This is a genomic window from Sphingopyxis sp. (assembly GCF_965279725.1).
In the GTDB taxonomy this organism is placed as follows: Bacteria; Pseudomonadota; Alphaproteobacteria; order Sphingomonadales; family Sphingomonadaceae; genus Sphingopyxis.
Map to the genome: position 1 here is coordinate 1529935 of NZ_CBDIIL010000003.1, position 57372 is coordinate 1587306.

The 57372-nt window shown below is 64.4% G+C and carries 50 protein-coding genes (2 of these 50 cut by a window edge); 24 read left to right on the top strand and 26 right to left on the bottom strand.

Annotation, left to right across the window (positions count from 1 at the left end; all coding sequences use genetic code 11):
- Positions 1–137: the final stretch of a hypothetical protein gene (locus ACQY6T_RS16375; protein WP_428632505.1), read on the top strand. Its footprint begins 475 nt before the window's first position; only the last 137 of its 612 coding nucleotides appear in the window; its start codon lies off the left edge, out of view; the stop codon is at positions 135–137.
- A 17-nt stretch (positions 138–154) separates the two neighbouring features.
- Positions 155–490, top strand: a complete 336-nt coding sequence (locus tag ACQY6T_RS16380; RefSeq protein ID WP_428632507.1) for an immunity protein Imm33 domain-containing protein — start codon at positions 155–157, stop codon at positions 488–490.
- Positions 491–532: 42 nt separating this feature from the next.
- Here the strand turns inward: ACQY6T_RS16380 and ACQY6T_RS16385 are convergent, their stop codons facing one another.
- From ACQY6T_RS16385 to ACQY6T_RS16395, 3 genes are all read right to left on the bottom strand, one after another.
- Positions 533–2122 carry an MDR family MFS transporter gene (locus tag ACQY6T_RS16385; protein WP_428632509.1) on the bottom strand — a complete coding sequence of 530 codons (1590 nt, stop codon included), beginning with the start codon at positions 2120–2122 and terminating at the stop codon, positions 533–535.
- 165 nt (positions 2123–2287) lie between these two features.
- Positions 2288–3406: an HlyD family secretion protein gene (locus ACQY6T_RS16390; RefSeq protein WP_428632511.1), complete on the bottom strand. Its 1119-nt coding sequence runs from the start codon at positions 3404–3406 to the stop codon at positions 2288–2290.
- A complete protein-coding gene (locus ACQY6T_RS16395; protein WP_428632514.1) occupies positions 3406–3852 on the bottom strand; it encodes a MarR family winged helix-turn-helix transcriptional regulator in 447 nt (148 codons plus the stop codon). The genes ACQY6T_RS16390 and ACQY6T_RS16395 overlap by 1 nt, the downstream gene beginning before the upstream one ends.
- 146 nt (positions 3853–3998) lie before the next feature.
- Between ACQY6T_RS16395 and ACQY6T_RS16400 the strand changes: the two genes are divergently transcribed.
- The 4 genes from ACQY6T_RS16400 (at position 3999) to ACQY6T_RS16415 (ending at position 8143) form a co-directional block, all read left to right on the top strand.
- On the top strand, positions 3999–4646 hold the full coding sequence (locus ACQY6T_RS16400) for a 2-hydroxychromene-2-carboxylate isomerase (RefSeq protein ID WP_428632516.1): 648 nt from the start codon (positions 3999–4001) through the stop codon (positions 4644–4646).
- Entirely contained in the window at positions 4643–5392 is a 750-nt protein-coding gene (locus tag ACQY6T_RS16405; protein ID WP_428632517.1) for an alpha/beta fold hydrolase, read from the top strand. The genes ACQY6T_RS16400 and ACQY6T_RS16405 overlap by 4 nt, the downstream gene beginning before the upstream one ends.
- A 73-nt stretch (positions 5393–5465) precedes the next feature.
- Complete coding sequence (locus tag ACQY6T_RS16410) at positions 5466–7313, top strand: M2 family metallopeptidase (RefSeq protein ID WP_428632520.1); 1848 nt, start codon at positions 5466–5468, stop codon at positions 7311–7313.
- Positions 7307–8143: an arylamine N-acetyltransferase family protein gene (locus ACQY6T_RS16415; protein WP_428632522.1), complete on the top strand. Its 837-nt coding sequence runs from the start codon at positions 7307–7309 to the stop codon at positions 8141–8143. Before ACQY6T_RS16410 ends, ACQY6T_RS16415 begins: the two co-directional genes overlap by 7 nt.
- Positions 8144–8283: 140 nt before the next feature.
- On the opposite strand, the gene ACQY6T_RS16420 is transcribed toward ACQY6T_RS16415, so the two are convergent.
- Positions 8284–9768, bottom strand: coding sequence for an AMP nucleosidase (locus ACQY6T_RS16420; RefSeq protein WP_428632699.1), 1485 nt, complete (start codon positions 9766–9768; stop codon positions 8284–8286).
- Between the two features lie 195 nt (positions 9769–9963).
- The gene (locus tag ACQY6T_RS16425; protein WP_428632524.1) at positions 9964–10446 is read right to left on the bottom strand and encodes a peroxiredoxin; all 483 of its coding nucleotides are present in this window, start codon (positions 10444–10446) and stop codon (positions 9964–9966) included.
- A 299-nt stretch (positions 10447–10745) separates the two neighbouring features.
- Between ACQY6T_RS16425 and ACQY6T_RS16430 the strand changes: the two genes are divergently transcribed.
- A complete protein-coding gene (locus ACQY6T_RS16430; protein WP_428632527.1) occupies positions 10746–11309 on the top strand; it encodes a YqgE/AlgH family protein in 564 nt (187 codons plus the stop codon).
- On the opposite strand, the gene ACQY6T_RS16435 is transcribed toward ACQY6T_RS16430, so the two are convergent.
- Entirely contained in the window at positions 11306–11545 is a 240-nt protein-coding gene (locus ACQY6T_RS16435) for a hypothetical protein (RefSeq protein WP_428632528.1), read from the bottom strand. The genes ACQY6T_RS16430 and ACQY6T_RS16435 overlap by 4 nt on opposite strands.
- 561 nt (positions 11546–12106) lie before the next feature.
- Between ACQY6T_RS16435 and ahcY the strand changes: the two genes are divergently transcribed.
- Positions 12107–13522 (top strand): adenosylhomocysteinase, encoded by a 1416-nt coding sequence (gene ahcY / locus ACQY6T_RS16440; protein ID WP_428632530.1) that lies wholly within the window; start codon positions 12107–12109, stop codon positions 13520–13522.
- A 59-nt stretch (positions 13523–13581) separates the two neighbouring features.
- Here ahcY and ACQY6T_RS16445 read toward each other — a convergent pair whose 3' ends face one another.
- On the bottom strand, positions 13582–15267 hold the full coding sequence (locus ACQY6T_RS16445; protein ID WP_428632533.1) for a sulfotransferase: 1686 nt from the start codon (positions 15265–15267) through the stop codon (positions 13582–13584).
- Positions 15268–15357: 90 nt separating this feature from the next.
- The gene (locus ACQY6T_RS16450) at positions 15358–18438 is read right to left on the bottom strand and encodes a TonB-dependent receptor domain-containing protein (RefSeq protein ID WP_428632536.1); all 3081 of its coding nucleotides are present in this window, start codon (positions 18436–18438) and stop codon (positions 15358–15360) included.
- Between ACQY6T_RS16450 and ACQY6T_RS16455 the strand changes: the two genes are divergently transcribed.
- The 8 genes from ACQY6T_RS16455 (at position 18428) to trxA (ending at position 30243) form a co-directional block, all read left to right on the top strand.
- On the top strand, positions 18428–18769 hold the full coding sequence (locus ACQY6T_RS16455; protein WP_428632539.1) for a hypothetical protein: 342 nt from the start codon (positions 18428–18430) through the stop codon (positions 18767–18769). The genes ACQY6T_RS16450 and ACQY6T_RS16455 overlap by 11 nt on opposite strands.
- 59 nt (positions 18770–18828) lie before the next feature.
- The gene (locus ACQY6T_RS16460) at positions 18829–21186 is read left to right on the top strand and encodes a PAS-domain containing protein (RefSeq protein WP_428632541.1); all 2358 of its coding nucleotides are present in this window, start codon (positions 18829–18831) and stop codon (positions 21184–21186) included.
- On the top strand, positions 21183–21635 hold the full coding sequence (gene tsaE, locus ACQY6T_RS16465) for a tRNA (adenosine(37)-N6)-threonylcarbamoyltransferase complex ATPase subunit type 1 TsaE (RefSeq protein WP_428632544.1): 453 nt from the start codon (positions 21183–21185) through the stop codon (positions 21633–21635). Before ACQY6T_RS16460 ends, tsaE begins: the two co-directional genes overlap by 4 nt.
- Positions 21632–22603, top strand: coding sequence for an aminoglycoside phosphotransferase family protein (locus ACQY6T_RS16470; protein ID WP_428632701.1), 972 nt, complete (start codon positions 21632–21634; stop codon positions 22601–22603). Before tsaE ends, ACQY6T_RS16470 begins: the two co-directional genes overlap by 4 nt.
- Complete coding sequence (locus ACQY6T_RS16475) at positions 22594–23319, top strand: nucleotidyltransferase family protein (protein WP_428632546.1); 726 nt, start codon at positions 22594–22596, stop codon at positions 23317–23319. The genes ACQY6T_RS16470 and ACQY6T_RS16475 overlap by 10 nt, the downstream gene beginning before the upstream one ends.
- On the top strand, positions 23312–26356 hold the full coding sequence (gene addB / locus ACQY6T_RS16480; RefSeq protein ID WP_428632548.1) for a double-strand break repair protein AddB: 3045 nt from the start codon (positions 23312–23314) through the stop codon (positions 26354–26356). The genes ACQY6T_RS16475 and addB overlap by 8 nt, the downstream gene beginning before the upstream one ends.
- Positions 26353–29859 carry a double-strand break repair helicase AddA gene (addA, locus tag ACQY6T_RS16485; RefSeq protein WP_428632551.1) on the top strand — a complete coding sequence of 1169 codons (3507 nt, stop codon included), beginning with the start codon at positions 26353–26355 and terminating at the stop codon, positions 29857–29859. The genes addB and addA overlap by 4 nt, the downstream gene beginning before the upstream one ends.
- A 63-nt stretch (positions 29860–29922) precedes the next feature.
- On the top strand, positions 29923–30243 hold the full coding sequence (gene trxA / locus ACQY6T_RS16490) for a thioredoxin TrxA (RefSeq protein ID WP_293701859.1): 321 nt from the start codon (positions 29923–29925) through the stop codon (positions 30241–30243).
- 108 nt (positions 30244–30351) lie between these two features.
- Here the strand turns inward: trxA and argJ are convergent, their stop codons facing one another.
- The 4 genes from argJ to ACQY6T_RS16510 form a co-directional block, all read right to left on the bottom strand.
- Entirely contained in the window at positions 30352–31584 is a 1233-nt protein-coding gene (gene argJ, locus ACQY6T_RS16495; protein WP_428632554.1) for a bifunctional glutamate N-acetyltransferase/amino-acid acetyltransferase ArgJ, read from the bottom strand.
- A gap of 206 nt (positions 31585–31790) precedes the next feature.
- A complete protein-coding gene (locus tag ACQY6T_RS16500; RefSeq protein ID WP_428632556.1) occupies positions 31791–33227 on the bottom strand; it encodes an aldehyde dehydrogenase family protein in 1437 nt (478 codons plus the stop codon).
- A 96-nt stretch (positions 33228–33323) separates the two neighbouring features.
- Complete coding sequence (locus tag ACQY6T_RS16505) at positions 33324–34634, bottom strand: M20/M25/M40 family metallo-hydrolase (RefSeq protein WP_428632558.1); 1311 nt, start codon at positions 34632–34634, stop codon at positions 33324–33326.
- 56 nt (positions 34635–34690) lie between these two features.
- Positions 34691–36151 carry a PQQ-dependent sugar dehydrogenase gene (locus ACQY6T_RS16510; RefSeq protein WP_428632560.1) on the bottom strand — a complete coding sequence of 487 codons (1461 nt, stop codon included), beginning with the start codon at positions 36149–36151 and terminating at the stop codon, positions 34691–34693.
- A gap of 185 nt (positions 36152–36336) precedes the next feature.
- Between ACQY6T_RS16510 and ACQY6T_RS16515 the strand changes: the two genes are divergently transcribed.
- A complete protein-coding gene (locus ACQY6T_RS16515) occupies positions 36337–36543 on the top strand; it encodes a helix-turn-helix transcriptional regulator (RefSeq protein WP_428632703.1) in 207 nt (68 codons plus the stop codon).
- A gap of 4 nt (positions 36544–36547) precedes the next feature.
- Positions 36548–37216 carry a hypothetical protein gene (locus ACQY6T_RS16520; protein ID WP_428632561.1) on the top strand — a complete coding sequence of 223 codons (669 nt, stop codon included), beginning with the start codon at positions 36548–36550 and terminating at the stop codon, positions 37214–37216.
- A gap of 75 nt (positions 37217–37291) precedes the next feature.
- On the opposite strand, the gene glnA is transcribed toward ACQY6T_RS16520, so the two are convergent.
- The 10 genes from glnA to ACQY6T_RS16570 all read right to left on the bottom strand — a co-directional run bounded on the left by glnA (position 37292) and on the right by ACQY6T_RS16570 (position 47371).
- On the bottom strand, positions 37292–38704 hold the full coding sequence (gene glnA / locus ACQY6T_RS16525) for a type I glutamate--ammonia ligase (protein WP_428632563.1): 1413 nt from the start codon (positions 38702–38704) through the stop codon (positions 37292–37294).
- A gap of 71 nt (positions 38705–38775) precedes the next feature.
- Entirely contained in the window at positions 38776–39114 is a 339-nt protein-coding gene (locus ACQY6T_RS16530; protein WP_037518110.1) for a P-II family nitrogen regulator, read from the bottom strand.
- Positions 39115–39385: 271 nt separating this feature from the next.
- The gene (locus ACQY6T_RS16535) at positions 39386–41572 is read right to left on the bottom strand and encodes a PQQ-dependent dehydrogenase, methanol/ethanol family (protein ID WP_428632566.1); all 2187 of its coding nucleotides are present in this window, start codon (positions 41570–41572) and stop codon (positions 39386–39388) included.
- A gap of 207 nt (positions 41573–41779) precedes the next feature.
- Entirely contained in the window at positions 41780–42622 is an 843-nt protein-coding gene (map, locus tag ACQY6T_RS16540; RefSeq protein ID WP_428632567.1) for a type I methionyl aminopeptidase, read from the bottom strand.
- 49 nt (positions 42623–42671) lie between these two features.
- A complete protein-coding gene (locus tag ACQY6T_RS16545) occupies positions 42672–43055 on the bottom strand; it encodes a type II toxin-antitoxin system death-on-curing family toxin (RefSeq protein WP_428632569.1) in 384 nt (127 codons plus the stop codon).
- An 11-nt stretch (positions 43056–43066) separates the two neighbouring features.
- Positions 43067–43294: an AbrB/MazE/SpoVT family DNA-binding domain-containing protein gene (locus ACQY6T_RS16550; RefSeq protein ID WP_428632571.1), complete on the bottom strand. Its 228-nt coding sequence runs from the start codon at positions 43292–43294 to the stop codon at positions 43067–43069.
- Positions 43295–43349: 55 nt separating this feature from the next.
- Positions 43350–43853, bottom strand: a complete 504-nt coding sequence (locus tag ACQY6T_RS16555) for a hypothetical protein (RefSeq protein ID WP_428632573.1) — start codon at positions 43851–43853, stop codon at positions 43350–43352.
- Positions 43850–46201, bottom strand: a complete 2352-nt coding sequence (gene clpA, locus ACQY6T_RS16560) for an ATP-dependent Clp protease ATP-binding subunit ClpA (RefSeq protein WP_428632575.1) — start codon at positions 46199–46201, stop codon at positions 43850–43852. The genes ACQY6T_RS16555 and clpA overlap by 4 nt, the downstream gene beginning before the upstream one ends.
- A 197-nt stretch (positions 46202–46398) precedes the next feature.
- Positions 46399–46986 carry a hypothetical protein gene (locus ACQY6T_RS16565; RefSeq protein ID WP_428632577.1) on the bottom strand — a complete coding sequence of 196 codons (588 nt, stop codon included), beginning with the start codon at positions 46984–46986 and terminating at the stop codon, positions 46399–46401.
- Positions 46987–47110: 124 nt separating this feature from the next.
- Positions 47111–47371 (bottom strand): hypothetical protein, encoded by a 261-nt coding sequence (locus ACQY6T_RS16570; RefSeq protein ID WP_428632580.1) that lies wholly within the window; start codon positions 47369–47371, stop codon positions 47111–47113.
- Positions 47372–47481: 110 nt separating this feature from the next.
- On the opposite strand from ACQY6T_RS16570, the gene ACQY6T_RS16575 reads away from it, so the two are divergent.
- A complete protein-coding gene (locus tag ACQY6T_RS16575) occupies positions 47482–48954 on the top strand; it encodes a helicase HerA domain-containing protein (RefSeq protein WP_428632581.1) in 1473 nt (490 codons plus the stop codon).
- 3 nt (positions 48955–48957) lie between these two features.
- On the opposite strand, the gene ACQY6T_RS16580 is transcribed toward ACQY6T_RS16575, so the two are convergent.
- A complete protein-coding gene (locus ACQY6T_RS16580) occupies positions 48958–49155 on the bottom strand; it encodes a DUF1192 domain-containing protein (RefSeq protein WP_428632584.1) in 198 nt (65 codons plus the stop codon).
- 149 nt (positions 49156–49304) lie between these two features.
- On the opposite strand from ACQY6T_RS16580, the gene ACQY6T_RS16585 reads away from it, so the two are divergent.
- The 4 genes from ACQY6T_RS16585 (at position 49305) to ACQY6T_RS16600 (ending at position 53174) form a co-directional block, all read left to right on the top strand.
- Entirely contained in the window at positions 49305–50282 is a 978-nt protein-coding gene (locus ACQY6T_RS16585; RefSeq protein WP_428632586.1) for an NAD(P)H-quinone oxidoreductase, read from the top strand.
- 124 nt (positions 50283–50406) lie between these two features.
- Positions 50407–51093 (top strand): cell cycle transcriptional regulator TrcR, encoded by a 687-nt coding sequence (locus tag ACQY6T_RS16590; protein WP_428632587.1) that lies wholly within the window; start codon positions 50407–50409, stop codon positions 51091–51093.
- A 3-nt stretch (positions 51094–51096) separates the two neighbouring features.
- On the top strand, positions 51097–52239 hold the full coding sequence (locus ACQY6T_RS16595; RefSeq protein WP_428632589.1) for an MBL fold metallo-hydrolase: 1143 nt from the start codon (positions 51097–51099) through the stop codon (positions 52237–52239).
- Positions 52236–53174 (top strand): TraB/GumN family protein, encoded by a 939-nt coding sequence (locus ACQY6T_RS16600; RefSeq protein ID WP_428632590.1) that lies wholly within the window; start codon positions 52236–52238, stop codon positions 53172–53174. Before ACQY6T_RS16595 ends, ACQY6T_RS16600 begins: the two co-directional genes overlap by 4 nt.
- 6 nt (positions 53175–53180) lie before the next feature.
- Here ACQY6T_RS16600 and ACQY6T_RS16605 read toward each other — a convergent pair whose 3' ends face one another.
- Positions 53181–53456 carry a hypothetical protein gene (locus tag ACQY6T_RS16605; RefSeq protein ID WP_428632592.1) on the bottom strand — a complete coding sequence of 92 codons (276 nt, stop codon included), beginning with the start codon at positions 53454–53456 and terminating at the stop codon, positions 53181–53183.
- Between the two features lie 131 nt (positions 53457–53587).
- On the opposite strand from ACQY6T_RS16605, the gene ACQY6T_RS16610 reads away from it, so the two are divergent.
- Entirely contained in the window at positions 53588–54769 is a 1182-nt protein-coding gene (locus ACQY6T_RS16610; protein WP_428632594.1) for a DUF481 domain-containing protein, read from the top strand.
- A gap of 3 nt (positions 54770–54772) precedes the next feature.
- On the opposite strand, the gene ACQY6T_RS16615 is transcribed toward ACQY6T_RS16610, so the two are convergent.
- Positions 54773–56308, bottom strand: coding sequence for a M20/M25/M40 family metallo-hydrolase (locus tag ACQY6T_RS16615; protein ID WP_428632596.1), 1536 nt, complete (start codon positions 56306–56308; stop codon positions 54773–54775).
- 77 nt (positions 56309–56385) lie between these two features.
- On the bottom strand, positions 56386–57372 hold the 3' portion of the coding sequence (locus tag ACQY6T_RS16620) for a fumarate hydratase (RefSeq protein WP_428632598.1). The gene runs 537 nt beyond the window's last position; only the last 987 of its 1524 coding nucleotides appear in the window; its start codon lies off the right edge, out of view; its stop codon occupies positions 56386–56388.

Below are 57372 nucleotides of genomic sequence, written 5' to 3' on the forward strand. Positions count from 1 at the left end.
ATCTCGAGGACAGCACGCTGGGCGAGGAGTTCAGCATCGGCACCGGTGACAATGTCGTTGGCGGCATGTTCGCCGAACCCGGCGACGCGGCCAAGATCGACGCGTTGTTTGCGGGAACGAACTGTTTTTTTCGCTAAGTCATGAGGTTGGATGCATGGAAGAGGCGCAGCGAGAAATCTGTAAGCGGCTCGGCGCCGAATTCATGCCTCCAGATGATACTTATAAGATGGGCATTTCTGAAAGTGCCTTGCAAGGCGAAATGCCACTTAATGGCTTACGGCATTTACCCGAAAGTGGGACAACAGGCTGGTTCATCTGGTCAGGAGACTTGTCTGCTGACCCCAGCTTTTTTAAGCCGCTACATCTTTACCATCTTCGGCTGGATTGCCCTGCCGCATTGCCATACCTAGCCCTTCCACCGGGGTGGCGGTTCCTCGTCGCGGCGAAACATGAAGATGTGTGGTATGACGAAAGCTTGCTGAAGGCCTGACATAGATCGCTCTGCTTCATCTCATTGCAACCCTTTTGGGGACTAATGCCCCATATCGGCCGCCGACGCGACCGGCCCTCCCGGTTTCGGCGGCCGCAGCAACAGCACCAGCGGCACCGACGCCAGCGTCACCCACATCATCACCCAGAAATCGTCGATATAGGCGACCATCGCCGCCTGCCGGTTGATCTCGGCATTGACCATCGCCATCGCGGTGTCGCCGGCGATGCCGAAACGGTCGGCGGTCGACGGGTCGAGCAGGCTGACCGAGCTGTTGGTGATATGCGCGGCCAGATCTTCGTGGCTCGTCTGGATATTTGCGCCGAGCAGGGTGGTGACGATCGAGATGCCGACCGACGCGCCGATGCTGCGAAACAGGTTGAGCAGGCTCGACCCGTCGGTACGATATTGCGGCTGGATCGTCGCAAACGCCATGGTGTTGAGCGGAATGAAGATCAGCCCCATCCCTACCCCCTGGACCAGACCGCTGATGATCACCGGCTCCATCCCCATCATCAGCGACCAATGGCTCATCTGCCACAGCGAATAAGCGGCGGTGAGCAACCCGGTGCCGACCATCCAGCGCGCGTCGATCTTGCCCAGCAATTGCCCCGCGATCCACATGCTGGCGAGAATGCCAACCCCGCGCAGCGCCAATGCCAGCCCGGTATCGATCACCGGCCAGCCGAACAGATTTTGCAGCATCGGCGGCAGCAGCGCCATCGACGCGAACATCACGACCCCGATCACGATCATGAACCCCATCGCGGTGACGAGGTTGCGGTCGGCGAGCATCGCGCGGCTGAACAGCGGCGCCCGCGCGGTGAACATATGGACGACGAACATCCACAGACAGGCGATGGCGACGCCCAGCTCGATCCAGATTTCGGCGCTGTCGAACCAGTCCTGATGCGCGCCGCGGTCGAGCATCAGCTGCAACGCCGCCAGCCCCAGCGCGAGCATCGAGAACCCGAACAGGTCGAACCGGCGCCCGGTTGTTTTGGTCGCGGGCAGCAGCGCCCACATCATCGCGAGGGTCAGCAGCCCGACCGGCAGGTTGACGTAAAAGACCCAGCGCCAGTTGGCGCTTTCGGTCAGCCAGCCGCCCAGCACCGGACCCAATATCGGCCCGATCATGATCCCCATGCCCCAGATCGACATCGCGCGCGCGTGGCGTTCGGGCGGATTGATGTCGAGCATTACCGATTGCGACAGCGGCCCGATAAAGGCGGCAAAAACGCCCTGTAAAAAACGGAACGCGACCATCTGTTCGAGCGACTGCGCCGCGCCGCACGCCATCGAGGCGACGATGAACCCGGCAATCGCGGTGAGGAACAATTCACGGCGGCCGATCCGGTCGGCCAGCCAGCCGGTGATCGGCATCGTCACCGCGCTGGCCAATATGTAGCTCGTCAGCACCCACGTCACCGTCTCGCTCGTCGCACCCAGCGCCGATTGCATGTGCGGGATGGCGACGTTGGCGATCGTCGTATCGAGGATCTGCATGATCGACGCGCCCATCACCGCGACGGTCAGCAGCCCGCGGTAACGGACGCGCTCGTGCAGCGGGATGCTATCGTCGGCGGGCAGCGCGGCGGCGGCGGACCGGCGGGGGAGGGAGCGAGAGGCCATGACCTAAAAGCCCCTCCCCTTTAGGGGAGGGGTTGGGGTGGGGGCCATCGAGATGGCGCAAGGCCGCTGGCCCCCACCCGCTGCGACTAGGCAGCAAGCTGCCAAGTCTCCCTGCCCTCCCCTGAAGGGGAGGGGCTGGAACATGAGAAGCGGCAGCATCACCCCCTACTTCCCCGTCACCGCACCACCGTCGGTAAACACCCGGACATCCGCCGACAGCCCCGCGATCATCTCGCGCGACGGCTTTTCGTCGAAGGCGATCTTCACCGGTACCCGCTGGGTCACCTTGACCCAGTTGCCCGTCGCATTCTGCGCCGGCAGCACCGAAAATTCGCTGCCCGTCCCGGCGCCGATCACCAGCACATGGCCGCGCACCTTCAGCCCCGGATAGGCGTCGAAACTGATTTCGGCGCGCTGGCCGATGCGCATGTCGGCGAGGTCGGTTTCCTTGAAATTGGCCTCGACCCACGGATGCAAAGTATCGACCAGGGTCACCGCGGGCAGCCCTGCGACCATCATCTGGCCGATCTGCAACCGGTCCGATTGCGCAACGCGGCCGCCGCTGGGGGCGCGAATTTCGGTGCGGCCCAGATTGACCTGCGCCTGCGCCCGCTGAACCCGCGCCGCCTCGACCTGCGGGTTGACTCCGCTCGACGGCCCGCCCGCCAGCTTGGTGCGCGCTTCGACTGCCGACGCTTCGGCCTGGCGGACGCGTTCGCGCGCCTGGCTGACCGCGTGGCGCGATGCGTCATAGGACGCCTTGGTGGTAAAACCTTTTTCCATCAGCGCCGCCTGACGGCCGAAATTGACCTCGGCGAATTTCACATCCTCGCGCGCCGCGGCGATGTCGACCGACGATGTGTTGGCGCTCGCCGACAGATTGCCGACCTCGACCTGCGCGGCGTCGATCGCGGCGGTCGCCTGCGCGACGTTCAGCCGGTACGGTTCGCCGTCGATGCGGAACAGCAATTGCCCCGCCGCGACCTGCTGGCCGTCGCGCACGGCAACTTCGGTGACGCGTCCGCCCACTTCGGCGGCCACCGACACCTTGTCCATCTGAACATAGGCGTTGTCGGTCGACACCGATCCGCCGCTGGTCAGCCAATAATATCCGCCCGCGGCGATCAGGATCGCGGGCAGGCCGAACATCAGCAATCGCGTCCGCCATTTCGGCGCGTTCTTTGCCTCGGTCTGCGGCGCCGCGCTTGCAGGCGGCAGCGGATCGGCCTTGGGCGCGGACTGTGCGTCGTCCGACGCGGGACGGGTGGGGGAAAGCTGGTCCATCAGGCGGCGGTCTCTTCTTTTTGGCAAATGCGGCGTGATAAATTGGCGCGAACGCGCTCGACCAGGCCGGTCAGCTGGTCGCGTTCGGCGGCGCTCAGGCCGTCGGTGGCTTCTTCGGCCAGCGCGTCGGTTACCGGGCGCATGCCGGCAATCAGCTCGTCGGCGCGTGGGGTCAGATGAAGCAGCCAGGCGCGGCGATCGGTCGGGTCGGCGCGGCGTTCGACCAGTCCCGCTTCTTCCAGCCGGTCGACCATCCGCGACAGAGTGATCGGTTCGACCTCGATCAGTTCGGCGAGCGGACCCTGGCGAATCCCCTCGAACCGGCGGAGGTAAATCATCAGCCGCCATTGCAGCGCGGTGATGCCCGTATCGCGGACGCGCGCGTTGAATCCGCGGCGATACAGCCGCGCCGCGTCGTTCAGCAGAAATCCGATCGTCTCACTCATGGCATGCGATATAATAGCAATTGCTACTATATGCAAGTTACGTCGCGCTACGTGGCACTTTCGCCAACATCCGCAAAACCCTCCACCATGGTGGCAATTTCCCCGACAAGGCTTGCAAGGCGGCGTTTTTTCCGCAGGATAAGGCAATGACATTGACCGCAGACCTCTTCTGGTCGTTCCGTTCGCCCTACAGCTACCTCGCCATCGCCCGCTACCGCGCAATGGCGGCAAGCCACGACTTGTCAATCAACCTGCGCCCCGTCTATCCGCTCGCGATCCGCCAGCCCGAATTTTTCGAGCGCAACCACCCGAATTGGCTCAGCTACACGATGCGCGACATGATCCGGGTCGCACAGTTCCACGGCATCCCGTTCGGGCCGCCGCGCCCCGATCCGATCGTTCAAGACCTGAAAACGCGCGCGATCGCCGCCGACCAGCCGTACATCTATCGCCTCACCCGTCTGGGCCAGGCGGCGTCGCGGCGCGGCAAAAGCCTGGCCTTTGCGCATGAGGCGGCGCAACTGATCTGGGGCGGGGCGCAGGACTGGCACCTCGGCGACCATCTGGCAGGTGCCGCGCGCCGCGCCGACCTCGACCTTGCCGAACTCGACGCCGAGGCGCTGGCCGAAGCCGAAGCGCTCGACACCGAGATCGCGGCCAATCAGGTCGCGCTGGAAATCGCCGGTCATTGGGGGGTGCCGACCCTGGTGTTCGAAGGCGAGCCCTTTTTCGGGCAGGACCGCATCGAGATGGCCAGATGGCGCATGGAGCAGAAAGGGTTGCGGCCGCGATGAGCGACCCGCAGTTTTTCGAAGCGCGTGACGGCGTACGGCTGGCGTGGCGCGAGCTGGGAGAGGGGCGCCCGCTGCTGCTGCTGCACGGGCTGTTTTCGAGCGCTGAGGTCAACTGGATCAAATTCGGCACCGCAGCGCGCGTTGCCGCCGACGGCTACCGCGTCATCATGCCCGACCTGCGCGTTCACGGATCGAGCGACGCGCCGCACGAAGAAGAATTTTATCCGCCCGACGTGCTGGTCCGCGACCTGGAGGATCTGGTCGCGCATCTGGGGCTGGCCGATTTCGATCTTGGCGGCTTTTCACTTGGCGCGCGCACCAGCGTTCGCGCAGTGGTGGCAGGCATGACGCCGCGCCGTCTGATTTTGGGCGGCATGGGGCTGGCCGGGCTCGCTGGCTGGCAGCGGCGCGGGCAATTTTTCCAGCGCGCGATTGCCGAATATGAAACCGCCAAGCGCGGCGACGACACCTGGCTGTCGATCCAGTTCATGAAAACGATGAAGGTCGACCGCATCGCGGCGGCGCATCTGCTGGACAGCTTTACCGACACTCCACCCGAGGCGCTGGCAGCGCTGACGATACCGGTGCTTATCGTGTGCGGCGAGCAGGATCAGGACAATGGATCGGCGACCGACCTGGTCGCGGCGCTCGTCGATGCGCGGCTCGCGACGATTCCGGGAACGCATATGTCGAGCGTGACCCAGCCCGAGCTGGGCGAGGCAATCGCCGCCTTCCTCACCGCTTGACCCTGCCGCCCATGCGGTCCAGATTGCCCCCCATCGCGCCGCAGAGCGCATGAAACAACAGAGGACGCACCCCATGAAAGCCATGATATCAACGCTGTCGCTGGCCCTCTCGCTCGCGCTCGCGGGCACCGCCGTCGCCGCTGAAAAGCAGAAGGACGCCCCGGCAGCGAAGGCCGCAAAGCCGACCGCCGCCGACGCCGATGCCTTTATCGCCGCGGCGGAAAAGGATCTGTTCGACTACACCGTCGAGGCGAGCCAGGTGAACTGGGTCAACAGCACCTATCTGACCGAAGATACCGATGCCATGGCGTCGCGGATCAACGCCGTTGGGACCGAGAAGTCGGTGAAATATGCGCTCGAAGCCGCCAAGTATAAGGATATTCCCGGCCTCAGCGCCGACACCAAGCGCAAGCTCGACATCCTGCGTAACGGCTTGGTCCTGCCTGCACCGACCAAGCCCGGCGCGGCGACCGAACTTAACCAGATCGCCACCGACCTGCAGTCGCAATATGGCAAGGGCCGCGGGACGCTCGACGGTAAGGAGATCTCGGGGTCGGACATCGAGGCCGCGATGGGCGATCTCAAGCACACCCCGGCGCAATTCGCCGAAATGTGGACGAGCTGGCACGACAAGGTCGGCGCGCCGATGAAGGATGATTATGCCCGCATGGTGGGCATTGCCAACGAGGGCTCCAAGGAGTTGGGCTTTGCCGACACCGGCGCGATGTGGCGGTCGGGTTATGACATGTCGCCCGAGGATTTCGCGAAGACGACCGAGCGTTTGTGGCAGGAAGTGAAGCCGCTCTACATGGCGCTCCACACCTATACGCGCTGGAAACTGAACGAGAAATATGGCGATGCGGTGCAGCCCAAGACCGGCCCGATCCGCGCCGACCTGCTCGGCAATATGTGGGCGCAGGAATGGGGCAATATATACCCGCTCGTCGCGCCCGCGGGCTCGGGTGACCTGGGTTATGACGTTGGCGATTTGCTGACGGCGCAGGGCAAGACCCCACTCGACATGGTCAAGGCGGGGGAGAATTTCTATTCTTCGCTCGGCATGGCGCCGCTGCCGGAGACGTTCTGGAAACGCAGCCAGTTCCTGAAGCCCGCCGACCGCGAAGTGATTTGTCACGCGTCGGCGTGGGATGTCGACAACAAGGACGATATCCGCATCAAGATGTGCATCAAGGTGAACGCCGACGATTTCACCACGATCCATCACGAGCTGGGCCACAATTATTACCAGCGCGCGTACAACAAGCAGCCGTACCTCTATTTGAACGGCGCCAACGACGGTTTTCATGAGGCGATCGGCGATTTTGTCGCGCTGTCGATCACCCCGCAATATCTCGTCGACATCGGCCTGCTCGACAAGGCGAAGGTGCCGAGCGCCGACAAGGACACCGGCCTGCTGCTGCGTCAGGCGATGGACAAGGTCGCGTTCCTGCCGTTCGGTCTGCTCGTCGACCGCTGGCGCTGGGGCGTCTTCGACGGCACGATCAAGCCCGCCGATTACAACACCGCCTGGACCCAGCTGCGCACGCAATATCAAGGCATCGTCCCGCCGGGCGAGCGTCCGGCGAACGCCTTCGATGCGGGCGCGAAGTTCCACATCCCCGGCAACACCCCCTACACCCGCTATTTCCTCGCGCGCATTCTGCAGTTTCAGTTTTACGAAGCGGCGTGCAAGCAGGCAGGCTGGACCGGACCGCTCCACCGCTGTTCCTTCTATGGCAACAAGGAGGTCGGCGCGAAGCTCAACGCGATGCTCGAAATGGGCGCGTCCAAACCTTGGCCCGATGCCTTGGAGGCCTTCACCGGCAGCCGCGAAATGTCGGGCAAGGCGATGGCCGATTATTTCGCGCCGCTGAAGATCTGGCTCGACCAACAGAATAAGGGCAAGCCGTCGGGGTGGTAAGCGAGCGGCAAGCGACCGGGTTCGATCGCGCGCGCTATCTTGACCGGATCGGTGCTGCGGTGCCGGTTTGCGCTGACCTAGCGACGCTTGGCGAGCTGACGCGCGCGCATCTGGCCCATGTCCCGTTTGAAAATCTGGATGTGCAGCTCGGCCGGGAGCCGCCCGCGACGGTTGATGCGATCTTTGCCAAGGTGGTGGAGGGTGGCCGTGGCGGTTGGTGTTTCGAACTCAATACGTTGTTCGGCCGCCTGCTCGCCGATCTGGGTTATCGTGTCACCCGGCTGAAAGCCGACGTCCGGCGCGGCGGCGACATCGCGGACCGTCCGGGCAATCACCTGTGCCTGCGCGTCGATCTCGACCGGTCGTATCTGGTCGATATCGGGTTTGGCGGATCGATCACGGCGCCGGTCGAGATTGCCGAAGGCGTCGGCGTCGACGGGCCTTATGCGGTCCAGCTCGCGGACATCGGGGGTGGCTGCTGGACGTTCGACGAGACAGTCGGCGACGGCGCGCCATTCGGTTTCGATTTTGCCACTGAGCCTGCCGATGAGGGCGTTCTCGACGCCATGCGATTGGCGCTTGGGCGCGAAGATTGGTCGCCGTTCGTCCAGAATCTGGTGATGCAGCTGCGCCGCGGCGACGTGCATTGGACGTTGCGCGGCCGGGTGCTGACGCACCTCACGCCGACAGGGAAAACGACGCGCCTGCTGGGTTCGGCGGACGAGATGGCGGCGGTCGGCCGCGAGATTTTTGCAATGGAATTGCCCGAGGTCGATCGGCTGTGGCGCCGCGCCGCCGATCGTCACGATCAGCTGTTCGGCACCGGGTGATCCGGCCGTCCGCCAGCGTGCCGAAATGTATAAATGACCAGGCGTTGCGCGCGGTCAGGCCGTCGTCGACGGGATGACCGCGCCGGTGGTATCGCTCGCGACATGGCCTGCAACGCTGCGCGACCGGTCGGGCGCGTAAGTCAACGGAACGGCGGCTCGTTGAACGCGCGCAGTTTGCGGCTGTGGAGTTTGGCGCCTTCGTCGCGCATCGTTTCGCACGCGCGGATGCCGATCTGCAGGTGGGCAGCGATCGCCTCTTCGTAGAAGCGGTTCGCCTGTCCGGGCAGCTTGAGTTCGCCGTGGAGCGGCTTGTCGCTGACGCAAAGCAGCGTCCCATAGGGCACGCGGAAGCGGTATCCCTGCGCTGCGATCGTCGCCGATTCCATGTCGATGCCGATCGCGCGCGATTGCGAAAAGCGCAGCGCCGAGTCGGTGTAGCGCAGTTCCCAGTTGCGGTCGTCGGTGGTGACGACGGTGCCGGTACGCATGCGTTTTTTGAGGTCGGCGCCGGTGGCGCCCGATACCGCTTCGGCGGCGCTCGCCAAAGCCTGTTGGACCTCGGCGATCGGCGGGATCGGGATGGCAACCGGCAGCACCGCGTCGAGGATATGGTCGTCGCGGAGGTACGCGTGAGCGAGGACATAGTCGCCGATGCGCTGGCTGGGGCGCAGCCCACCGCAATGGCCGATCATCAGCCACGCCTCGGGCCGCAGCACCGCCAAGTGATCGCAGATCGTTTTGGCATTCGACGGCCCGACGCCGATGTTGACGAGAGTGATGCCGCCGCCGTCGGGGGCGATCAAATGATAGGCGGGCATCTGGTGTCGCCGCCAGGCGCTGTCGGCGACCAGGGCGCTGGCGTTGACGCCAGGCTGGTCGACATAAAGGCCCGCGGCGCCGGCGAGCGCCGTGTAGCGCCCCTGACCGACCTGCGCCCCTGCCCACGACACAAATTCGTCGACATAGCGGTGATAGTTGGTGAACAATATGTAGCGCTGGAAATGCTCGGGCGCGGTGCCGGTATAGTGGCGGAGGCGCGCGAGGCTGAAATCGGTACGCAGCGCGTCGAACAGCGCGAGAGGCTGCGACGCGGTGGGGTCGGCACCGAACAGACCATCGGCGAGCTCATCGCCGATGTCGGCGAGTTCGGTGGTCGGGAAGTGGCGCGCGAGTTCGAGCGGGGTGACCCCGCCCATGTCTGACCCGTCGCTGGCGTCGAGCACATACGGGAAGGGGATCTGCTGCCCGGTGCGCGTGACTTCGAGCGTGATGTCATAATGGCGCGCGAGCAGACCAAGCTGGTCCCGCAGATAATCGGCAAACAGGTCGGGGCGCGTCACGGTGGTGACAAATTCGCCCGCGCGCTCAAACTGGCCGAAAGCGAGATTATGTCCCTTTTGCCCTTCCCGCTGTTCGCCGGTGGTGGTCAGGCGGATCGCGGGATAGTCGAAAAGGCCCGTGGCCGCGGCATCAGCCGGCGGCAGTGTGCGGTCGCGGACATAGGCGGCGATAGCGGATTTGAGGTTGGTGACCGAGGCGCGGAACCTGTCCTGCAGTTCGGCGATGACCTGCTCGACGAGAGCGGCGGGGTCGGTGATGTCGGGATTATGTGATGAGGATGTCATCGCGGCGCTGTTGCACGAAATTGTGACAAAAGGGAAGGGGGCGACCTTTGGCGACTTAATCTTGTTCGTCATGCCGTACTCGATCCGGCATCCATTCGGCGGTTGCGTTCTGGCACGATGGACCCAGCATCAAGTCCGGGGTGACGAAGAGTGAGGGGCGGCGTAGCCGATTTGCCGCGCCGCCCGCCTCTCGAATTACAGCTGACCGAGCATATGGTCGGCGCTCGACACCTTGAATTCGCCGGGAGCTTCGACGTTGAGCTGTTCGACGACGCCGTCGTTGACGATCATCGAGAACCGCTGGCCGCGCTTGCCCATGCCGAACGCCTTGCCGTCCATCGTCAGCCCAACCGCTTCGGCAAAATCGCCATTGCCGTCGGCGAGCATTGTGACGCTGTCGCCGGCGTTGCCGCTCTTGCCCCACGCGCCCATCACGAACGCGTCGTTGACCGCGGTGCAGACGATTTCGTCGACGCCCTTGGCTTTCAGCTCGGCGGCCTTGTCGACAAAGCCCGGCAGATGCTTGGCCGAGCAGGTCGGGGTGAAGGCACCGGGGACCGAAAAGAGGGCGACCTTGCGGCCTTTGAAATAATCGGCGGTGCTGACCTGTTCGGGACCGTTTTCGGTGACCTTTACAAAGGTGGCGTCGGGCAGCTTGTCGCCAGTCTGGATCGTCATGGTCGGCATCCTTTTCGTTGAGGGGATTTCTGGTGGGCGAGACATTGGGTCGGGTTGCGCGCGAGTCAAGGTGGGTGAGGGGGTTAGGGCGGGATTTTGGTGGAGGTAGCGGCTGACGAGGAGTTTTTACCGTTCTCCGGCGAAAGCCGGGGTCCAGAGCGTCATCACGCGACGTTTGCCTTCTAACTCCTTGGGCCCCGGCTTTCGCCGCGGAACAGAGCGGCTGTTTTCCGCCCTAAAGCCGCCCCCGCCCGCCAAAGATGCTGGACCGCCCCGTCCCTCCGCTGCATGATAGCGCAATGGACACAGACCCCATTTGGTTCACCGGCCAGTTGCTGCTTGCGCTGCCCGGGATCGGCGATCCCCGCTTCGAGCATTCGGTGATCGCGATGATCAGTCACGATGAGGAAGGCGCGATGGGGATCGGGATTTCCGACCCGATGGCCGGGATGACCGTCGGCGCGGTGCTCGATCAACTCGAAATCGCGCATGACGATCCGCTGGAACAGCCGGTGTTTCTGGGCGGCCCGGTCGAGCCATCGCGCGGGTTCGTTCTGCACAGCATGGACTGGGGCGGGCAAGAGGCGGTGCAGGTCGCCGACCGCTGGATGATTTCAAGCTCGCACGACACCCTGCGCGCAATCGGCGAAGGGCGCGGGCCGTCGCGCTGGCTGGTAGCGCTGGGTTATGCCGGATGGTCGGCGGGGCAGCTGGAGGGTGAGATGGTGCGCCACGGCTGGCACGTCACCCCGGGCAGCGATGCCCTGTTGTTCGACACGCCGCCCGCCAAGCGCTGGCAGGCGGCGTTTGCCGAAGCGGGAGTGGACGCCCGCTTGCTGACAACCGAGGGCGGTGAAGCTTAGCGCGCGAGTGCGAGCAGCGGACGACCGGCCGAGAGATTGGCGCGTGCGGTGCGGGCCGCCCAGCGCGAATCGACATAGCGCCCGTCGGCGAGTTCGAGGTCGTAACGGATCGGGCTGGCGAGTGCGGCGTCATAGGCGGCGGCGGCATCACTGGTGCGACCCAGACGAGCATAAGCGGTGCCGAGATTGATCAGCCGCGACGGGTCGCGGGCATTGAGGGTGGTGTCGCCGGTCAACTTGGCGACTGCGGCATGATTTTCGCCGGCGCGCAGCTCGGCATAGGCGACCGGTTAGCGCCGTCGAATCGGCCAGCGGCCCGGTGACAACAATGATCGATTGTGCGGCGGCCGGGCTCGCAAAGGCCAGTGCGACCAGCGGCAGCAATATTTTTTTCATCTCTCTATCCCCTCGAAAACTTTAGCCGATTTTCTCCCTCATCATCAGAAAAGTCAATGTTTTCGACGGTTTGTAACACTCATGTCACAATCGCCAACTATGCTCAACGCAAGGTGTATTATAAGTCAAGATTTTCAGAATCTTGGCCTTCGCGACTCGGTGTCACAATTTCACGGCGCCCGACTGTCACAATTGCGCCCGCTGAAAATAAATTTCCGCCCCGGTGCATTTTGCGCCGCTGATTCGCGTGTCCGCGGCACTCGGCGGACCGCCCGGCAATCGCGATATAAAGAAAAGTTTATATTTGATCGGCGGGTCACTTTGAGCTAGGGCGCGCAACATAATTACCCTATTTTCGGGGCCGCTCGCCTGCGGCCGAACTCGCCTACAGGAGACTTATTGTGGCCACTCTCGCCGCCGATACCCGTGATTATGTCGTTGCCGACATCGCGCTTGCCGACTTCGGTCGCAAGGAAATCAACATCGCCGAAACCGAAATGCCGGGCCTGATGGCGCTGCGCACCGAGTTTGGCGCATCGCAGCCGCTGAAGGGCGCGAAGATCGTCGGGTCGCTGCACATGACGATCCAGACTGCCGTGCTGATCGAGACGCTGACCGCGCTCGGCGCCGAGGTTCGTTGGGCCACCTGCAACATCTTTTCGACCCAGGACCACGCCGCCGCCGCGATCGCCGCGACGGGCGTGCCGGTGTTCGCAATCAAGGGCGAGAGCCTGGCCGATTATTGGGACTATGTCGGCCGTATTTTCGACTGGGGCGTCGAAACGGGCGAGACCTGCAACCTGATCCTCGACGACGGCGGCGACGCGACGATGTTCGCGCTGTGGGGCGCGAAGCTCGAAGCCGGACAGGACATGCCCGCACCCGAGAATGAAGAAGAGATCGAGATGCAGCGCGCGCTGAAAGCGTTTGTCGCCGCCAACCCCGGTTACCTGTCCAAGACGGTCAAGGCGATCAAGGGCGTGTCGGAAGAAACGACGACCGGCGTCCACCGCCTGTACCACATCGCCAAGAAGGGTGAGCTGCCCTTCCCCGCGATCAACGTCAACGACAGCGTCACCAAGTCGAAGTTCGACAATCTTTATGGTTGCAAGGAATCGCTGGTCGACGCGATCCGCCGCGGCACCGACGTGATGCTCGCGGGCAAGGTTGCGACGGTTGCCGGCTTCGGCGATGTCGGCAAGGGCAGCGCCCAGTCGCTCCGTAACGGCGGCGCGCGCGTCCTCGTCACCGAAATCGACCCGATCTGCGCATTGCAGGCGGCGATGGAAGGCTTTGAGGTCGTGACGATGGACGAAGCGGTCAAGCGCTCGGACATCTTCGTCACCGCGACCGGCAACGCCGACGTGATCACCGCCGAACATATGGCGGGCATGAAGAATATGGCGATCGTCTGCAACATCGGCCACTTCGACAGCGAGATCCAGATCGCGGCGCTCGCCAATTACAAGTGGACCGAAGTGAAGCCGCAGGTCGACCTGGTCGAATTCCCCGACGGCAAGCAGATCATCATCCTGTCGAAGGGCCGTCTGGTCAATCTGGGCAACGCGACGGGTCACCCGAGCTTTGTGATGTCGGCGAGCTTCACCAACCAGACGCTGGCGCAGATCGAACTGTGGACCCGCGCCGAGCAGTACGGCAACGATGTTTACGTCCTGCCCAAGCATCTCGACGAAAAGGTCGCGGCGCTGCACCTCGACAAGCTGGGCGTGAAGCTGAGCCAGCTCTCCCAGAAGCAGGCCGATTATATCGGCGTGCCGGTTGCCGGGCCGTTCAAGCCCGACCATTACCGCTATTGATTCGGCAGGAAGCCGGGTTGGCGCGCTGTCGTCGCCCGGCTTCCCCGCCCGCCTCTAGCTCAGCTTTCGGCTAGATCTCCGAGCGCGTCCTTGAGCGGTTGCAGCCAGCTTTGATAGTTGCGCCACTGATCGACCGCGTCGCGGTTGATCGGGCGGCGCACCTGTTCTGCGCTGGGTGTCCGCACCGGGCGTTTGTTTTCATGAAAATTGAGGCAGGCGTCTTCGAACGGGAGTTCGAGATAGGCGAGCAGGCCCCGGATTTCGCGTTCGGGATCTTCGATGAGCTGTTCGTGGACCAAGCGATACGCCGCGCCTGGCGCGGCCTGATCGATATGATCCATGAACCGCACATAGTCGCGATAATACTGCCCCATTTCAGCCAGCGCGTAGGAAAAACCCTGTCCGCGGGCAAAATGCTGTTTGAAGTTTGCAAAGCAACACGCCATCGCCGCGCGCCGCGCGTCGATGATCTTTGCGTTGGGGAATAAAGTCTTGATCAGGCCAATGTTCAGCCAGTTGTTGGGCAGCTTGTCGATCATATAGGGCTTGCCGGTCTGGCGATGCTGCGCCGCCGATTGCGTGTAGTGGTCGGCGAGGCGCTTGATGTCTTCCGCGTTAAGCGATGTTAGTATCTGCGGATATTTGGCGTGCTGGTCCGACCAACGGTCGGCGACGACCTTTTGCGTGATCAGCGGAATATAGGGAAGTTCGGCGGTGCCTTCGATCTGGCTGTGGGATGCCAAGATCTGCTCGACCAGTGTCGATCCGGCGCGCGGCATGCCGACGATGAAGATGAGCTTTGCGTTTTTATCGCCAATACCGGTTTTGGCGGCGAAATAATCCGCGTCGAAGAACGCGATCGAGTCCGATACTTCGGCGGTCATCGCCTGGGCATCATAACGCAATTCGGCGCGGCGGATTCGATTGGCGGTCGCATAATGGTCAAACGATCGCGTGTAATCGCGCGCGTCCTCATACGCCTTGCCCAGCGCGAAATGCAGTTGCACCTGCCCGGGGTCGGCGTCGGGTAGCGCCGCTACGAGGTCGAGCATCGCCTGACGGTCGGCGGCGTCGAACGAAACGCGTTTTAGGTTGGCCAGCCCCCACCAAGCTTCGGTGCGCCGCTGATCGAGCGATAACGCCCCCCGAAACGCCGAGACACTTTCGTCATAGAGGCCCAATGTCTTGCAGACATTGCCGTAACCGACCCAAAGCCACGGTTCGTCCGGTTGCTGCATGAGTGCCTGTTCATGCGATTTTAGAGATTGCTCATAGGCACCGATCTGCCCCAGCGTTGCAAGCTTCGTACTGAGCGCGTGTCGGTTCCGCGGGTCTAGCGCCAGCACCTCGTCGAGGTGGGACAGGCCGTCGCGGAAATCGCTCGTGCGAAACAGCGCGCGCGCGAGGTTCGTTTTAGCGTCGGAAAAGTCCGGCGAGATCGCAATCGCCGCGCGGAACAGCCGCTGTGCCTCTGCATAAATACCCAGCCGAACCGCGATTTCGCCAAGAATGCACAATCCCGCAACGTTTTCTGGCGCTCGCTGGAGCAGGGGGCGAACGATGGCTTCCGCCCGCGCTAACTGGCCGGTCATCAGCAGCTGACTTGCCTTCATTACGGCAGGCTCTTGCGCTTCTGCAGCGACGGCTTGTGTGTCGAGGTCGGCGGCTGCTTTACGTTCACCGGCGGCACGAAGCACTGCAGCCTGAACCCGCAGGTCGGTGGCCTCGGTGGAGATGCGATCCATAGCGATCCCTGTCTTCGCAGCGTCACACGCCGCTAGGTCACAAAAAAATGGCCGGGGCAAGCCCCGGCCAGATAACCTAAGTTGTCACGATCAGATTTTGGCGGTGAACCCGGCATAGAAGAAACGACCGCGGTTCGAGTAGATGCCACTGCCGCCGCCCGCACCGCTGAGCCCGAACGGCGGGTTGCGGTTGAAGGCGTTGTCGACACCACCATAAAAGGTGAATTTTTCGGCGACGTCAAAGCCCATGCGGAAGTCGTGATACCAGACCTCCGGATAATATTTGAAGCCGTCGGCAAAGGCGTCATCGTTCTGCGGCGGACGGCCCTGGACGCTGTTATAATTCTCCCACGCGCCGTTCGACATCTTGCCGATATAGCGCACCCGATACCCGAAGGTGAACGGACCGGTGACCAGCGACGCGTTGATGTTGAAAGCGTGCTGCGGATCGCCGAGTTCGCCGTTGATGCGATCGGCGCGGCCCGGATCGGTCGGCGACAGGAAGGCGTTGTTCGTGAGCGCATAGGTATAGTTGGCGCCGATCGAGACCTTCCCGACATTGTCGATCTGCCGGTCATAGCGCGCCTCGAAATCGATACCGCTGACTTTCAACTTCGCATAGTTCAGCGGAATCACCTGCAAGCTGTTTTCCAGGATTTGCCCCTGAATTTCGCCGCGGGGACCACCACCGGCACCCGCACGCGTGAACAAAGCGCAGAATTGGTTGTTGAGATCGACCGCATCGTAGCAGGCATTCAAGATGCCCTGCGCAGACGGCGCAGTGATCACGTCGTTGACGGTGATGTTGTAATAATCCGCCGAGAAGCTGAAGCCCGGGAGGAAGTCGGGGGTAAAGACGCCGCCCACCGTGTAGGAATCGGAACTTTCTTCACCCAAGTCCGGGTTGCCGCCCGACAGGAAACCCAGCGAGGCGAGGTAGGTATAGTTATAACCGGCGGGAATTCCGGCGGCCTGGCAGTTCGCGGCACGAGTCGCAGCGCCCGTACCGATATTGTCAGCCGAGCAAGGGTCCACGACGGTGGCAAAATTCTGTCCCAACGGCGTGAACTGATCCGCCAGATTCGGAGCGCGAACGGCACGGGAATAATTACCGCGCAGTCGCAGCGAACGGAACGGCGCCCATTCGAGGCCTGCATTATAGGTAAACACCGTTCCGGTCGAACCGCGATAATCGGCGACGCGAGCCGCGGCCGAAACCGTCAACTCTTCAAAGAAAGGCGTGTCCTTCAATATAGGAAGGCGGATTTCGGCGTAGGCCTCCTTCACTTCGAACGCCGGCGGATTGAACTGCGGGATAGCGTTATAGAAGGTCAGCCCCGCCGCGGTCGCGGCGTCCTGAACATAATCGGCGGTTTCGCGGCGATATTCGGCGCCCACCGCAAAGCCGATCGGGCCACCGGGAAGCTCGAACCATTTGCCGCTGTCGCCCGATACGAAGGCGCTGACGACGAACTGTGTAATCTTGCCTTTTGCCAGCGAATCCTGAAGCAGATAGTTGCGTGCCGCCTGTGTCACATTGCCCGAACCGAACAGATTGACGGGGACGCAAGCTGCCACATCGCCGGCGAGCTGCGACGCCGCATAAGTCGGGTTCGCGGCCACTTCGAGTGCGATGCGCGCCGCCGGATCAATCGAGGCGCGGCAAACGATGTTGCCGTTGGCGACCCCGTTCTGGACCAGACCCTGGTCCACCGCGTCGATCGCGAGCAAATAGCGCTGCAGATTGACGTTGCCCAGGATGGCGGTCGTTTCACGGAATTCGCCGTAGTTCGCCGAAACTTCGTAGTTCCAGCCGTCGTTGAACTCGCCGCGAACCCCGAGCACCGCGCGGTAGGTTTCTCGCCGTGCGCGTTCTTCGCGATTGGTCAGGTCGACGGCATTTTTCAGGAAGGTAAAGCCGGTCTGGTCGGCATCGGGGATGCCGTCGGGCGTGTCGTTGCCATTCGCGTCATAATAATCGCCATAATAGTCGCGGATGATCGGTTTGGCCTGATTGTTCAGATAGGGATTTTGCGTGAAGAACCGTTCGCGCGGCGACCCGGTCGCGCCGGTGAAAAACGGACCCGACGCATTGCCTAGCGAGTCGGTGCGGACATATTTCGCCTCGATGAAAGGGACGAAGCCAGGGCTGATTTCGAAATGGCCGATCAGATTGGCGCTATACCGGTCGAGTGTCGGCGTGAGGCCAAACTGCGTTCCGTCGCGGAAATTGTCGCCGTTGCCGCCGAGATAGGAGGGCACGGGCGGGCGGCCCGTCTGAACACCGGTCTGCTGAATCAGCGTCCCGTCGGGCTGGAACAGGAACGGCGTATAGCTCGACCCGCCCAAGAAAGACAGGAAGGTGCCGCCATTGCTGTAGGTGCCGCTGCGAATATCGCGATAGAAGAGGGAGTCAGGGTTGCCGTCGCTGCCATTTACCGCACCTGCCGGATCGGTATCGATCGTGATAAAGCCATTATTCTGAGCGAGATTCGGTCGGCCCGATGCGTAGAAGTCGTTCTGGCGCGCATATTCAAGATTGAGGGCGATATTGCCGCGGCCATCGGCGAAATTCTTGCCCACCAGCAGGCTGCCATAATAAGATCCGGCGTCACCATATTTACTGGCGCCGCCTTGGCCGCGCAGCTGGATGCCTTCGTAGCTGTCCTTGAGGATGAAGTTGACGACGCCGGCCAGCGCGTCCGACCCGTAAATGGCCGAATTGCCGCCGGTTACCACATCGACGCGTTCGATAAGATCGGTCGGGAAGGTGTTGGTGTCTGGCGAAACAGCGTTTGACAGCACGTCCGAACCGACATGGCGCCGGCCGTTGACCAGCACTAGCGTACGCTGAGTACCAAGCCCGCGAAGATCGAGCAGGTTGAGACCCGAGGTGCCGAGGAAGCGCGTCGAGTTCGACTGGCTGAAGGTGCTGCGCAGCGCGGGCAGTTCGTTCAGCGTGTCTCCAACCGACGTGTTGCCGCGTTCGAAAAATTCGTTGCCGGAGATCGAGACGACCGGAACCTGCGATTCCAGGTTGGGGCGCCGAATACGCGAGCCGGTGACGACGATCGCTTCGCCCGGAGTCGCGCCATCGACCGTTTCGTCGGCAGGGGCGGGTTCGGCCTCGTCGGTTTGTGCAAAGGCTGGCGTTGCGAGCATGACGGCCATTGCCGAAAGACTTGCCAAGCCCAGATTCCGCCGCGACCGCGGTGCGACCCACTTTTCATTTTGCATTTTCAATTCCCCGATTTTTGTTCTGGCCGCATCTTGCCCCAGCGGGCGTTTACAAAAGGTCAAAAGAATGACGTTTCGCAACCGCCCCATTATCCGGTTTGATGCTGCCCCGGACAAAACGTCCCAAAGCTGGGCATTCAAGTCAAGTAAATTGCGGCGAAATTCGGTCCCGGTATATCCGCGTGCCGTCGATGATGTGCCGTTGCGGCGCGATGGCGGGGCGCCCCGACGTCGAATGATTGAAACCCTCGAGGACAGTCGATAGGGCGGGCTGATGGCCCTTCGCCGCTTTTTCCTGTCCACCCGCGCCTTGGCGCGCGATCGATGACGCTATCGTCGGGCGCGCTCTTTGCCCTGGGCCTGTTTTCCGCGCTCTGGCTGCTCGCCGGGTTGTGGGCGGTTGGCCGCGGGATTGCGATGCAGCGGCGCGCCGCGTTCGTCGCGGGGCAGGCCGAACGGCTCGCCAGCTTGGTCGAGGCATCGCCGCAGTTGCCGGTCATCGTCCGCGCCGACTGGCGGATCGAGGCGAGCGAGAAGCTCGGTCGCTGGCTGGGGCTGGAACAAGGGCCGCGCAATTTCGATGAACTGCGCGGGCTGGGCAGTGGGCTGGACCCCGACGGTCATGACGCGCTGCGCCAGGCGATCCTCGGCGCGCAGCGCGGCGCCAAACCCTTTACGCTGAGCCTGAAGCCGCAGGGCAGCGACCGCACGATCATCCTGCACGGCGCCCCGGCGTCGCAGGCGGTGGGCGGCCCGGGCGGCGTGTTGTTGTGGCTGAGCGATGCGACCGACGGCCAACACGCGCTGGCGCTGGCGCGCAGCGACCGCGACGAGGCGATGGCGGCGTTCGAAGCGTTGTCGGGACTGATCGAGGCGGCGCCGTTCCCGATGTGGTTCCGCGACACCGGTCTTGGCCTTGCGCTCGTCAACGGCGCTTATGTTCGCGCGGTCGAAGCGAAGAGTGCGGCGGCGGTAATCGATGCCGGCATCGAGCTGTGCGAGACCGTCGCCGGGGTCAGCGCCGCCGAAGCCGCCGACGAAGCGCGCATCGCGGGTTCGGCGCAAATCCGCACGATCCCGGTAACGATCGAGGGCGAACGCCGCATCATGCGCGTCGTCGATGTGCCGCTGACGCCGACCGGCGGGCGCGTGATCGGTATCGCCGGCTATGCGATCGACATCCAGGAATTGGAGAGCGAGCGCGGCGCGCACCGACGTTTTGTCGATACCCAGCGCGAATTGCTTGACCGGTTGTCGGCGGCGGTCGCGCAATTCGGACCCGACCAGGGACTGGCCTTTGCCAATCTGCCGTTCCGCCGCCTGTTCGCGCTGGAGGTCGAAGACGTTACCGAAGCGCGGCCGTTCGCGCGGTTGCTCGACGCGTGGCGCGAAGGCGGACGGACCCCCGAAGTGCGCGATTATCCCGAATGGCGACAGGCGCATGTCGACTGGTTTGCGCAGGCCGGGGCGAGCGAGGAAGACTGGTTGTTGCTCGACGGCACCCATCTGCATGTCGTCGCGCAGCCGACCCCCGACGGCGGTTTGTTGCTGATCGCCGAAGACAAGACCGAACAGGTGCAGCTGGCCGGCGCGCGCGATACATTGCTGCGCGTCCGCACCGCGACGTTCGACAATCTGTTCGAAGCGATCGCTGTGTTTGCCCCCGACGGGCGGCTGCATTTGTGGAACCAGCGATTCCGCCGCCTGTGGGGGATCGACGAATCGACGCTGGCGGCGCATCCGCGCGTCGATGCGCTGATGGGCGGGCTGGCCGACAGGCTGGCGAAGCCGAACCAGATCAGCATTGTGCAGGAAGTGATCCGCGCCGCGACCCTGGAGCGGCAGCAGCGCGTCGGCGAAATTCGCTTTGCCGACGGGCGATATTTTGACTTCGCCTCGATCCCCTTGCCCGACGGCAATGCCTTGCTGATCATGCTCGACATCAGCGCGAGCCGGAAGATGGAAGGTGCGCTGCGCGAACGCAACGAGGCGCTGGAGGCGGCCGATCAGGTGAAGACCGCCTTCCTGTCGCGGATGAGTTACGAACTGCGCACGCCGCTGACGTCAATCGGCGGGTTCGGCGAGATGTTGCAGGCGGGCTATGCTGGCAAGATGAGCGACCAGCAGAAAACCTATATCGATGCGATCATGGATTCGGTCGGGGTGCTTGGGCGCCAGATCGACAATGTGCTCGACCTGGCGCAGGGCGAGGCAGGGACGCTGGTGGTCGAGCGCGCGCCGGTCGATGTCCTGACGCTCCTCGATGGCGCACTGCGCGATGCGGAAGCGTTTGCGGCAAGCGAAAAAGTCGAACTGGTCGGCAATATTGCGCCCGATCTTGGCAGCATCGCGGGCGATGCGCCGCGCTTGTCGCGGCTGGTCGCGGGGCTGCTCGACAATGCGGTGCGTTACACCGCGCCTGCGCGCCGGAGCGGCGGGCGCGTGCTGCTCCATGCCGCGGGGGATGCGCGCGGGATCGACATCATCGTGTCGGATAATGGACCGGGGATGCCCGAGGCAGTCGCCGCGGTCACCAAGGGGCAACAGGCGGGGACGGCGTCGGGGGGGATAGGCCTTGCTTTGGCGCGCCAGCTGGTCGCCGCGCATGGCGGGACGATGGAAGTGGTGAGCGAGCCGGGGCAGGGCACGCTGGTGCGGATCAGTCTGCTGCGCAGCGCATGACGGTTTTTTCCATCAGCTACGACCTTAATGACGCCGAACGGATCGGCACGGCGATCGGCGGGGCGCTGATGCCTGGCGATGTCGTTGCGCTGTCGGGCGATCTGGGTGCGGGGAAGACGACGCTGGCGCGCGCGATGCTGAAAGCGCGGGGGCTGGCGGGCGAGGCGCCCAGTCCGACCTTTGCGATCGTTCAGCCCTATGCGCCGCCGGAGGTGGATCTGCCGATCGCTCATGTCGATTTGTACCGGATCGAGGATGCGAACGAGCTGGTCGAACTGGGGCTCGACGATTATGTCGATGACGGTGCGCTGCTGATCGAATGGCCTGAGCGGCTGGGACTGCATGGCTGGGTCGACATGCTGACACTGACGATTTCTGGCGACGGCGACGCCCGCACCTTGACAGCCGAGGTGCCTGCGGCTTGGGGAGCACGATGGCCGCTCCGATGATTCCGCCCGCCCACGCTCCGGCCTTCCTTGCCGCGCATGGCTGGGGCGATGCCCAGATTTTGCCGCTCGCCGGTGATGCGTCGTTCCGGCGCTATTTCCGTGTCGTCGACGGCGCGCGGCAGGCTGTGTTGATGGATGCGCCGCCGCCGCACGAGGATCCGCGGCCGTTCATCGCGGTCGCCGAATTTCTGTGCGAACAAGGGCTGACCGCGCCAACGATCATCGCGCGCGATCTAGAGCAAGGCCTGCTGTTGATCGATGATTTCGGTGATGTGCGGCTGCGCGAAACGGTCGATGAAGCCCCGCATGTCGAGGAAAGCTATTATGCCGGGGTGACCGACCTCCTCGTTCACCTCCACGGACGGCCCCCAATGCTAGGGCTGCCGGTGCACGGGCTTGAGCAGTGGCTCGAAGAGGTGACGCTGTTCACCGACTGGTATTGTCCGGCGTTCGATCTGGAGGTCGATCGCGAAGCGTTTCTCGGCGCATGGGCGGCCGTGCTGGCACCGGCCGAGCATGACGGCTTGCCGCGGGTCACGGTGCTGCGCGACTATCATGCCGAAAATATAATGCTGGTGCCTGGCAAGGACGGCATTTCGCATTTTGGCTTGCTCGATTTCCAGGATGCACGCGTCGGCCACGCCGCTTATGATCTTGCCTCGGTGCTTGAGGATGCGCGGCGCGACGTTAGCCCGGCGGTCGAGGCGGCGATGCTGGCGCGCTATCAGGCGGCGACGGGTTCCGACATCGAGGCGGCTTATTGGGCGCTCGCGGCGCAGCGCAACACTCGCATCCTTGGCGTTTTCGTCCGGCTGTGGAAGCGCGATGGCAAGCCGCATTATAAATCATTCCAGCCGCGCATGTGGGGGCTGCTCGAACGCGATCTCGCACATTCCGCGCTGGCACCGGTGCGGGCCTGGTTCGACGAAAATATCCCCGCTTCGGCGCGCGCGGCGGCATGGGCGTGACCGCGAAGATCGACAGCGCGATGGTGATGGCGGCGGGGCTGGGCAAGCGGATGCGTCCGCTGACCGCGACGCGGCCCAAACCGCTGGTGCGCGTCGCGGGGAAGGCGCTGATCGACCACAGCCTCGACCGCATCGAGGCGGCTGGTATCGAGCATGTCGTCGTCAACGTCCATTATCTCGCCGACGCGCTCGAAGCGCATTTGGCGGCGCAAAAGCGGTCGTTTCGTATCGCAATCTCTGACGAGCGCGATCAATTGCTGGAAACTGGCGGCGGCATGGTGAAAGCGCTGCCGCTGCTGACCGGCGATCCCATCCTGATCGTCAACAGCGACAATATCTGGACCGACGGGCCCGAAGACAGCATCCGGCATCTGGCGCGCCATTGGGATGGCGACCGCATGGACGCGTTGTTGCTGGTCATTCGTCAGGCGAGCGCCACCGGCCACGGCGGCAAGGGCGATTTCCATATGGACCCCAATGGCCGATTGTCGCGGCGCAAGCTCGGGCGGGTCGCGCCCTTTGTTTACACGGGCATTCAACTGATCTCGCCGCGCCTGCTCGACGGCGCGCCCGGAGGGGCGTTTTCGACGAATATCCTGTGGGACCGCGCGATCGCGGCGGAGCGGCTCTATGGACTGTCGCACATGGGGCAATGGTTCGACGTCGGCACCCCGGGGCGCATCGCGCCGACCGAAGCCGCGCTGACGGATGGCTGATCCGAAGCCGACCGTTTTTTCGATCCCGGTCCAGCGGGCCTTTGCCGATGCGCTGGTCGCCGGGCTGATCGACCGCTTTGCCGATGGGGCGCTGGGGCTCGCCGAAGGATTGATCCTGCTGCCGAGCAACCGTGCGCGCAGCGCGGTGCAGGCGGCGTTTGTCCGCGCCAGCGGGGCGGGGTTGCTGATGCCGCGGCTCGCGGTGATCGGCGACGCCGATCTGGATGAAAGCGCCGCGCTGGCGCTTGACGGGATTGGCGAAGCCGAACCGATCCCGCCCGCGATCGACGCGCTCAAGCGGCGGTTGATGCTGGCGGGGCTGATCGAGCGCTATCACCCCGCGGGTGAGGAGCCGATCACCGGGGCGGCGGCGTTCCAGCTGGCCGAGGGGCTGGGGCGGGTGATCGACCAGCTGCATTATGAGGAGGTCGCCCCGGCGCGATTGTCCGACCTGGAAAGTGCGCTCGGCGATCTGGCGGGCCATTGGCAGGCGTCGTGGCAGCGTCTGCGCCTGCTCGTCGACCATTGGCCCGGGCTGCTGGCCGCGACCGGCCATATCGACCGCGCCGACCGCCGCAACCGGCTGCTCGCGCGGGTCAGCGCGGGCTGGCGGACCGCGCCGCCGGGGCGCTTTGTCGTCGCGGCGGGGGTGACCACCGCGGCGCCCGCAATCGCGCGGCTGCTGCGCACCGTCGCCGATCTGCCGCAGGGGATGGTGGTGTTGCCCGGCCTCGATCTGGGCATGGCGGGTGCGGAATGGGATGCACTGGGACCGGTCAAGGCCGATCCGGAGAAACCCGCCGCCGGAACTCTGGGCGAGCGCCCGCTCGAAACGCATCCGCAATATCATCTGAAACTGCTGCTCGGCCGGATGGGAATCGCGCGAGAGGAGGTCGGTGAATGGCCCGCCGCATCGCCCTTCGATGGCCCCGATGCCCGCGCGTCCTTCCTGTCGCTGCTGTTCGCGCCCGCCGCCTATACGGCGCGCTGGCAGGCGGCCGAGAATGTCGCGCCCAGCCTGACCGGCGTCAGCGCCGCAGTGTTCGCCGACGATGGCCAGGAGGCGCAGGGGATCGCGCTGATGATGCGCGCCGCGCTCGATGTGCCGGGGCGCACCGCCGCGCTGGTAACGCCCGACCGCTTGCTCGCCGAACGGGTTGCGGCGGCGCTCGAACGTTGGGGGCTGAAAAGCGAAAACCGGGTCGACGATAGCGCTGGCCAGTCGCTGGGCCGCACGCCGCCCGGGGCGCTGTTGCTGATGCTTGCAGAATTTGCCGCCGGGTTCGATCCGGCGCGGCTGATTGCGTTGCTCGGCCATCCGCTGGTGCGCGCGGGCCAGGGGCGGCTCGATTGGCTCGATCAGGTGCGGCGGCTCGACCTGGTGCTGCGCGGCCCCGGGCTGGTGCCGGGCTGGGCGGGGGTGACGGCGCGGATTGCCGAGTGCGCCGACGATTCCCAGCGCCGGGGGCATGACGCCGCGGCGGCGATTGGCGACTGGTGGGGCGACGTAGCGGCGGGACTTGGCGCCGCGCTGGCTCCGTTCGCGGCAGGCGTGCCTGCGCCGCCATCGGTCCTGCTCGGCGCGTTGCAGGACGCGCTCGGCTGGTTGACCGGCGAAGGCGCATGGACCGGCCACGCCGGCCGCGCGCTGTCCGAGCTGTTCGATCGCTGGGCGCTGGCGAAGAGCGACGGACCGGCGCTGGTCGCACCCGCCGATTTCCCGAAAATGCTGACCGACCTGCTCGGCGGCGAAACCGTCCGGCCACCCTATGGCGGGCATCCGCGGCTGTTCATCTGGGGGCTGCTCGAGGCGCGATTGCAGCGCGCCGACCTGATGATCCTGGGCGGGCTCGACGAAGGACGCTGGCCGCCGCAGCAGAGCCCCGATCCGTGGCTGGCCCCCGGCATCCGCCGCCTGCTCGGCCTTGCCGCGCCCGAGCGCCAGCAGGGCATGGCGGCGCATGATTTTGCCGGTGCCTTTGCCGCGCGCGAGGTGGTGGTGACGCGCGCGATGCGCAGTGGCGGCGACCCTGCCGTGGCGTCGCGTTTCTGGTTGCGGCTGACGGCGCTGGCGGGCGAATTGCCCGCGGCGACGGCGGGCGACCAGCCGGTGGCGGCGCTCGCCGCGCTGCTCGACGTGCCGCCGGGCGACAGCGTTCCCGCCGACAAGCCGCGTCCGGCGCCGCCGCAGCATGCAAGACCCGACCGGATCAGCGTCACCGGAGTCGATCAGCTGGCGCGCGATCCCTTTGCCTTTTATGCCGCGAAGATCCTGCGGCTGAGCGAACTCGACCCGCTGAGCAGCGGTCCCGACGCCAAATGGTTCGGGACGCGGGTGCATAAATTCTTGCAGGATTGGCAGGCGGCCGGGCTGACCGAGGCGGCGTTCGATGCCGAACGCGCCGCGCTGCGTGCCGATCCGGCGCTCGATTCGCTGGCGCGTGCGTTCTGGCTGCCGCGCATCGAGCCATCGCTGCGCTGGGCGGCGGAGCGCGTCTGGGCGGGGCGCGACGAACGCTGGCCGGTCGCGAACGAGGTGACCGGCACGTTGCTGGTCGACGGCATCACGCTCCAAGGCACCGCCGACCGTGTCGATCAGGCCGCCGACGGCACGCTGGCGATCGTCGATTACAAGACCGGCGCGGCGCCATCGGGCAAGTCGGCGGGCGAGGGGCTCAACAGCCAGCTGGGCCTGCTCGGCCTGCTCGCCGAAGACGCGGGGCTTGGCGATCTGGCGCCCGAACCTGTCGGGGCGTTCGAATATTGGGAATTGAAACGCGACCGGAAAAAGGGCGTCGACGGCGCGGTCAAGGCGATCAAGGGGCAAAAGCCCAAACCGGCGACCGCGGCGGCGGTGGTCGAGCGCGCGCGCGAAGCGCTCGCCGAACTCAGCGCCCGGTTCCTGCTGGGACATGAGCCCTTCGTCCCAGGCGATACCGCGAAGCGCTACGCCGATTTCGATCAGCTGATGCGCCGCGATGAATGGTTCGGGCGCGGCGAGCCGGAGCCGGGCGCGGCGGGTGAGGGGGCGGCATGATCGATCCCGACAAGCTGCTCAAAAACCTCGACCCCGGGCAACAGGCGGCGGCGCAGCCCGGCGACCATGTCTGGCTCGGCGCGTCGGCGGGGACCGGCAAGACGCAGGTGCTGTCGGCACGGGTGCTGCGCCTGATGCTGGAGGGCGTGTCGCCCGAGGCGATCCTGTGCATCACCTTTACCAAGGCGGGCGCCGCCGAAATGGCGCATCGCATCCACGAACGGCTGGCGATGTGGGTGCGGATGGCCGACGGCGATCTGCGCACCGAGTTGCAGGCGTTGGGTCTGGATCTTGAATTCATCGGCTATGATCGCGGCGTTCCGGCGCTGATGGATCGCGCGCGGTCGCTGTTCGCGACGGTGATCGACAGCCCGGGCGGCGCGGTGCGCGTCCAGACGATTCACAGTTTCTGCCAGACGCTGCTCGCCAGTTTTCCGCTCGAGGCAAAAATATTGCCGGGATTTCGCGCGCTCGAGGATAGCGAGGCAAGCGCGTTGCAGCGCGAAGTGCTCGGCCAGTTGCTCGCGCGGCCCGATGCCGACGGCGATGCGATGCGAGAGATTGCGGCGATGCTGTCGCGGCGGTTGGGGCAGGATAGCGCGATCGCTTTTCTGGCGCGCTGCGCCAGCAGTTTTACGGCGGTCAATGAGCCGCGCTTCGCGCCGCGGGCGCATGACCTGCGGACCGAACTGGGCCTGCCGCAGGGCGATCCGATCGCGTGGCAGGCCGACGCGCTGTCGGCGGGCGCGATTGCCGACGCCGACATCGCCGCGGTCGCGGCGAGCGGGCGCGACTGGGGGACCAAGACCGGCGACGGCCGCGCCGATGTCATGGACGACTGGTTCCGTGCCGATCCGCACGGCCGCGCCGCGATGCTGGCCGCGGTGCGCGGCTGTTTCCTGACCGGCACCGGCGACATGCGCGCCGATTATACCAAGGACAAGGGCGGCATGCGCAGCTGCCTGGGTGCGGCCGAGCGGATCGTCGCCGCCGCCGATGACTTGCTCGCGACCGCGACCGCAATGCAGGTCGCCGACGAACTGGCGGCGGGGTGGGATTTGGGCAGCCGCTTTGCCGAGGCTTATGCGCTGGCCAAGCGCGAGCGCGGTTTCGCCGATTTCGACGATCTGATCAGCATTGCCAGCCACTTGCTGGCGCAGGGCGATTTCGGCGACTGGGTGCGCTTCAAGCTCGACCAGCGCACCGACCATATTCTGGTCGATGAGGCGCAGGACACCAACGCGCGGCAATGGGCGATCATCCTGTCGCTGGCGGCCGAATTTTTCGCCGGGCTGGGCGCCAAGGACGACCGCATCCGCACGATGTTCACGGTCGGGGACCGCAAACAGGCGATCTTCGGCTTTCAGGGTACCGAACCCGCGGCGTTCGAGGCGGCGCGCATCCGCTTTGGCGAGCGCGCCGCGGCGGGCGGGCGGCCGTTCGAGGATGTCGATCTCGACACCAATTACCGGTCGAGCCCCGCGGTGCTCGACGTCGTCGATGCGTGGATCGCGGCGGGCGCGCCCGAGCTGATGGGGCTCGACAGCGACGAGCCGCCGCACATTCCCGCCGAGTTCAACCGCGACCGCGCGGGGCGCGTCGAGCTGTGGGCGCCGTTGCCGGTCGGCAAGGCGCTCGCTGGTGACGCTGACGACGAGGGTGATGCTGACGAGGGCGAAGATGGCGCGGCCGCCGGGGGGGAGGGCGCCTCCGCCGCCGCGAGCGACCCCGCCAGCCTGCGCCTGTCGCGCGCGATCGCCGACGAGGTGCAGGACTGGATTGTCAACGGCAAGGACGGGCGCGCCGTTGCGCCGGGCGACATCCTGATCCTGGTCCGCCGCCGCCGCGACCTGGCGGCGCGGATCGTCGCGCGGTTGCAATCGCTGCATGTCCCGGTCGCGGGGGTCGACCGCTTTTCGCTGACCCAGTCGCTGGCGGTGCAGGATCTGCTCTCGGCGATGCGCTTTGCTGTGCAGCCGCTCGACGACCTCAATCTGGCCGGCCTGCTGGTATCGCCGCTGTTCGGCTGGAGCCAGGACGATCTGTTCGGTTTCGCCCACGGCCGCAAGCGAAGCGCGCTGTGGGAACAGCTTCGGGCGCGCGAAAGCGACGTGCCGCCCGCAACGATGGCGGCGCTGCGCAGCCTGCTCGGCATGGCCGATTTCACCACCCCGTTCCGCTTTATCGAGACGATATTGTCGGGGCCGATCGACGGGCGCCGCAAACTCTATCACCGGCTGGGCCGCGAGGCGCGCGATCCGATCGACGAACTGCTGGGGCAGGCGCTGGCGTTCGAGCGGCAGGAAGCGCCGTCGCTGCTCGGCTTCCTCGCCCACATCGCCGCCAGCACCGCCGAGATCAAGCGCCAGACCGAGGCGCGCAGCGACGTGGTGCGGGTGATGACGGTGCATGGGTCGAAGGGACTACAGGCGCCGATCGTCATCCTGGCCGACGCGACCGACGATCCGAAGCCGCGGCGGCTGACCTTTGCCATGAAGATGGCGGGGTGGGACAAATTGCCGGTGTTCGCGCTGGGCAAGGACGAGCGCCACGGTGCGGTCGCCGCGGCGCACGACGCGAAGGAACGCGCCGAGCGCGAGGAGCATTGGCGGTTGCTGTATGTCGCGATGACGCGCGCCGAGGAACTGCTGGTCGTGACCGGGATCACCAAGACCGCCGACGGGTCGCTGCCCGACGACAACTGGCACGGCGCGGTCGACGCGGTGATGGCCGAGATGGGCGCCGAATGGCAGGACGCCGGGCCGCGCTGGGGCCAAAAGCGCGTCCATGCGGTGCATCCGAAGAAATGGGCGCAGGTAGCAAAGGGCAAGGCGCGGGCGGTGCTGCCACCGGTCGCCGTGCCGCTATGGGCGCGGCAGGCGGCGCCCGAGGAGGCGCGCCCGCCGCGCCCGCTGGCGCCCTCGGCGCTGGGCGACGACGATGTCGCAGCGGCGCCGCAGGGCAGCGACCGTGCCGCGGCGGTGAGCCGTGGGCTGTTGCTGCACGCGCTGTTCGAGCGGCTGCCGCCGGTGGCGCCCGATAAGCGGCAGGGTGCCGCGCTGCGCTGGCTGGCGGTGCAGGCGGCGGCACTGGACGAAGCGGCGCGCGCGGCGATGGTCGCCGAGGTACTTGGCGTGCTGGGCGACCCCGCGCACGCCGCGCTGTTCGGCCCGGGCTCGCTTGCCGAAGTGCCGTTGTCGGCGGTGGTCGACGGGACGGTGGTCGCGGGGATCGTCGACCGGTTGCTGGTGACCGCCGATGCGGTGACGGTGATCGATTACAAGACCGGGCGGCATGTGCCGGAGGACGCCGCCGCAGTCGCGCCCGCCTATCTGCGCCAGATGGCGGCGTATCGGGGGGCGCTGGCGGCGATTTTCCCCGGGCGGCGGATCGACGCGGCGTTGCTTTATACCGCCGGGCCGCGGCTCATCCGCCTCGACGACGCCACCCTCGCGCCGCACAAGCCGGGCTTGGCGGCAACCAAGGCGAATTTGGGCGGTTGAGGTCTTGAGCCGGAGGCCGCGACGCCTTAGCTTGGAGGCAACAATATTTCAGGAGTTTGTATCATGGGTACCAAGGCAATCAGCGACGACAGCTTTCAGGCGGACGTCCTCGACAGCGACACTCCCGTGCTCGTCGATTTCTGGGCCGAATGGTGCGGCCCGTGCAAGATGATCGGCCCCTCGCTCGAGGAAATCGCCAATGAGCTGGGCGAAAAGGTCGTGATCGCGAAGCTGAACATCGACGATCATCCGAACGCCCCCGCCAAATATGGCGTGCGCGGCATCCCGACGATGATCCTGTTCAAAAATGGCGAGGTCGCCGACACCAAGGTCGGCGCAGCGCCGAAGAGCGCGCTCAAGGGCTGGCTGGAAGGCGCGCTTTAATACCAAACCTCGTCATTGCGAGCGAAGCGCAGCAATCCAGAGCGGTTTACGGCTACTCTGGATTGCCGCGTCGCCTTCGGCTCCTCGCAATGACGGAGATTAGGGGGCTCAGCTCCGGTAATCGGCGTTGATGCTGATGTAGCCGTGGGTGAGATCGCACGTCCAGACGGTCGCGCGGCCTTCGCCCAGCCCCAGGTCGGCACCGACGCGGATTTCCAGGCCCTTTAGATGCGCCGCGACCGGGGCTTCGTCATAGCCATCGACCGGTAGCCCGTCCTTGGCTACCCAGTGATCGCCGAAGCGGATCGCCAGCTTGTCGCGGTCGGCGGGTTCGCCCGCCTTGCCCACCGCCATCACGACGCGGCCCCAATTGGCGTCCTCGCCCGCGATCGCGGTCTTGACCAGCGGCGAATTGGCGATGGCGAGCGCGACGCGCTTGGCGCTGTCGTCGCTGACGGCGCCCGACACCTGTATCTCGATGAATTTTGACGCGCCCTCGCCGTCGCGTACCACCTGTTGCGCAAGGTCAAGCGAGACGGCGTGGATCGCGGCGTAGAGCGCGTCGGCGCCGGGATCGTCGCGAGTGGTCAGCGGGGCATTGCCCGCCTGTCCCGTCGCGAACAGCAGCACGGTGTCGCTGGTCGAGGTGTCGCTGTCGACGGTGATGCTGTTGAACGTCCCACCGGTCGCCTCGCTCAGCATGTCTTGCAGCAGCGCAGGGGCAACCGCGGCGTCGGTGAAGATATAGCCGAGCATCGTCGCCATGTCGGGGGCGATCATGCCGGAGCCTTTGACGATGCCTGCGACATGGACGGTCCGGTCGCCGACGATAGCGCTGGCGGCGGAACCCTTGGCGAAGGTGTCGGTCGTGGTGATGGTTTGCGCCGCCTCTTCCCAGCTGGCGGACGGCCCGGCGAAGCTGATGACCTTGGCCAATCCCTCGCGCGCCTTGTCCTTCGACAGCGGCACGCCGATGACGCCCGTCGAGCAAACGAACACGTCTTTCGGATCGCAGCCGAGATGCGCGACGACTTGCGTAACGATCTGTTCGACCGCCTCGCGGCCTCGGTATCCGGTAAAGGCGTTGGCATTGCCCGCGTTGACGACCAGCGCGCGGGCGCGGCCATGGGCGATGCCTTCGCGGCACATCTCGACTTCGGTCGAGCAACAGACATTGCTGGTCGTGACGCCCGCGACGGCGGTGCCGGGCGACAGCTCGACATAGGTCAGGTCGCAGCGGTCCCAATTCTTGTACTGCGCGCGCGCGACGCGGCGCGTTACCCCGGCGATTTCGGGGAGGTGCGGGAAGGCAGCGGGGGCGAGGGGAGAGCGGGTGGTCATGAGGATGCGCTTAGCGGGAGTTGCGCGGATGCAAAAGCCCCTCCCGCAAGCGGGAGGAGCCTGATCCTCCGTGTCGCGAAGCGATGGGGAGGTGGCAGCGCGAAGCGCTGACGGAGGGGCTTCTACGCTGCCGTTGCTGCCCCTCCACCCCTCGCTTCACGAGCGGTCCTCCTCCCCATGGCTTCGCCGCAGGGAGGATTTAGCTATTACCCCGGAATGCCGCTGATCGATTTCACTTCCATGAAGTCCTTCAGCCCGAACACGCCGCCTTCGCGGCCGTTGCCCGAGGCTTTGTAACCGCCGAACGCCGCGCCCGGGCCGGGGCCCCAGGCGTTGACTGCGACCATGCCGGCGCGCAGTTTCGGCGCGACGGCAGCGGCCTTCGCAGGATCACCCGAGATGACCGCCGACAGGCCATATTCGGTGTCATTGGCGATATCGACGGCTTCGTCGAGGTCGTCATAGGCCATGATCGTCGCGACGGGGCCAAAGATTTCCTCGTTGGCGATGCGCATGGTGCGGGTAACGCCCGAGAAGACAGTAGGCTTGATATAATAGCCGCGGTTGACGTTGCTCGGCAGGCCGGTACCGCCGGTTTCCAGCGTCGCGCCCTCGTCGATCGCCGACTGGATCAAGCTCTGGATCTTGTCGAACTGCGCCTTGTTGACGACGGGGCCGATATGGCCGCCTTCGCTCATCGGATCGCCGACCGAGGTGCCGTCGAACATCGCCTTAATGAAGCCCGCAGCTTCGGCTGCTCGCTCTTTCTGAACGAGGATGCGGGTCGGCGCGATGCAGCTCTGACCGGTGTTGACCAGCACGCCCTGCACCGTCGGCGGCAGCACAGTTTCGAAATCGGCATCGGGCAGGACGATGTTCGGCGACTTGCCGCCGAGTTCCTGATGGACGCGCTTGACCGTGTCGGCGGCCGCTTTGGCGACGAGGATACCGGCGCGGGTCGAGCCGGTGAAGCTGACCATTTCGATGCCGGGGTGCGACGAGATCGCGTTGCCGACGGTCGGGCCGTCGCCCTGGACGAGGTTGAACACGCCCTGCGGAACGCCCGCGGCGTCGAGGATTTCGGCGAAGATCGTCGCGTTGCCGGGACATTCTTCGGACGGTTTCAGCACCATCGTGTTCCCCGCGGCCAGCGCGGGTGCAACTTTCAGCGCGATCTGGTTGAGCGGCCAGTTCCACGGGGTGATCATGCCGACGACGCCGATCGGTTCATAAGCGATGACGCCCGCGGCGTATTTTTCGGTGAAGGAGAAATCCTTGAGCGCCGCGATGGTCCCGAGGAAGCCGCCGATGCCCGCGCCGACCTGTGCGGTACCGGCGAAGCTGACCGGTGCGCCCATTTCGCTTGCCATCGATTTGGCGAGATCGGCGCCGCGCTTCTTATATTCCTCGACGATATTGTTCAGCAGTGCGAGCCGCTCTTCGCGCGTCGTCTGCGACCAGCTCTTCAACGCTTCGCGCGCGGCGGCAACGGCGTCGTCGACGTCGGCGGCGGTGCCGAGGACGATCGTCGAGGCGGCTTCTTCGGTCGCCGGGTTGATCACGTCGTGGGACTTGCCGCCCTTGCTGTCGACCCATTGGCCGCCGATGTAGTTCTGCTTGAGGTGCGTTGCGGTGTCGCTCATTTTCTCTCTCCCAATCGGCGTGAATTTACGTCTCGGATTGCTACCTAATCACTGTGGCGGATGAATCAAGCAACGCCAACTGACAAAGGTGACGGTTCAGCGCTTTTCAGCGCTCAGGCGTGACATCAATATGGCAGCGCGGGTCGCTTGACGCGCGATGCTCGGGATATCGACCGCCTCGCCTGGTGCGTGATCGCCGGTGCTGTGTGGCCCGAGTCCGGCAAGACCGTCGACGTCGGCGGCGACGAAACTGATGTCGCCGGCGCCGCGCTTGAGTGGATCTAGCGTCGCCATTTCGGCAAGTCCCAGGTCGCGGTTCACGCCATTGAGCTTGACGAGCAGAGCGCGATTGCCGTCGGTCGGTGCCATCGCGGGATAGCCGCCCGGATCAAAGGCGAGTTTTGCGTCGGTAACGGGAGCGTGTTCGGCGACGATCGCCGCCATCTTTGCCTTTACCCGCGCCGCCTGTTCGGCCGAGAGGGTCCGCAGATCGCCGCGCGCGATGGCGACGGGGGCGATGATGTTGGTCTTGCCGTTTGCGGTCGCGCGGATGCCGCCGGCGTCGAGGGTCGCTTCCTGCCCTCCCGCGATCAAGCCGACGTTGAAGGTGAGGTTGGGTTCGGGAAGATCGGTGCGGAAACGCTGGATGATACGCGTCAATTCATAGATCGCGCCGTCGCCCGCCGCGGCGCTGAAGATGCCCGAGCTGTGGGCGCTCTTGCCCGTTGCGGTAACGGTCCAGCTTTCGCTGCTGCGCCTTGCGACGGAGCCCATGTCGGCGCCATTGTCGCGGACCAGCCCCTCGAAATCGAGCGCGACGTCGCTACGTTTGCCTGCAGCGATCAGATCGGCGCGCGCCTTTTCGATCGGATCGCCGGCGTCTTCCTCGTCGCCGGTCATATGGATTTCGATATTGGCACCATTGAGAGTGCCCGCGGCCTGCATCGCGCGCAGCGCCGCGACGATGACCACCATCCCGCCCTTGTCGTCGCCCGCGCCGGGGCCTTCACCCATATCGCCCTTACGGGTGAATTTCTGGAACGGCGAATCGGGTTCGAATACGGTATCGAGATGCGCGATCAGGAGCAGGCGTTTGGTGTCGGGCCGACCGACATGCGTCGCGATCAGATGCCCGGCGCGGCCCGTGTCGGTCATCGGTTTCCATTCGACCTTGAACCCGAGCGGTTCGAGTTCGGCGCGCATCATCTCCCCGACCTTTTCGACGCCCACGAGGTTGAGCGAGCCGCTGTTCTGGTTGACCAGCTTTTCGAGCAGCGCGAGCGAGCGTGGTTGTTCGGTCTCGACCGTTTTCGCCATGCCGCTTTCTGCTTTCGACAGGTTGGCGTTCGCGGCGGGGCTCAGCGCGAACGACGCGGCGAAAAGGGCGATGAACGGCAGCGATTTCATTGGGGGGTCTCCTCCGGGTGGCCTCTTGTGCCGGTTGCACCCGGCCCCGGCAAGCGTCAGCCAGGGCGCACCATGAAAATGTCGCCGCCGATGCTGACGATGAACAAATTGCCTGCGCTATCCTCACCGAACGAGGCGATCGAATTGATCGTCCCGGCGTCGGGGGTGAAATCCTCGTTGCGCCGTGCGAAACGCGATGAGGGCAAAGTCTGTCCCGCGACGAAGCTTGAGAAGGGTATCGACCAGATGTTGCCCGACACGAAATCGGCAAAAACATACTGGCCGGCGAGCGAGGTCACCGGGCCGCGATAGACATAGCCGCCGGTGATCGAATTGCCCTGCCGCGGGCCGCTGCCATGCCCATATTCGGCGACCGGATCGGTCAGGCCGCCGGGCGCGGTGCCCGAATAGGGCTGGGTTCCTTCCTTGAAACGCCAGCCGAAGTTAAGCCCCGGCTGGGTGGTCGTCACCATGTCGATTTCCTCGACCGCGCCTTGCCCCACATCGCCGATCACCAGCGTCGATCCCGAGAACGAGGCGCGGAAGGGATTTCGGAGGCCCACGGCGTAAACATAGGGATCGCCGCCCCCGGCGATGAAAGGATTGCCGGGTGCCGGGGCATAGCTGCTGCCGCCCGCTCCGACCGAAAAGCGCAGGATCTTGCCGAGCCGCAGATTGGTGTTTTGCGCGTTGTTGTTCGGGTCGCCGCCGCCGCCGCCATCGCCAATACCGACATAGACGAGCCCGTCCGCTCCGAAGCCGATCCAGCCGCCATTATGGTTGTCGGCGTCGGCATGCGGGACGCTGAGTACCGTGTCGTAGGCGGTCGAGGAATTGGGCTGTCCGAGCGTGTAACGGCGGACCTGCACCGCGCCGTTGGCGGCCGTCGCGACCGCGAACAAGCGCTGCGATGTCGCATGGTCGGGATAGGCGGCGAGACCCAGCAGGCCGCGTTCGCCGCTGGTCGAAATGTCGGTGATGTTCAGCACCTGGGTCCGGTTGCCGTTCGCCGGATCGAACCGATAGACGGCACCGCCCTTCTCGACGACATAGACGCGGCTGTCCCCGGGGATGGGGGCGACATAGAGCGGCTGGTTGAACCCGGTGCCGACGCGGGCAACCGCGATCCCTTCGCGGCTGTTGGTGACGGTGATGTTGACCGTCTGCGTCACGCTCGCCTGTCCGTCGCTGACGCGCAGGACGACGGCATAGATGTTGTTTCCATCGGCATCGCCGGGCAGGTCGAAATCGGGCGCCGCGCTGAACCTAAGCGCTCCCGCCGCAGTGATCGCAAAGCGTCCCGCATCGGCGCCGCCGTCGATGGTAAAGGTCAACGCGTTTCCGTCGGGATCGGTGGCGCTCGCCTGATAGGCGGCGGTGATGTTTTCAGTGACACTGGCGGTCTGCAGCGAGGTAAAGCTGGGCGGGGCATTGGCTGCGGTGCCGCCGTCTCCACTACTGCCGCCCCCGCCACAAGACGCCAGCATCAGGCAGGGCAGAGCAAGAGAAGCGGACATTCGCATGGCCAAACAGCCTTTCATGATCGCACCCGCCCCGACCGCAATCTGCCACCCGCGGCCGGAACCGGCAACCCCGGCAATTTACCACATCTGCGGCCGGCGGTTTGCTTCACCCTGTAAAGAGTGTTTGACATGTCCGCGCGACCCTGTGTAAAGAGCTCTTGACAGGCAAGGGAACGACTGTGGAAAATCGGGTGCGCGAATATCGCGAAGCGGCGGGGTGGAGCCAAGGTGAGCTGGCTCGCCGCCTGGGCGTCTCACGCCAGACGATCAACGCGGTCGAAACCGATAAATATGACCCCAGCCTGCCGCTCGCGCTGCGCATGGCGGGCCTGTTTGGGCTGGAAGTGCGCGCGCTGTTTATCGACCATTGGGTTCCGAAGGAGTAGGATCATGACGACGCAGGCAGGCAAGGCCGCCGGTTGGCGAAAGATGGCAATGCAGGCGGCAATCGGCGCGGCGGCGGGCGCCGGAGGCATGTTCGCGGGGTTGCAGCTGGTCGAGGGGCAGGGCGGCTTCGACTGGACGGGATCGTCGATTATCCTGTTCGGCATCGGGCTGGTTTATGCGTTGATGGGGGTGTTCGTCGGGGTCGGAACGGTAGCGCCGCGCCTGTTTGGCCAGCGACTGCTCAACGTCGCTGATGCAGAAGAAATCGTCGAGGAGCGCGCGAACATGGCTGGCAGCGCCGCGGGTTGCCTGATTCTCGGCTCAGCGGTCATGCTGCTGGCGCACGCGGCGGCGACTGACGTCGCGGGCGGCGCGGCGCTGGTCACCCCTGCGCTCGCTTTCTGGATTTTGCTGACGGTTCTGGTCGGCTTTACGGCGATATCGGTTTGGATGTGGCGGCGTTTTGACGAGCTGTGGCGCCAGTTGACGGTCGAAATATCCGCGATCACCGGCAATCTTCTTCTGTTGGTTGCGATCATCTGGGGCGCCGCCGCCGCGGTGGGACTGGTCGCCGGGCCGCAGCCGCTCGATCTCGTGTCGATCGCATTCGGATCGCTCCTGTTCGCCTGTTTTGCAGGCGCGGGATGGCGCGGGATGATGGCGCCGCGTTAGCGCAAGGCGAATAAAAAAGGGCGCCCGGTTCCCCCGAACCGGACGCCCCTCCTTAGCGTCGCTGAACTTTGCGGATCAGGCGCTGTAGTACATGTCAAATTCGGCCGGGGTCGGGGTCTGTTCGACGCGATACACTTCGTCCCACTTCAGTTCGACATAGGCTTCGATCTGGTCCTTGGTGAACACGTCACCCTTGAGCAGGAAGTCGTGGTCAGCCATCAGGCTGTCGAGCGCTTCGCGAAGGCTGGCGCAGACGGTCGGGACTTCCTTCAGCTCCTCGGGCGGCAGGTCATAGAGATTCTTGTCCATCGGATCGCCCGGGTGGATCTTGTTCTGAATGCCGTCCAGCCCCGCCATCAGCAGCGCCGAATAGCAGAGATAGGGGTTCGCCATCGCGTCGGGGAAGCGGAACTCGACACGCTTCGACTTGGCGCCCGCACCATAAGGGATGCGGCACGAGGCTGAACGGTTGCGGCTCGAATAAGCGAGCAGCACCGGGGCTTCGAAGCCCGGGACGAGGCGCTTGTAGCTGTTCGTCGTCGGATTGGTGAAGGCGTTGAGTGCCTTGGCATGCTTCACGACGCCGCCGATGAAATAGAGGCACATGTCGGACAGGCCGGCATAGCCGTTGCCGGCGAACAGCGGCTTGCCCTTTTCCCAGATCGAGATGTGGGTGTGCATGCCGCTGCCATTATCGTCCTTGATCGGCTTCGGCATGAAGGTCGCGGTCTTGCCATAAGCATGCGCGACCTGGTGCACGACATATTTGTAGATCTGCATACGGTCGGCGGTTTCGGTCAGCGTGCCGAAGGTCAGGCCGAGTTCGTGCTGTGCCGCGGCGACTTCATGATGATGCTTGTCGCAAGGCAAACCGAGTTCGAGCATCGTCGAGACCATTTCGGCGCGGATGTCGACGGCGCTGTCGACCGGCGCGACAGGAAAGTAGCCGCCCTTGGCGCGCGGACGGTGGGCAAGGTTGCCGCCTTCATAGCTGCGGCCGGAGTTGGTCGGCAGCTCGATGTCGTCGATCTCGAAGCTCGACTTGTTATACGCGGTTTCGAAGCGGACGTCGTCGAACATGAAGAATTCTGCTTCGGGGCCGACATAGACGGTGTCGCCGATTCCGGTGGAGGCGACATAGGCTTCAGCGCGCTTTGCCGTGGTACGCGGATCGCGCGAATAGCCTTCGCCGGTCGAGGGTTCGACGATGTCGCAGAAGATGACGAGCATCGGGGTCGCCGAGAAGGGATCGTCATAGACGGCGTCGAGGTCGGGCATCAGGATCATATCGGACTCGTTGATCGCCTTCCAGCCTTCGATCGACGAGCCGTCGAACATCAGGCCGTCTTCGAGTTCGTCCTCGCCGAGGACCGAGGCGACCATGGTTAGGTGCTGCCACTTGCCCTTGGGATCGGTGAAGCGCAAGTCGACCCACTCAATGTCGTTTTCCTTGATCCGTGTGATGATATCCTTGGGCTTGGTTGCCATGGTCTGAACTTCCTTCTTGCGATGATGACCGGCAGGGCCGGGTTAGTGAACAGGTTGGAGAGCGGGTGGCTTTAAAGCGCGTCTTCGTTGCGCTCGCCGGTACGGATGCGCAGCGCGGTTTCGACCGGGATGACGAAAATCTTGCCGTCGCCGATGCGGCCGGTCTGCGCGGCGGCGGCGATGGCCTCGACCACGCGTTCGGCCATGCTGTCCTCGACAATGACTTCAAGCTTCACCTTGGGCAGGAAGTCGACGACATATTCCGCGCCGCGATAGAGCTCGGTGTGGCCCTTCTGGCGTCCGAAACCCTTGGCTTCGGTGACGGTGATGCCGCTGACGCCGACTTCGTGAAGCGCTTCCTTCACCTCGTCGAGCTTGAATGGCTTAATGATCGCCTCAATCTTCTTCACGCTTCTGATCCCCCTTTGGGCATTCCGCATCGCTCGCAGTCAAAGCCGGATCAGGCCCGCCTGTCCGGTTCGCATCTGTGAGTCGCTGCGAGGCCCCGTCATCTTGCACCAATCAAGAGCCGTGCCAATTGGCGAATCGCAAGCTTTTGGTAAGATTTGTGACCGAAAATTGCGCCATTGCCCAATGGGTGAGCAACGCGCGCGCGGCGGTGCCTAAAAAAACAGCAGAAGTAACATTTTTCGCCTCTCTCCTCGAGGAGAGAGCGTCGGATTACCGCCCCATCGGTGCCGCCGAGTCCGCCAGATTGGCCTTAGTCCAATTCGACCGTTCGATGACATAGGCGCGGATCGCCTCGGCGTCGGCGGGGGTCAGCACGTTGCCGAAGCTCACCATGCCGCGATCCTTGAGCGCGCCGCCGATCACGACACCCTTCCACGCCTCGGCGTTGGCGAGCGTACCCGAAACGCGGAGGTCGGGGGTGAAGCCGTTGCCGATCGCACTGTCACCGTGACAGACGATACAATAGCGCCCGAAATGCGCCTTGCCCGCCGCAACCTGCGTGGGGGTGGCAGTCATCGGGGGCGGGTTCCACGCCAGCGTCGTCGTCGCGGGCGGGGCGGGGAGCTTTACGGTGCCGCCGATCTTCAGCACCACCAAGCGTGGGATATTCGGCACCTTGCGCGTCGCGCCGCCGGCGACCCCGGCGACGAGCGGGAAGGCGCCGCCCTTGCTGGTCATGAACGCGACATATTGGACGCCACCGACGCGGAAGGTCGAGGGCGCGCTGACGATCCCCGATTGCATGTCGAGGTCGAGCAATTGCTTGCCGGTGTCGGCGGTATAAGCGCGGAAGCGCCCAAGGCTGGTACCCTGAAACACCAGATTGCCCGCGGTGGTCATCGTGCCGCCGTTCCACGCGGCGGGATGATCGACCGCCCATGCGACCTTGCCGGTACGCGGGTCGAAAGCAACAAGGCGGCCCGTCGTCGCGGCAACGGCGGCCCGGAACGCCGCCTTGTCGTCGGGAAGCATGGTCCCGGTCAGCGTCGTGCCGATGTTGAAGCCGACGACCTTACGGCGGTCGAGCTCGGTCATGTCGGCAAGATAGCCCTGCGGGATCTGCTGCGCGGGGATATAGACGAGGCCAGTCGCGGGATTGTAGCTCATCGGATGCCAATTGTGCGCACCGAGCGCGCCGGGGATCGCGATGAAGGGCTTGCCGGTTTTGTAGAAACGGGCCTCGGGGTTTTCGATCGGGCGGCCGGTGGCGAGGTCGTAACCGGTGGCCCAGTTGATCCCGTCGACAAAGGGTTTGGCGTCGATCAGCTTGCCGTTCGAGCGGTCGATGGTGAAGAAGAAACCGTTTTTCGGCGCATGGTACAGCACTTTGGTCGGGGTGCCGTTCACCGCCTGCTCGGCGAGAATGATCGGCTGGGTCGCGGTATAATCCCACGTCTCGCCCGGCGTTTCCTGATAATGCCATTTATACTTGCCGGTCGACGCGTCGAGCGCGACGACCGACGATAGGAACCAGTTGTCGCCTTCGCCGTTCGAGCGCGTGCCGTGGTTCCACGGATTGCCGTTGCCGACCCCCAGATAGATCTGGTCGAGATCCTTGTCATAGACGATCGCGTCCCACACGGTGCCGCCGCCGCCGGAGGTCTGCCACTCGCCCTTGTCGGACCAGGTCGCGTTGCCCTTGGTTGCGAAGATATCGTCCGATGCCGCGCCGTCCCTGGCACGCGTTGGGTTGGGCGCGGTGTAGAAACGCCAGCGCTCCTTGCCGGTGTCGGCGTCGTAGGCGGTGACATAACCGCGCACCCCGAATTCGGCGCCGCCGTTGCCGATCAGCACCATGTCCTTCACGACGCGCGGGGCGCCGGTGATCGTGTAAGGCTTCGACGTGTCGAAGGTCTGCGTCGACCACAACTCCTTGCCGGTCTTTTTATCGAGCGCGATCAGCCGGCCGTCGAGCGCGCCGACAAAGACCTTGTCGCCCCACACCGCGACGCCGCGGTTGACGACGTCGCAGCAGGCCGAAACCGCGCGCTCGCCCGGGACCTTAGGGTCGAACTTCCACAGTTCTTTTCCGGTCGCGGCATCCCACGCGCTGACCTTTGACCAGGCGTGGGTGACATACATCACGCCATCGACAACGACGGGAGTCGCTTCCTGGCCGCGCGCATCCTCAAGGTCGGCGGTCCAGGCGATGCCGAGCTCGCCCACATTCTTGTCACTGATGTCCGTCAGCGGGCTGAAACGCTGTTCGTCATAGCTATAGCCGATGGCGCCCCAATCGTCGCCATTGCCGCCGGTCTTGAGCAGGGTCTCGCTGGCCTTTTCGGCATCGTCGAGCGATGCGCCGCCCGACATGCTGTCGTTCTTCGATGCGTTGCATGAAGCCAATGCCAGTGCCGCGCCGCCCAGCAGCGCAGTCGTCCAGACCCGTTTCGCCATCCCATCTCTCCCGTTCGACGCCTATGCTTGACGTTAACGTCAAGACTGCGCGCGAAGACGGGCTGGTGCAAGCGCGAATATGGGGGGTGGGTGTGGGGGTATCACTTTCGTCATCCCGGACTTGATCCGGGATCCATGACTTCCAACGCAGTGCCAGCCTTCGTGGACCCCGGATCAAGCCGGGGTGACGAAAAATCATTGCACCGATCAGCCTAGCCAAGGCGGCGCGTTCAAACCCGTCGGGCTGGCGGTGAAAATCTCGCAGCCGGTTTCGGTGATCCCGATGCTGTGTTCGAACTGCGCGGAGAGCGAACGGTCGCGGGTTACCGCAGTCCAGCCGTCGGGGAGCATCTTCACGGCAAATTTGCCGGTGTTGATCATCGGCTCGATCGTGAAGAACATGCCGGGGCGCAGTTCCGGTCCGGTGCCGGGGCGGCCGGCATGAACGACCTCGGGCGCATCGTGGAACATCTGGCCCAGCCCATGGCCGCAGAAATCGCGGACGACCGAATAACGATGACGCTCGGCGTGGGTCTGGATCGCATGGGCGACGTCGCCCATCCGGTTGCCGGGCTTCGCCTGCTCGATACCGAGCATCAGGCATTCATAGGTAACCTCGACCAGCCGCTTCGCCTTGATCGGCACATCGCCGACCAGATACATGCGGCTGGTGTCGCCGTGCCAGCCGTCGATGATCGTCGTGACGTCGATATTGATAATATCGCCGTCACGCACCGGCTTGTCGTCGGGGATGCCGTGGCACACGACATGGTTGATGCTGGTGCAGCAGCTGTGCGTGAAACCGCGATAGCCGAGCGTGGCGGGGATGCCACCGCCCTCCAGCATCATCGTGCGGACGAGGTCGTCGATCGCAGCGGTGGTTACCCCGGGCTGGACGAAGGGGACGAGCGCGTCGAGGATTTCGGCCGACAGCCGCCCCGCCTTGCGCATGCCGGCAAAGCCCGCTTCGTCGTGCAGCTTGATCGTGCCGTCACGCACGGGGGTGGGCGCGCCAGCGTCGGCGGTGGTTACGGAGACATAGTCGTACATGGGAGGAGATATAATCGCTGAAGGGTGAAAAAGCGAGGGGGCGGTGGCGTCAGCTTTTGGCAAGATGGTCGCGGAACCAGTCCGCGAGCTCGCTTTCCGGCAATTCTCCCGCCGCAAGTGCGAGGAAGGTCACCACCAGTTCCGCATCAGTGGCAGTTAAATTGTTGCCGTTCAGCACTAGAAAGGTTTCGCTGACCACCGCCGCAGTGCGTTTATTGCCGTCGACAAAGGGATGGTTGCGCGCAATGCCAAAGGCATAGGAGGCCGCGAGTTCAGCCGCGTCGGGGTCGCCGTAAGCGACGAGGTTTTGCGGCCGTGCCATGGCGCTTTCGAGCATGCCCGAATCGCGCAGGCCTTCGCCGCCGCCATGTTCAGCCAGCTGCTCCAGATGGGCCGCCAGAGCGACCTCCAGCGATACCCAGATCCAACTCATTGCGGGTATCGCTATTTGGCGAGTTCGCGCAGCGCGCGTTTGCGACGTGCCATGACCTCGCGGGCAGCCGCCATCTGCGTTTCAAAATCTGCGTCATAGGGTGCGAGTTCGATCCCGCGCTCGGTGTCACGTACCGACAGCATGTCGCCCTGCACCGCTCCAAGCCGCGCAAGCAGTTCCTTGGGCAGGATCACGGCGGCGCTGTTACCGACCTTGGTGATTTTGAGCGGCGTGTTCATACGAATGTTATAACGATGTTTGGCCCAAGATGCAATGTTGAAGGAGGTGCGATTGCTACCCCTGAGGCAATGGCGTTCGATTGGCCGGGTTTGGGAAAACCGAAGCACAATCCATTCGTTCTTTCACGGGAAGTAAGCCGGGAATTTCACTCTGGCCGTGAACGACAATAAAAATGGGAACGTCGCAAACATCCCAGATCTTCTCAATCGCGCGGGAAAAATCGGCCTGGGTAGCTGAATCGTCCAAGAAAAACGGAGCAGCGAATTGTAAAGAGTCGATGTTGTCTGGATGTCGGTCGTCGCGGATGACATCTTTTGGACTGAGGATCCTTCCATCTGCAGAGAAGAACTGACCATCTTTGTAATATGGCAGATGCGGCTTGGCGTTGCTGCCGTGACCTTCAAACTCCATCGATTCGGTCGGACTGGTTTCAATCATGAAATCGGGTTTCGGCTGGCCGACCGGCCAAAACCAATAGAGCGCCCAGATGAGCGACAGGCCGAGGCCAAGCAGAAGAAGGGGGCGCCTGCGCTGCCGCACGCGCCCCGATTCCGTCACTCCGCCGCTTTCTTCGCCTTGTCCGCCTTTGGCATCTTCGCCTTGCCGCGGCCAGCTTTCGGCGGGGCCGAGACGATTTCGAAGGCGAGGGGATTGCCGACCTTGGCATCGTCGCCGGTCTTCATCTTCACCTTGACCTCGCCGCCATGGACGAGCTTGCCGAAGAGCAGTTCCTCAGCGAGCGGCTGCTTGATCTTTTCCTGGATCAAACGGCCCATCGGACGCGCGCCATAGAGCTTGTCATAGCCCTTGCCGGTCAGCCATTCGCGCGCTGCTTCGTCGAGCTGGATATGGACGTTGCGGTCGGCGAGCTGGAGTTCGAGTTCGAGGATGAACTTATCGACGACGCGCGCGACCACTTCGGGCGGCAGATAGCCGAACGGCACGATCGCATCGAGACGGTTGCGGAATTCGGGGGTGAACAGGTTCTTCACCGCTTCCTCCTGGACATCCTCGCGCGTGAACGCGCCGAAGCCGATGCCTTCGCGCGCCATGTCGCTCGCGCCCGCATTGGTCGTCATGATCAGGATGACGTTGCGGAAATCGACGGTCTTGCCGTGATGATCGGTCAGGCGGCCATGGTCCATGACCTGCAACAGGATGTTGAACAGATCGGGATGCGCCTTTTCGATTTCGTCGAGCAGCAGCACGCAATGCGGATTCTGGTCGATCGCATCGGTGAGCAAGCCGCCCTGATCATAACCGACATAGCCTGGGGGCGCGCCGATCAGGCGTGAGACGCTGTGGCGCTCCATATATTCGGACATGTCGAAGCGCTGCAACGGAATGCCCATGATCGACGCGAGCTGCTTGGCGACCTCGGTCTTGCCGACGCCGGTGGGGCCGCTGAACAGATAGTTGCCGATCGGTTTTTCGGGATCGCGCAGGCCGGCACGGCTCAGCTTGATCGCCGACGACAGCACTTCGATCGCGGTATTCTGACCGAACACGACGCGCTTGAGGTCGGTTTCGAGGCTGGCGAGGGTCGCCTTGTCGTCGCTCGACACCGATTTGGGCGGGATGCGCGCCATCGTCGCGATGACCTGCTCGATCTCTTTCGCGGTGATCGTCTTTTTGCGCTTCGACGGGGCGACGAGCATCTGCATCGCGCCGACCTCGTCGATCACGTCGATCGCCTTGTCGGGCAATTTCCGGTCGTTGATGTAGCGCGCGCTGAGTTCGACCGCGGCGTTGATCGCGTCGGGAGTGTAACGCACCTGATGATGCGCCTCGAACGCGCTGCGCAGGCCGGCGAGGATTTTCTTCGTGTCCTCCAGCGTCGGCTCGACCACGTCGATCTTCTGGAACCGGCGCAGCAATGCGCGGTCCTTTTCGAAATGGTTGCGGAACTCCTTGTACGTCGTCGAGCCGATGCAGCGGATCACGCCGCCCGACAGCGCCGGCTTGAGCAGGTTCGACGCGTCCATTGCGCCGCCCGAAGTGGCGCCCGCACCGATGACGGTGTGGATTTCGTCGATGAACAGGATCGCGTGCGGCAGGCCTTCGAGTTCGGTAACGACCTGTTTCAGCCGTTCCTCGAAATCGCCGCGGTAGCGGGTTCCAGCGAGCAGCGCGCCCATGTCGAGCGAATAGATCACCGCGGGCAGCAGCACCTCGGGCACGTCGCCCTCGATGATCTTGCGCGCGAGGCCCTCGGCGATCGCGGTCTTGCCGACGCCGGGATCGCCCACATAGAGCGGGTTGTTCTTCGACCGGCGGCAGAGGATCTGGATCGTGCGGTCAACCTCGGCATGGCGGCCGATCAGCGGGTCGACCTTGCCGATCTTGGCTTTCTCGTTGAGGTTGACGGTGAACTGGTCGAGCGCGGTTTCTTTCTTGTTCTTGCCGCCGCTGTCCTTGTCCTTCGTCTCTTCCTTTTCCTCGGGCTCGGCCTGCGGCGAGGGCTTGCCGCCCTTGCCGACGCCGTGGCTGAGGTAGGAGACCGCGTCGAGGCGCGTCAAATCCTGCTGCTGGAGGAAATAGACGGCGTAGGATTCGCGTTCGGAGAAGAGGGCGACGAGGACGTTGGCGCCGGTGACTTCATCCTTGCCCGACGACTGGACGTGCAGGATCGCGCGCTGGACGACGCGCTGGAAGCCGCTGGTCGGCGACGGGTCGCTGTGCCCCTCGACCTTCAGGCTGTCGAGTTCGGTATCGAGATAGTGGACGACCGCGGATTGCAGGTCGTCGATCGCGACGCCGCAGGCGCGCATCACTTCGGCGGCGTGGTCGTCGTCGATCAGCGCGTAGAGCAGATGCTCGAGCGTCGCATATTCGTGGTGACGCTCCGATGCGGCCTTCAGCGCATTGTGCAGGGTCTTTTCGAGGCTCTCCGAAAAGGACGGCATGGACTTTTCTCCTTGCGAGGCCCGCCGGGGGAGAGAGGCGGCCCCTAGGAACACAACGTGGCGATGCCGCCGCCGCGCCGCAAGGGAAAAGCGGAAGGCTTTGTGAAATTACGATGACGGGGGTTGCGGTATGGTTAACGGGGCGTTGGGGATTTGGGGGAGAGTCCGCAGATCCATCACCCAACGGCCGATCAAGGCTATGCCAGCGATTTGTAGGTAGCCGAAGCACGCGGATCGATTCCGGTTCTCTCGGTCAAAAGATCAATGAATGAGCACGCGGTTTCGTAGAACCGCTTCGCATTATCAGCATCAACCATTCTAGTATATTCAAGATGTCTTTTGTTCTTATGTAGTTTCACAGGAGATTTAACGGTGTCTGATATGTTGGTGGTCTCTATTTCATAAGGTGCTGCGTGCGTGACAAGATTGCGCCATTCCTGCATTTGTCCGATATGCTGAAAGAGTCCGCTGCTCTTATCCATCTCTATGCCGACGGCGGACATGAGCATTTCCATCTTGTCCCAAAACCGTCGCGCCGAGCGGTAGCGCCCAAAATCGAAACCTGAAAACCGTTGTTCTGTTGGCATGGAGAATGCGATCGATGCTGCAAAGCTCTCAATCGCAGCAAATGATAGCACCATGCCACCGGTGAAAAAGGAAAAGCCCATCGACAAGGTGCCGGTCCTTTCCTTTTTGTCCATCGTGAAGCCCGCGCCGATTAGCTCAGCAGCCGCATGGAGCGTCAGATCCCAGTCGTGGTTCTGAGCAGAATATTCGAAAGCCAATCTGTCACTTTCTTGATTGTTCAAATGGTCTCAGAACCAAAATGAAGACGTGAGCAAATGTTTGGCGTGAATAGCGCCATTTTCCGACGGCTAGAGATCGATGCATCAATCCGCACATCCAAGATCAATCTTCACCCGCTCGATCGACCATATCCATAAAATCACGCGCTGTGTTGCGCTCGCCCTCATCCTTGAACGCAACATCGAGGTCCGGCGCGACGCCGAGCATGTACATCAGCGCCCACAAAGCGAAGCGGCGGCCGGGGTTGGCCTCTAAGCCGAAGTCGACGCGCATGCGTTCGGTGCCTGCGGCGTGCGCTTCGGGGTGGATCGCTGAAAGGTCGGCGGTGCCGAAATAGCGGCGGAGTTGATCGTCGAAATCCATGCCGTTCTTTTGGCGCGTTCGCGCCGCTTGGCAAGGTCACGGCGCAAAATCGGGCGGTTCGAAATTCCGCCCGGTTGTCATTCGCATGGGCGCCCGATAGGGCGGCGTCCGTGAAGACCAGCATCGATATCGGGACCGACGCCACGGGGCAAAGCGTGCGCATCGACGTGCAGGAACTGCTGGCGACGCGGCTGCTCGTCCAGGGCAATTCGGGGTCGGGAAAGTCGCACCTGCTGCGCCGCATCCTCGAGGAAAGCGCGTCGTTAGTGCAGCAGATCGTGATCGATCCCGAGGGCGATTTTGTGACGCTCGCCGACGCGTACAGCCATGTCGTGATCAACGGCGGCGACTATAACGAGCGCGAGATTGCAGCGATGGGCGCACGCATCCGCGAGCATCGCGCGTCGATCGTGCTCAGTCTCGAATCGCTCGATATCGAGGCGCAGATGACGTGCGCCGCCGCGTTCCTGAACGCATTGTTCGACGCGCCGCGCGAGCATTGGTTTCCGGCGCTGGTGGTGGTCGACGAGGCGCAGATGTTCGCGCCGAGCGTCGCCGGCGATGTGTCCGATACCGTTCGCCGAGCGAGCCTGTCGGCGATGACCAACCTGATGTGCCGCGGGCGCAAGCGCGGCCTTGCGGGCGCAATCGCGACGCAGCGGCTGGCGAAGCTCGCGAAGAATGTCGCCGCCGAGGCGAGCAATTTCCTGATGGGGCGCACCTTTCTGGACATCGATATGGCGCGCGCCGCCGACCTGCTTGGCATGGAGCGGCGGCAGGCCGAGGCGATCCGCGATCTGGAGCGCGGGCATTTCCTTGGGCTCGGCCCGGCAATTTCGCGCCGTCCGCTGTCGATCCGCATCGGCGCGACGCAGACCGCGACGCGTATGGGGACGCACAGCCTGATGCCGCTGCCGGTGGCGGGCGGCGCCGACATGCGGTCGATGCTATTCACCGAGATGGAGGCGCCGACGCAGCCGCGCGTTTTTGCGCCCGAACCCGAACCGGTCGCGGCGAGCGAACTGCTCGAACGGATCGCGGCGGTCGAGGCGCTGCACGAAGACCCGGACGCGCCGCCCGTGTTTGACATCGTCGAGGCGGCCGCAGAAGCCGGGCACAGCGATGCGGTAGTGATCGCGATGCTTCAGGACATGCTGACCGACCCCGATAGCGCGTTCCAGCCCGAGGCCTTTTTGTATCAGGATTTTTCGGTGCGCTGCCGGATGCAGAAGCTGAAGAAGGTGCCGCTCGACCTCGCCGCATTTCGGCGCCGTTTTGCGCTGGCGAAAGGGGGCGTGTTCGATCCGTCCGAGCTGCGCTGGACCGATGCGCTGGCGGTGGCGGAGCGCTTGCCCGACGACATGCTCGCGCCCTTCCTGCAGATCGCGCGCGCTGCGATGGAGGGTGAGGCCTGTCCCGACGATGACATCCTTGGCCGTGCCTATGGCAGCCGCTCGCCGGGGCGCATCCGCCGGCTGGTCGACTATATGGAAAAGCAGGGCGCGATCGTCGTGCGGTCCGATTTTGGCGGGCGGCGTTCGATCGGTATTCCGGAGCTTGGGCTGAGCACCGAGGCGGAGTAGCGCCTACCCCTTTTTGAACAAAGCGTCGGCGATCGCCTTGTGGCTCGTTGCGGCGGCGCGGTGCGCCTTGACGCGCTCGATTTCAGCCCCGAGCGTCGCGATACGGTCATCGAGTTCGCTCACCGACAGCGGATCGAGCGGTTGTTTGGTCAGCGCCGCAAGCACATCGTCGCGGCGGCGGGGCAGGTCGTCATCGTCCATGGCGGTTCTTCTACTCTCGCTGTTCCCTCAGTCAAAAAGGCCGACCAACTGTTGACCCGCGCCAATCGCCTGTCAATAATGCGGGGTGAAGGTTGTGGGACCTTTTGAAAATCGGGGGTAATTTCAACGTGACCAGCCTGCCAGCGAGCATGACCGCGATCGCCATCAGCGCGCCCGGCGGACCCGAAGTCCTGGTATCCGAGCAGCGCCCGGTGCCGCAGCCGGGGCCGGGCGAGGTGCTGATCCGCGTCGCTGCCGCGGGGGTCAACCGCCCCGACGTGCTGCAACGCATGGGCTTTTATCCGCCGCCACCGGGGGCGTCGGATCTGCCGGGGCTGGAAATCGCCGGGACGATCGTCGCGGTCGGGCCGGGCAGCGATCCAGAATTGCTGGGACAGGCGGTATGCGCGCTGGTCGCAGGCGGCGGCTATGCCGAATATTGCACCGCGCCGGTGGGCAGCTGCCTGCCGGTACCCAAGGGCTTTTCCATGGCCGAGGCGGCGGCGCTGCCCGAAACGGTGTTCACCGTGTGGCACAATCTGTTCGAACGCGCGTGGATCGCAGAGGGCGAGACGGTGCTGGTGCATGGCGGCACCAGCGGCATCGGTACGACCGCAATTGGCCTGTGCAAGCTGTTCGACATCAAGATCATCGTGACGTGCGGAAGCGCCGACAAATGCGCTGCCGCGACTTCGCTCGGGGCCGATCTGGCGGTCGATTATTCGACCGAGGATTATGTCGAGGCGGTCAAGGCGTTCACGGGCGGCAAGGGCGTCAATGCGGTGCTCGATATGGTCGGCGGCGACTATGTGCCGCGCAATCTGGAATGCCTCGCCGAGGACGGGCGCCATGTCACCATTGCGTTTCAGCGCGGCGCGAAGGTCGAGATTGATATTTCGCAGGTGATGCGCCGCCGCCTGACGATGACCGGATCGACGCTGCGCGCCCGCAGCGCTGACTTCAAGGCGGCACTCGCCGATGAGATCCACCGCACCGTCTGGCCACGGCTGGCGGAGGGCGGGTGGAAACCGGCGATGGACCAAATCTTCCTGCTGGCCGAAGCCAGCGCCGCGCATGCGCGGATGCAGGCGGGCGCGCATGTCGGAAAGATCGTGCTGACTATCTGAACGGAGGCAAGCGGCGTCGCACGGCGCCCCTTGCCCCTTCTGGCAATCCGGTTTACAGCCGACGCCATTATTCGGCCGCTCCGTGAGGGGCGGCCCTTTCATTTCCGCTTGGAGAAACCCGGCCATGGCCAATCCCGACGCCACCCCGCTGATGCCGCATGCGACCGCCGCCTGGCTGGTCGACAATACCGGCCTGACCTTTATCCAGATCGCCGAATATTGCGGCATCCATATTCTGGAAGTGCAGGCGATCGCCGACGAGACCGCGGCGACCAAATATACCGGCCGCGACCCGGTGCGCGCGCACGAACTGTCGATGGAAGAGATCGAAAAGGGTCAGGACGACCCGGCGTACAAGCTCAAGATGAGCAAGCAGGCGCAGGACACGATCCGCCGCACCCGCGGCCCGCGCTATACTCCGGTCAGCAAGCGCCAGGATAAGCCCGACGGCATCGCCTGGATCCTGAAGAACCACCCCGAAGTATCGGATGGCGCGATCGGCAAGCTGATCGGTACGACGCGCAACACGATCGGCGCGATCCGCGACCGCAGCCACTGGAACAGCGCCAATATCGTCGCCAAGGACCCGGTGACGCTGGGCCTGTGCTCGCAGCGCGAGCTTGACGCGCTTGTCGCCAAGGCTGCGAAAAAGGCCGGGATCGCGGCGCCGACCGATAACCGCTTCGAAGGCGATCGCGAAGCGCTGCTCGAAGAACTGCGCGCCGAACGCACCGCCGCGAATGAAGCGCGCGCCATCGAGGCCGCGGCAGAAGCAGCGGCCGAAGCCGCAAGCGACGAAACGGCGGCCTGACGCGTGGCGTCGGGGCACGATGACGATAATATCCCGGCGGCCAGCGGCTCGCCGGACGCCTCGCTGACCCAGGACGACAGCTTCACGTCGACCAGCCATGCCGGCCTCACCTATCCGTGGGGCGATGCCGCGCCGGGCGCTGGCGAGACGATCCGGATTGCGCCCGGGATCAGCTGGGCGCGCATCCCGATGCCGGGGTCGCTCGGCCATATCAACAGCTGGCTTCTGGACGACGTTGCCAGCGACGGGGCAGACGGCGTTGCGATTGTCGATACCGGCATCTGCCTGACCATGTGTTCGGACGCGTGGAAAGCGCTCTACGCGGGCGCGCTTCAGGACACGCGGATCACGCGGGTCATCGGCACGCACCTGCACCCCGACCATATCGGGCTGGCCGGCTGGATCGCCAAAAAGCGCGGCGTGAAACTGTGGATGACACGCGGCGAGATGCTGACCGCGCGCGCGATCATTGCTGATTCATCCGACACCGCCCCCGACGAGGTGCTGGCGCAATCGCGCGCCGCCGGCTGGGACGCGGCGGCGATCGAGGCCGCCCGGACGCGCGGCTGGAACATGTTCCAGCGCATGATCTTTCCGCTGCCGCGCAGCTATGTGCGGATCGAAGACGGCGACCGGATCGACATGGGCGCCCACCAGTGGCGCGTCGTCACCGGATCGGGGCACAGCCCCGAACATGCTTGCCTGTGGAACGAGCGCGAAGGCGTGCTGGTGTCGGGCGATCAGGTGCTGCCGCGGATCAGTTCGAACGTGTCGGTCAATATCACCGAGCCCGATGCCGATCCGCTCGGCGAATGGCTGGCGTCGATCGACAAATTGATCGCTACCGTGCCCGCCGATGTTATCACCTGCCCGGCGCATGGCGAACCGTTCAAGGGGCTGCACGTCCGCCTGATGGCGCTGCGTGACGAGCATCGCATGCGGCTCTATAATCTGGCCGAAGCCGCGGCAAAGGCCCCGCTGCGCGCGGTCGACAGTTTCCCGCTGCTGTTCAACCGCCCGATCGGCGAGCATAATCAGGGGCTGGCGACCGGTGAGGCGTTCGCGCATCTCAAGCGGCTGGAGGTCGAAGGCCGTGTCCGGCGCGAGGATCGCGACGGTGTGTGGTGGTACCACGGAGTAGCATGATGCGCGGCGTGATGGCGATGCTGCTGGTCGCCGCTGCGCTGCCCTTATGCCCGGTCCGGGCCGCCGAGCCGCCGGCTGCAAATCAGGCAAATGACGATATCGTTGTCACCGCGCGTCGTTCGGGGGCGCCGATGTGGACGATCCAGACGCAAGCTGGCGTGATCATTCTGGTCGGCGAAATTGCGGCCGTGCCGAAAGCGACGCCCTGGCGTCCCGAACGACTGGAAGGGGCGACCGACCGCGCGCAGCGCGTCATCCTGGGTACCAAGGCGAAGGTGTCGCCAGGCGACATCTTGCGGCTGATCTTCAAAGGCGGCGGGCTCACCAAATTGCCGAAGGGGCGCGTCGCCGCCGATTATCTCGATACGAAACAGATGCAGCGCCTTCGGGCGCTCGAAGCGCGTTTCGATCAGGATTACGCACGCGTGAATTTTCTGATGACGGCATTCGACCTGCTTTCGAAACGGCTTTCGTTCAACAAGGACACTGCCGATGACGCGTCTGACGTCGTGCGCAAGGCGGCGAGTCAGTCCAAAATTCCGACTCAGCCCGTCGGCGAAGTGCGCGGCGAGGATATGCTCGACAACCTATTCGCCGCGGCGCCCGAAACGCATATCCCGTGCCTCGAAGCCGCAATGACGGCGACCGAGGCGGGCGGCGACGTGGTGACCGACCGCGGCCGCGCGTGGACCGAGTTCGACGTGTCGGCGGTGATGACGAACCCGCTCGAAGAGGCGCTCGGGCGCTGTTGGCCATGGACGAACGACGGCTTCGGCCCCGAGATTCGGCAGCGATGGATTGGCGCAATCCGCGATGCGACGGAGCAGCCGGGCTTCACGCTCGCGGTCGTTCCGCTGCGTGTGCTCGCCGAGAAAGACGGTGTGCTCGACCAACTTAAATCGCAGGGGCTGCCGATCAGCGGCCCGGCCTGGTAGCGGCGCCTAACGCGGCCGTTGCATGATCCAGCTGAACGCCATCGCGTTAAAGATCGTGTAGAGGCCGTAGAGCATCAGCGCCGTGAACCAGTTGCGGGTCGCGATCGCCATTGCACCGACCAGAAGCAGGAATTCGAACACATAGGTGATGTGCGGTCCGGCCTTTTTCGCGAGCGGCTGAACCATCTGCTGAATCAGAGGATCGTCGCTTTCCATGAAGGCGCGGTGCATCGCGAAATTGCCGACGCCGGCGCAAAAAATAGCGATGAGGGCGATAACCATGACTTTGCAAATGGAGGAGCTGGGGTGGAAATGCCAGCCTCTTTCGGGCTATGGCGGGTGATCGCACCGCTTGGGCTTTCCACCAAGCATCGAACGAACCCGGCATTTGCCCCCAGCGAAGGACGTCTCCGGTGACACCTCTGCCCCGCCTGGCCGCGCTTTGCCTGCCGCTCGCACTCGCCGTGCCGCCGGCATATGCGTCTCAGGAACCGGTGAACCCGCCGCAGCCCAACCCCGCGCTCGCCGATCCGGTGCTGGCCAATCCGTTTCCCATGGACATTGTCCCGCTCCACTCTTTGCTGTCCGACGACGTGCGCGCGATGATCGACGCCGCTATCGCGAGCGGTGAAGACGCCGATGTCGAAGCGGTGATCAAAGTCGCTCGCCTTGCCAATCCCTTCAGTGTTCGGGAAATCGACGCGTTGCTCGCGGCGTACCGGACGGGACACGCGCCAGTGGTTCCGCCCGACCCGGTGGGTGATATGCTCGCCGCGGCCATTGCGAGCGGCAAGGATGGCGATGTCGAGGCGGTGGCAAAGCTGGCGAAGGCGACCAATCCCGATTTGGCGACGGAGATCGACGCGCGTGTCATCGCCTACCGCGCCGAACGCCAGCGGTTGAAGGACGAAGCGGCGGCCGCGGCCCGCGCGAAACTGGCCGCGGCGAAATTCTGGCAGAATTGGAAGGGCGAAGGGCAGATCGGCGCGTCGCAGAGCAGCGGCAACACCAAGTCGGCGGGGCTGAGCGCAGGGGTCGCGCTGTCGCGTCAGGGGATCGACTGGACGCATAAGATGCGCGCGCAGGCGGATTATCAGCGCACCAATGGCAGGACGTCGGTCGAACGCTATCTGGTCGAGCTGGAACCGCAATATCGCATCAACGACCGCGCCTTTGCATTCGGTTTCGGCCGGTGGGAACATGACCGCATCTTGGGCTATGACACGCGCCTGAACATCTCGGGCGGGCTTGGTTACAAGGTGATCGACGGCAAGACGATGTCGTTGAGCCTGAAGGGCGGCCCGGCGTGGCGCCAGACCGATTTTATCAGCGGGTTGAACGACAGCGAACTGACCGCACTCGCGGGGCTTGATTTCGGCTGGCAATTGTCGCCAACGCTGCGGCTGACGCAGGTTGCCTCGACCATAGTCGGCCAGGCCAACAGCTCGACGAACTCGCTGACCGCGCTCAATGCCAAGCTGACCGGGTCGCTGTCGGCCCGCATTGCCTATGCGGCGCAGATCGACACCAGCCCGCCGCCGGGCATCGAGAGCGTCGACACCCAGACGCGCTTTACGTTGGTATATGGGTTCTAGCCCCTATTTGATCGCCGCCAGCGTATAGAGAAACTCGGCGTAACCCATTGTCGCGTCGACCAGTCCCGCGACCTTGGGATTGGTCGAATCGATCAGATAATATTCGTCGGGGGCATGCGCCCCGGCGCCGTGGCCGGTGCCGAAATGGCCCGCGGGGATCGACACCGGCGGCGCGGTGAAGGTCGCGCCGGGCCAACTGCCCGCCAGCCGCGCGTTGAGATTCGCCTGGACGCCGAGTTTTTTGTAGGTCGCGAGTTCGGTGCGGATCAGGCGGCTGTTTTCATCGACTTCGGTCGGGTCGTAACCGCCGCTGACATTCATTTCGACGTCGGTAAAGCCATGTTTGTCGAGATGGGCGCGGAGTTTCTTTTCGGCTTCGGCCCGGGTCTGGTTGGGGACGAGGCGCAGGTCGAGCTTGGCCACGGCGCGACCGGGCAGCACGGTCTTGCCGCCGGGGCCGGTATAGCCCGCGACCAGCCCCTCGATATTGACCGTCGGTTCCTGCGCCAGCCGGGTCAGCGCGTCGGGGTAGGACAGGTTGTCGATCCAAGTCTTGATCCCCAACACCTGTTTCTGCTGCGCCTCGTCGCCCAGCTTTGCCGCTTCAGCGATCAGCGTCTTTTCGCGCGCGGTCAACGGCCGGACATTTTCGAACCAGCCATCGATCGCCGGGGTGTTGCCGTCGGGGCTGACCAGCGTGTTGAGCGCCGAAACCAGCCGCCACGCGGGCGAATCGACCATCGCCTTCAGGCTGCTGTGCACATCGCCCTTGGGCCCGCGGCCCCATTTTTCACCGCTCGCAACCAGTTCGAGTTCGATGATCCCCTTTGACCCCAGATTGACCGAGACATTGCCATTCTTGTCCTGCCAGCCGGCGGGAATGAAAATGCCTTCGCATTTTTTGAGCGCGGCAAGGACGTTTGGCTTGGTCGCGATCTGGCGGAAGTGGGGTGAGCCGATTTCTTCCTCGCCTTCGCAAACGAGGACGATGTTGACCGGCAGCTTGGCGCCCGCGGCGCGGATCGCGTGGAGCGCGGCGAGGAAGGTCGCCTCGGGACCCTTCTGGTTCACCGCGCCGCGGCCCATCATCGCGCTGCCGAAACCGGGGCGCTCGACCAGCTTGCCTTCGAGCGGCGGCGAAGACCATTCGGCGGGATCATATTGTTTGACGTCATACATGAAATAGATGCCAAGGGTGCGTTTGGCGCCGACGTCGATCGTCCCGAACACGCCGGGGTGGCCGTCGGTCGGCACGATTTCGATGTTGGTAAATCCCGCGTCCTTGGCCAGCTCGGCCATATAGGCTGCACCCTCGGGCATGTTGCGATTTTCGGCGGCAATCGAGGGGAGCGCGATCCAGTCGCGCAGCCGCTTGATTGACGCGTCCTTGCCGGCTTCGGCCACCTTGCGGATCGCGGCGATACCGCCCGATTGCGCGAGCAGCGGCAGCGGCCGCATGAACATGGCGCCGGCGCCGAGCATCGCGGTGCCGCGTATCAGATCGCGGCGGTTCGGCTTGTCGATGTTACGGAAATCCATGATGCGTCCCCTGCGGCATTGATGTCGCGGGGATGTTTGAACGATTGGTAGCCGAAGGCAATAGCGCGGGCGCTATCCTACGCCTTCTCCAGCAACCCTTCGTCCTTGATCCGCTTTTGCCACAGCGCCGGGGCGTTGACGTGGACGTTCTGGCCTTCGCTGTCGACCGCGACGGTAACGGGGAAATCCTGGACCTCGAATTCGTAGATCGCTTCCATGCCGAGGTCGGCGAAACCGACGACCTCGCTGCCCTTGATCGCGCGCGCGACGAGGTAAGCGGCGCCGCCAACGGCCATCAGATAGGCGCTTTTGTGCTTGGCGATCGCCTGCGTCGCGGCGGGGCCACGTTCGGCCTTGCCGACGCAGGCGAGCAGACCCTGATCGAGCATCATGTCCATGAACTTGTCCATGCGCGTCGCGGTCGTCGGGCCGGCGGGGCCGACGATTTCCTCGCCGACCGGATCGACCGGGCCGACATAATAGATGACGCGGTCGCGGAAGCTGACCGGCAGCTCCTCGCCCTTGGAGAGCATCTCGGCGATCCGTTTGTGTGCGGCGTCGCGGCCGGTGAGCATCTTGCCGTTGAGGAGGAGCCGGTCACCCTGTTTCCAGCTCGCGACGACGTCGGGGGTCAGATTGTCGAGGTCGACGCCGATCGCCGCCGTGTCGGGCTTCCAGTCGATCTGCGGATAGTCGGCGAGTTTAGGCGGTTCGAGGAGCGCCGGGCCGCTGCCGTCGAGGGTCACATGCGCGTGGCGGGTCGCAGCGCAGTTCGGGATCATCGCGACGGGTTTCGATGCGGCATGCGTCGGCCAGTCGGCGATCTTGACGTCGAGCACCGTCGCGAGGCCGCCAAGCCCCTGCGCGCCGATGCCGAGTGCGTTGACCTTTTCATACAGCTCGATGCGCAGTTCCTCGGTCGGATTGCTCGGCCCGCGGGCGAGCAGCTCGGTCATGTCGATCGGATCCATCAGCGATTGCTTGGCGAGCAGCATCGCCTTCTCGGCGGTACCGCCGATGCCGATGCCGAGCATCCCCGGCGGGCACCAGCCGGCGCCCATCTG

What these genes read in the sequence shown, in the direction of transcription:
- tsaE (WP_428632544.1), top strand. Translation starts at nt 21,183, where the DNA reads ATGACGGTTTTTTCCATCAGCTACGACCTTAATGACGCCGAACGGATC.
- ACQY6T_RS16390 (WP_428632511.1), bottom strand. Translation starts at nt 3,406, where the DNA reads ATGGACCAGCTTTCCCCCACCCGTCCCGCGTCGGACGACGCACAGTCC.
- ACQY6T_RS16605 (WP_428632592.1), bottom strand. Translation starts at nt 53,456, where the DNA reads ATGGTTATCGCCCTCATCGCTATTTTTTGCGCCGGCGTCGGCAATTTC.
- ACQY6T_RS16430 (WP_428632527.1), top strand. Translation starts at nt 10,746, where the DNA reads ATGGACACAGACCCCATTTGGTTCACCGGCCAGTTGCTGCTTGCGCTG.
- glnA (WP_428632563.1), bottom strand. Translation starts at nt 38,704, where the DNA reads ATGGCAACCAAGCCCAAGGATATCATCACACGGATCAAGGAAAACGAC.
- ACQY6T_RS16380 (WP_428632507.1), top strand. Translation starts at nt 155, where the DNA reads ATGGAAGAGGCGCAGCGAGAAATCTGTAAGCGGCTCGGCGCCGAATTC.
- ACQY6T_RS16420 (WP_428632699.1), bottom strand. Translation starts at nt 9,768, where the DNA reads ATGACATCCTCATCACATAATCCCGACATCACCGACCCCGCCGCTCTC.
- trxA (WP_293701859.1), top strand. Translation starts at nt 29,923, where the DNA reads ATGGGTACCAAGGCAATCAGCGACGACAGCTTTCAGGCGGACGTCCTC.
- clpA (WP_428632575.1), bottom strand. Translation starts at nt 46,201, where the DNA reads ATGCCGTCCTTTTCGGAGAGCCTCGAAAAGACCCTGCACAATGCGCTG.
- ACQY6T_RS16395 (WP_428632514.1), bottom strand. Translation starts at nt 3,852, where the DNA reads ATGAGTGAGACGATCGGATTTCTGCTGAACGACGCGGCGCGGCTGTAT.
- ACQY6T_RS16505 (WP_428632558.1), bottom strand. Translation starts at nt 34,634, where the DNA reads ATGAAATCGCTGCCGTTCATCGCCCTTTTCGCCGCGTCGTTCGCGCTG.
- ACQY6T_RS16460 (WP_428632541.1), top strand. Translation starts at nt 18,829, where the DNA reads ATGACGCTATCGTCGGGCGCGCTCTTTGCCCTGGGCCTGTTTTCCGCG.
- ACQY6T_RS16385 (WP_428632509.1), bottom strand. Translation starts at nt 2,122, where the DNA reads ATGGCCTCTCGCTCCCTCCCCCGCCGGTCCGCCGCCGCCGCGCTGCCC.
- ACQY6T_RS16405 (WP_428632517.1), top strand. Translation starts at nt 4,643, where the DNA reads ATGAGCGACCCGCAGTTTTTCGAAGCGCGTGACGGCGTACGGCTGGCG.
- map (WP_428632567.1), bottom strand. Translation starts at nt 42,622, where the DNA reads ATGTACGACTATGTCTCCGTAACCACCGCCGACGCTGGCGCGCCCACC.
- ACQY6T_RS16600 (WP_428632590.1), top strand. Translation starts at nt 52,236, where the DNA reads ATGATGCGCGGCGTGATGGCGATGCTGCTGGTCGCCGCTGCGCTGCCC.
- ACQY6T_RS16470 (WP_428632701.1), top strand. Translation starts at nt 21,632, where the DNA reads ATGATTCCGCCCGCCCACGCTCCGGCCTTCCTTGCCGCGCATGGCTGG.
- ACQY6T_RS16550 (WP_428632571.1), bottom strand. Translation starts at nt 43,294, where the DNA reads ATGAACACGCCGCTCAAAATCACCAAGGTCGGTAACAGCGCCGCCGTG.
- ACQY6T_RS16500 (WP_428632556.1), bottom strand. Translation starts at nt 33,227, where the DNA reads ATGAGCGACACCGCAACGCACCTCAAGCAGAACTACATCGGCGGCCAA.
- ACQY6T_RS16520 (WP_428632561.1), top strand. Translation starts at nt 36,548, where the DNA reads ATGACGACGCAGGCAGGCAAGGCCGCCGGTTGGCGAAAGATGGCAATG.
- ACQY6T_RS16450 (WP_428632536.1), bottom strand. Translation starts at nt 18,438, where the DNA reads ATGGCCGTCATGCTCGCAACGCCAGCCTTTGCACAAACCGACGAGGCC.
- ACQY6T_RS16475 (WP_428632546.1), top strand. Translation starts at nt 22,594, where the DNA reads ATGGGCGTGACCGCGAAGATCGACAGCGCGATGGTGATGGCGGCGGGG.
- ACQY6T_RS16510 (WP_428632560.1), bottom strand. Translation starts at nt 36,151, where the DNA reads ATGTCCGCTTCTCTTGCTCTGCCCTGCCTGATGCTGGCGTCTTGTGGC.
- ACQY6T_RS16615 (WP_428632596.1), bottom strand. Translation starts at nt 56,308, where the DNA reads ATGGATTTCCGTAACATCGACAAGCCGAACCGCCGCGATCTGATACGC.
- ACQY6T_RS16410 (WP_428632520.1), top strand. Translation starts at nt 5,466, where the DNA reads ATGAAAGCCATGATATCAACGCTGTCGCTGGCCCTCTCGCTCGCGCTC.
- ACQY6T_RS16585 (WP_428632586.1), top strand. Translation starts at nt 49,305, where the DNA reads ATGACCGCGATCGCCATCAGCGCGCCCGGCGGACCCGAAGTCCTGGTA.
- ACQY6T_RS16535 (WP_428632566.1), bottom strand. Translation starts at nt 41,572, where the DNA reads ATGGCGAAACGGGTCTGGACGACTGCGCTGCTGGGCGGCGCGGCACTG.
- ACQY6T_RS16590 (WP_428632587.1), top strand. Translation starts at nt 50,407, where the DNA reads ATGGCCAATCCCGACGCCACCCCGCTGATGCCGCATGCGACCGCCGCC.
- addB (WP_428632548.1), top strand. Translation starts at nt 23,312, where the DNA reads ATGGCTGATCCGAAGCCGACCGTTTTTTCGATCCCGGTCCAGCGGGCC.
- ACQY6T_RS16455 (WP_428632539.1), top strand. Translation starts at nt 18,428, where the DNA reads ATGACGGCCATTGCCGAAAGACTTGCCAAGCCCAGATTCCGCCGCGAC.
- ACQY6T_RS16580 (WP_428632584.1), bottom strand. Translation starts at nt 49,155, where the DNA reads ATGGACGATGACGACCTGCCCCGCCGCCGCGACGATGTGCTTGCGGCG.
- ACQY6T_RS16445 (WP_428632533.1), bottom strand. Translation starts at nt 15,267, where the DNA reads ATGGATCGCATCTCCACCGAGGCCACCGACCTGCGGGTTCAGGCTGCA.
- argJ (WP_428632554.1), bottom strand. Translation starts at nt 31,584, where the DNA reads ATGACCACCCGCTCTCCCCTCGCCCCCGCTGCCTTCCCGCACCTCCCC.
- ACQY6T_RS16545 (WP_428632569.1), bottom strand. Translation starts at nt 43,055, where the DNA reads ATGAGTTGGATCTGGGTATCGCTGGAGGTCGCTCTGGCGGCCCATCTG.
- ACQY6T_RS16570 (WP_428632580.1), bottom strand. Translation starts at nt 47,371, where the DNA reads ATGGATTTCGACGATCAACTCCGCCGCTATTTCGGCACCGCCGACCTT.
- ACQY6T_RS16425 (WP_428632524.1), bottom strand. Translation starts at nt 10,446, where the DNA reads ATGACGATCCAGACTGGCGACAAGCTGCCCGACGCCACCTTTGTAAAG.
- addA (WP_428632551.1), top strand. Translation starts at nt 26,353, where the DNA reads ATGATCGATCCCGACAAGCTGCTCAAAAACCTCGACCCCGGGCAACAG.
- ACQY6T_RS16400 (WP_428632516.1), top strand. Translation starts at nt 3,999, where the DNA reads ATGACATTGACCGCAGACCTCTTCTGGTCGTTCCGTTCGCCCTACAGC.